The following is a 55,934-nucleotide window of genomic DNA, read 5'->3' on the forward strand; positions in this document are numbered from 1 at the left end:
GATCGGCAGCATCGTCGATGGCAGCGCCGACAAGGTCGCCGACATCACCGACGTCTGGACGTTTGCCCGCGACACAGGTTCTCGCGATCCGAACTGGAAGCTGGTTGGCACCGGAAGCGCGCATTAAGCTGGCTTTTTGGAATTGCGCGACGGCGCTGTGCGCAGGTGCCGTCGCGCTGTCGTCGTTTTCGCTGACAGCTGAGGCTGCGCGCCGCCACTACCACGGCCGTCATCATCCCACCCCGCCTGTCGCGACCCTACCCGCACGGGCGCTGCCCTACCCTAACCTCTCCCTGCCCTTCGACATTCCCGGCACGCAATATCTTCCGCTTGCCTGGACCGACATTGCCGGCTGGAGCGACGACGACCATCTCGCCGCCTACAAGGCGTTTCGCGTCAGCTGCAAGTCGATCACGCCGCAAAACCAGCCCTCGCCCGATGCCAAGGCGATCGGTGGATCCCTGAACGAGCCCTGCCGGATCGCGAAGACGCTGGAGCTGACCGACAACGCCAGGGCCAAGGCGTTCTTCGAGGAGCATTTTTCGCCGCTCCGCATCTCGCGCCTCGGCGAGCCCGACGGTTTTGTGACCGGCTATTATGAGCCGATCCTCGACGGCTCGCGCACCCAAACCGACGTCTACACCGTGCCGGTCTATCGGCGGCCCTCAAACCTGTTCGTGCGCGGCTTCAAGCAGGACTCGGTGAGCCTGCCCAACAAGGGTCAGGTGTTCCGCAAGATCGGCCGTCGCAAGCTCGTCCCTTATTACGACCGCGGCGAGATCGAGGACGGCATCATCGCCGGCCGCGGGCTCGAGATCTGCTACCTCAAGGATTCCACCGATCTCTTGTTCGCGCAGATCCAGGGCTCGGCGCGGATCAAGCTGGAGGACGGCACGACCGTCCGCATCAACTACGACGCCCACAACGGTTATCCCTACACGGCCGTGGGGCGGATTTTGATCGAGCGCGGCATCATCCCGAAGGAGGAGATGTCGATGCAGAAGATCAGGGAGTGGATGGCGCAGAACCCTGATGGCGCCAAGGAGCTGCGGCGGCAGAACCGCTCCTACATCTTCTTCCGCGAGGTGAACCTGTCGGACAAGGACGAAGCCGTCGGCGCCCAGGGTGTGCCGCTCACCGCCGGCCGCTCGATCGCGGTCGACAAGGCCCTGCACGTCTACGGCACGCCGTTCTTCATCGAGGGGCAGTTGCCGATCGACTCCGATCGATCGAAGACGCCATTCCACCGCCTGATGATCGCGCAGGATACCGGCTCGGCGATCGTCGGACCCGCGCGAGCCGATCTCTATTTTGGTGCCGGCCAGGAAGCGGGCCGCGTCTCCGGCCGCCTGCGTCATCCCATGCATTTTGTGATGCTGGTGCCGAAGAGCCTCGATCCGGTGGCGCGCGGCCAGCGGCTGCCGGTGCCGGACCCGCGGCCCTCGGAGAAAATCGCAAAACTGTTTCCGCAGACTGTTCCTGCCAAAGATCAGAAGAGCGCCGCGCCGACGGCTGCTGCCGCGAAAGCGCCGGAGACGGCGAAGGCCGCTGCTCCCGCCGCCGTGCCGCAAGCCAAAGATGCGACGGTGGCCGTGGCGAATCCGGTGCCGTTGCCGGAGCCGCGCCCGGTCATCAAGCAAAACCGCGAACAGCGTAAGCACGTCCGGCGGCGCGCAATTCAGCAATGAAGCGACCGTCGCATCCGCCCGTGCTGGACCCGCCTTCATCGCCGCGCCGCCGTATGCTCAGCGAAGAGGATCGCACGCTCTGGGACCTCGTCGCCAAGCAGGTCAAGCCGTTGAAGAAGCCGCGCGCTACAAAGGCGCCTGCGGCAAAGCGCTCTGAGGTGACAGCGAATACGACGCCGGTTGCGAAGCCGCCGATGTCGCAGCGGCCCCATGCGCCCGCCCCCGCACCGCGCGTGGCAAAACCTGCGGTGCCGCCGCTCGCGCCGCTCGGCAAGCGGGAGCGGACAAAGCTGTCGCGCGGCCGCAGCGAGATCGAAGCCCGGCTCGATCTTCATGGCATGACGCAGAACCGTGCTCACCACGCGCTGTCGGGCTTTTTGCAGCGGGCGCACCATGACGGCCTCACCTTCGTGCTCGTCATCACCGGCAAGGGCCGGACCGGCGGCGAAAGCGGCGTGCTACGCCGCCAGGTGCCGCAATGGCTGAGCCTGCCGGAGTTTCGCAGTCTTGTGGTCGGCTTTGAGGAGGCCGGCATCGGCCATGGCGGCGAGGGCGCGCTTTACGTGCGAATAAGGCGAACTCGGGTCTAGAACGGCCGCACGATTCCCACGCGCGGAATCAGCGTCACGATCAGGCCAAAAATATTGGTGTTGCGATCCTCGGTTGGAATCGGCGGCGTTTCGCGCGCGACGGGCAGCATCTTCACGGCGTGCAGGATCAAAAACATGCAGACCGCCCAGTTCGAGATCCAGCGCGAATAATCGAACACCATCGCGAACATCACGAGATAGGCGAGGCTGACGCCGATCAGCCCGGCGATGACGAGGCGGCGGTGCATGTCGTCGGCGAGGGCGCGGACGAGGCCCGCAAGATAGCGCCACAGCGGCGCGTGCAGCCAGATCAACAGCGCGAAGACGGGCACGCCGAGGATGTTGTGGGGCATGCGGCCCCAGGTATCCGAAATCTCCTTCGCCAGCGGCTGGTACCAGATGTAGCTGAATTGCAGGAGGTCGGTTCGCGCCGGATCGGCCATCCTGCTCTGCAGGTAAGTTACGAACTCCGTTTCCGGAACCGGCATCACACCCCAAAACTGGGCCGCGAAGAACAGCGCGCTGATGCAGGCCATGGCGAGGATTCCGCAGGCGATATTCAGCCGATTGAAGCCGAATGCCAGATAGTGCCTGATCACGGCGATGACGATGATCGTCGGCACATACATCAGGAGATGGATGTGGTGGATCAGGATCAGGATGATCGAGAACAGCGCGGCGAGTGCCACGAACAGCAGCGAGCGAGCAGGGATCAGCAGCAGCACGATCGCCAGCGCACAGCCATAGATGTCGAAGTGGCCGAGCGTGTGCATGAAATTTTTCAGGAAGAACGGCGAGCCGGCCATGAAGACGAACAGCGGCAGGGTCTTCTCGTTGAAGCCGAACGTCTTGCGGAAGAGCTGGACGAACAAGCCGAGCGTGATCAGCCACGTTGCGCCGGCCAGCGCGAACACCAGCCACACCGGCACTTTTGCCGTGAACAGCGCAACGGCGGCGCCGATCAGCGCGCGCTTGATGAAGCCGAAATGATAGTCGACGACGAGATGGATGTAGGGGACCCAGGGCGGCAGCTGGACCTTATTGATGAAGACGCCGGCGATGACTGCGGCGTTGACGGCGAGCAGAAGCCGCCACGGGTTTTGCCAGATGCTAGCGCGCACGGGGCACTAGCCTGGCGGTTACCCCCGCTGTCGTCCCGGACAAGCGAACTCCTGGCAACGCGCAGCGTTGTCCAGAGTGAGCGCTGATCCGGGACCCATAACCACAGGAAGCTGTTTGAGCCAAGACTGGGGCCGCTATCTTTTCCAACAAGGACCATCAGGGGTAATGGGTCCTGGCTTTCGCCAGGACGACGGCGGAATAGATAGCTGACCTCTAGCGAATTACAAAATAAACCGGCTCAGATCGGCGTTCTTGGCGAGGTCGCCGATGTGCTTCTGCACATAGTCGGCGTCGATCTGGATGGTCTCGCCGTTGCGGTCGGGCGCGGTGAAGGAGATTTCGTCCAGCACCCGCTCCATCACCGTCTGCAGCCGCCGCGCGCCGATGTTCTCGACCGACGAGTTGACGGCGACGGCGATGTCGGCGAGCGCGTCGATCGCGCCGTCGGTGATGTCGAGACGGACGCCCTCGGTCTGCATCAGCGCGACATATTGCTTGATCAGCGAAGCTTCGGGCTCGGTGAGGATGCGCCGCATGTCGTCGCGGGTCAGCGCCTGCAATTCGACACGGATCGGCAGGCGGCCTTGCAGCTCCGGCAGCAGGTCGGACGGCTTTGCGATGTGGAAGGCGCCGGAGGCGATGAACAGGATGTGGTCGGTCTTGACCGCGCCGTGCTTGGTCGAGACGGTGGTGCCTTCGATCAGCGGCAGCAGATCGCGCTGCACGCCTTCGCGGGAGACATCGCCGCCGACGCGGCCGTCGCGCACGCAGATCTTGTCGATCTCGTCGAGGAACACGATGCCGTTGTTCTCGGCCGCGCTGATCGCCTCCTGCACGAGCTGGTCGTTGTCGAGCAGCTTGTCGGATTCCTCGTTGACGAGGATCTCGTGCGAGCTTTCGACCGTCAGCCGCCGCATCTTGGGTCGGCCGCCCATCTTGCCAAAGATGTCGCCGAGCGAGACCGCGCCCAGTTGCGCGCCCGGCATGCCCGGGATCTCGAACATCGGAAAGCCGCTGCCCGAACTCTGGGTCTCGATCTCGATCTCCTTGTCGTTGAGCTCGCCGGCGCGCAGCTTCTTGCGGAACGATTCCCGCGTCCCGGTGCTGGCATTGGCGCCGACCAGCGCATCGAGCACGCGCTCCTCGGCGGCAAGCTGGGCCCGCGCCTGCACGTCCTTGCGCTTCTTCTCGCGCACCTGGGCGATCGCGACCTCGACGAGGTCACGCACGATCTGCTCGACGTCGCGGCCGACATAGCCGACCTCGGTGAACTTTGTCGCTTCCACCTTCAGGAACGGCGCGTTGGCCAGCTTTGCCAGCCGCCGCGCGATCTCGGTCTTGCCGACGCCGGTCGGGCCGATCATCAAGATGTTCTTCGGCAGCACCTCTTCGCGCAATGAGCCCGTGAGCTGCTGGCGGCGCCAGCGGTTGCGCAGCGCGATCGAGACGGCGCGCTTGGCGTCGGACTGGCCGACGATGAAACGGTCGAGTTCGGATACGATTTCGCGGGGAGAGAAGTCTGTCATGTCTGCTTAGCTAGGGTCAGAGGCGGCCGAGGACAAGCTGCATTTTTGAACCGTCAGATGATCGGTGGGCCCGATTGCCACTGCTTCACGGCGTCCAGCGGATGGATCAGCATCAGGATATTCAGCGTCAGATTGTCGCGAATATGGAGCGCCATCACGATTTCGAAGGCGAGCGCAACAACCACGGTTGCGGTTACCGGCAGTGCGCGCGCCGTGAGGAAACCCAAAATCATGGCCACCGTGTCGGAAACCGAGTTCACGATGCTGTCGCCGTAATAGTCCAGCGAGATGGTGCCGGCGCGGTAGCGCTCGATGATGACAGGTGAATTCTCGACGATCTCCCAGGTGCCTTCGACCAGCATCGCGATGATCAGGCGCGCGGGCCACGACAGCCGCGAGAACAGCAGCCAGGTCAGACCGTAGAACAGAAAGCCGTGCAGCACATGCGAGAGGGTGTACCAGTCCGCGATGTGCTGCGAATTCTCCGAGCTCTGCACCACGCCGTGCCAGAGCTTGACATAGCCGCAGGTGCAGATCGGCACGCGGCCCATCGCAAACAGGATCGAGGCCTGGAGCGCGAGCAGGAGCAGCGCGATACCGACCCAGTAGATCGAGGGAATCGAGATCTTGTTATCGTCGATGCGCGCCGTCGTCATCGATCGCGTACCATCAGCAGCGCCGGCCCGTCCGGCGTCTCGACCATGTCAATTCTTTCAAAGCCTGCCTTCTCATAGGCGCGCACCGCGCGAAGGTTCTTGGGGTCGGGATCAGTGACCATGCGCGGCAAGCCCTGCTGCAACTGGTCGTCGACGAACTGGCGGATGAAGCTGGATCCGTGACCGCGTTCGATCATGTCTGACACACCGATGAACTGATCGATGCCACGGGTACCCTCCGGTTGCGGCCCAAGGCCGGTATTCCACGCCGTCAGGCGGTAGCACTGAAGGTAGCCGAAGGGATCGCCCCCTGCCAACACGATGAACTGGTCCATCGCCGGCTCGTCGAGGTCGCCGGCCACCAGCGCATACTGCTCGTCGGGATCGCCCCACCATTCCCTCACATGCGGCGCGCGCAGCCACCGCCCGATCAGCGGCAGGTCGGCCGCAATCATGGGGCGGAAAGTGTAGGCGGAGCCCATCGCCTAGCCGCCCGACAGGCTCTCGATGGTCACGTTGCGGTTGGTGTAGACGCAGATGTCGGCGGCGATGTCGAGCGAGCGGCGGACGATGGTCTCGGCGTCCTTGTCGGTGTCGAGCAGGGCGCGTGCCGCGGCCAACGCGTAATTGCCGCCGGAGCCGATCGCCATCACGCCCGCCTCGGGCTCCAGCACGTCGCCGGTCCCGGTCAGGACCAGGGAGACGTCCTTGTCGGCCACGATCATCATGGCCTCCAGCCGCCGCAGGTAGCGATCGGTACGCCAGTCCTTGGCGAGCTCGACCGCGGCCCGGGTCAGTTGCCCCGGATATTGCTCGAGCTTGCTCTCCAGACGCTCGAACAGGGTGAAGGCGTCGGCGGTAGCGCCGGCAAAGCCGCCAATCACGTCGCCCTTGCCGAGTTTCCGGACCTTTTTGGCGTTGGACTTGATCACGGTCTGGCCGATCGAGACCTGGCCGTCGCCGCCGATCACCACCCGGCCGCCCTTGCGGACCGTCACAATGGTCGTGCCGTGCCAGACCGGCGAGCTGTTCTGGGAATCCTGCATGAAATACCTCGTTGTCCGGTCTGATCTAGGCGGTCCGGACCGGGGGCACAACGGGCGCTTTTGGGGCGATTCCGCTCACCATAGGCAGAAGTAGAGGCCCGCCCAGCCCATCCCGCAGTAGCGAAGGCAAGATTTGGCTGTTAAAAGACCGCCGTTTTCGGCTCAAAGCTAGAATGGAAGCCAGCTTTCCAATGCGCACCGCGACGATCAAGCGCAAGACCAAGGAGACCGACATCGAGGTATCCGTGAACCTCGATGGATCCGGCGTGTCCGATATCACGACCGGCATCGGCTTTTTCGACCATATGCTCGATCTCCTTGCCCGTCATTCCCGCATCGACCTCACGGTCAAGGCGGTGGGCGACCTGCACATTGATCATCACCATACGACCGAAGACACCGGCATTGCGCTCGGCCAGGCCGTGAAGCAGGCGCTCGGCAACATGGCGGGCATCACCCGCTATGCCAGCGTCCACATGCCCATGGACGAGACGCTGTCGCGCGTGGTCATCGACATTTCGGGCCGCCCGGTCCTGGTGTTCAAGGCCGACTTCCCGCGCGACAAGATCGGCGAGTTCGACACCGAGCTGGTGCGCGAGTGGTTTCAGGCCTTCGCCATGAATGCCGGCGTGACTCTCCACGTCGAGACCCTATATGGCGAGAACAGCCATCATATCGCCGAATCCTGCTTCAAGGGTCTGGCGCGGGCGCTGCGGACGGCCGTCGCCATCGATCCGCGTGCGGCGGGCGAAGTGCCGTCCACCAAGGGCTCGCTCGGCGGCTGACATCTCCGTCTCGCGGGCCAAACGGCACCGCCGGCGGGTTCATTGAATGATCGAGAACGGGGCATCTCCATGCCTGTCTATACAGTCCATGCTCCCTCCCCCCATGGGACGGATCTGCGCGCCGCCGAGAAGTTCGCCTTCGTGCGCGACGGCTTCCATTTCTGGGCGATGATCTATGGTCCGATCTGGCTGCTCTGGCACCGGCTGTGGCTGGCGCTGATCGGCTGGGTCATCTTCTTCGCCGCGCTTCAGGCCGGGCTCTCGAGCCTCGGTGTCGGCCCCACCTCGATCTTCTTCGTCGACATTATCCTGGCGCTGTTGATGGGGCTCGAGGCCGCAAGCCTGCGCCGCTGGACGCTGTCGCGCGGCAAGTGGCGCCAGCTCGACGTCGTGGTTGCCGATGACCGGGAAACCGCCGAGCGGCGTTTCTTCGAGCGCTGGGGCCAGAAGCAGCGCGGCATCGTCAACGATCAATGGGCGGTCGATCGCGGCGGGCCGCCGCCGACCCGCAACGTGCCGGGCGAAGCATTCTCAAACCCGCCGCCGCTGCCGTCCGGCGGCATTATCGGATTGTTTCCAGAACCGGGAGGGTCACGATGAGCGTTGCCATCATCGATTACGGTTCCGGCAATCTGCATTCCGCCGCAAAGGCCTTCGAACGCGCCGCGCGCAGCATGGAGGACGGGCAAAAGGTTTTCGTGACCAGCGATCCGGATCGCGCCTATAGCGCCGACCGCATCGTGCTGCCGGGCGTCGGCGCCTTCGCCGACTGCCGGCGCGGGCTGGATTCGGTCAACGGCATGGTCGAGGCGATCACCGAGGCCGTGCGGGTCAAGGCGCGGCCAATGTTTGGCATCTGCGTCGGCATGCAGCTGTTCGCAACCCGCGGCAAGGAGCATGTCATCACCGAGGGTCTGAACTGGATCGCCGGTGACGTCGAGAAGATCGCGCCGCGAGATGAGACCTTGAAAATCCCGCACATGGGCTGGAACACGCTCGACGTGCTGCGCGAGCACCCGGTGCTAGAGAAGCTGCCGCTCGGCCCCAAGGGCCAGCACGCCTACTTCGTGCACTCCTATCACCTCAACGCCGCCAACGAGGCGGACGTGCTGGCGCGCGCCGATTATGGCGGGCCGGTCACGGCCATCGTCGGCAAGGACACCGCCATCGGCACGCAGTTTCACCCCGAGAAAAGCCAGCGCTTTGGCCTGGCGCTGATCCAAAACTTTTTGAGATGGAAGCCGTGATCCTCTTCCCCGCCATCGATCTGAAGAACGGCCAGTGCGTGCGCCTGGAGCAAGGTGACATGGCGCGCGCCACCGTGTTCAACCTCGACCCCGCGGCGCAGGCGCAAAGTTTTGTCGCGCAGGGGTTTGAATATCTCCACGTCGTCGATCTCGACGGCGCCTTTGCCGGCAAGCCGGTCAATGCGCAGGCCGTCGAGGCCATGCTGAAGACGATCAAGATTCCGGTGCAGCTCGGCGGCGGCATTCGCGATCTCGCGACTGTCGAGGCCTGGCTGGCCAAGGGCATCACCCGCGTCATCATCGGCACTGCTGCCGTGCGCGATCCTGAATTGGTGAAGGTGGCTTCGAAAAAATTCCCCGGCCGCGTCGCCGTCGGGCTCGACGCCCGTGACGGCAAGGTCGCCGTCGAAGGCTGGGCCGAGACCTCAGAGGTCACCGTGCTGGAGATCGCGCAGCGGTTTGAGGATGCCGGCGTTGCCGCCATCATCTTCACCGACATCGCGCGGGACGGTTTGCTCAAGGGTCTCAATCTCGACGCGACGATTGCGCTCGCAGACGCCATCTCGATCCCAGTGATTGCCTCCGGCGGCCTCGCCTCGATCGAGGACGTGAAGGCGATGCTGACGCCGCGGGCCAAAAAGCTCGCCGGCGCGATTGCCGGCCGTGCGCTCTATGACGGCAGGCTCGATCCCTCGGCGGCCCTCACCCTGATCCGCAACGCGCGCGCCGCGGCCTAGGAGACCTCAGATGTTCAAGGTCCGCGTGATCCCCTGCCTCGACGTCAAGGACGGTCGGGTCGTCAAGGGCGTCAATTTCGTCGACCTGCGCGATGCCGGCGACCCCGTCGAGGCGGCGATCGCCTATGACGCCGCCGGCGCCGACGAGCTCACCTTCCTCGACATCACCGCGACCCACGAGAACCGCGGCATCATGCTGGACGTGGTCCGGCGCACGGCCGAAGCCTGCTTCATGCCGGTGACCGTCGGCGGCGGCGTCCGCACGGTTGACGACATCAAGACGCTGCTGCGCTCCGGCGCCGACAAGGTCTCGATCAACAGCGCCGCGGTGTCCCGGCGCGAGTTCGTCAAGGAAGCTGCCGAAAAATTCGGCGAGCAGTGCATCGTGGTCGCGATCGACGCCAAGCGGGTCAAGCGCCCCGGCGGCTCGGACCGCTGGGAGATCTTCACCCATGGCGGCCGCAACTCGACCGGCATAGACGCCATCGAATATGCCCAGGAAGTGGTCTCGCTCGGCGCTGGTGAAATCTTGCTCACCTCGATGGATCGCGACGGCACCAGGCAGGGCTTTGACATTCCGCTGACCCGGGCAATCGCCGACAGCGTTCCTGTGCCCGTGATCGCGTCCGGCGGCGTCGGCAATCTCGATCACTTGGTCGACGGTATCCGCGAGGGGCACGCCACCGCGGTTCTGGCGGCGTCGATCTTTCACTTCGGCGAATTTACCATCCGCGAAGCGAAGGAGCACATGGTCCGGCGCGGGCTGCCCATGCGGCTGGATGCATAACGACTCCCGATCATAAAAGTGCTACATCTTCAGGCGGGTACCGGTCGGTTGGCCGGAGCGTGAGTTGAGTATTTCGTATGCCGCGTTTCACGATCCACGATCTTGCCGAGACCATCGACGCCCGCGCGGCTGCCGGTGGAGAGGCGTCCTACACCCGCAAGCTGCTCGACAAGGGCGCGGAACATTGCGCCAAGAAGTTCGGCGAGGAAGCAGTCGAAACCGTAATCGCAGCAGTCGAAAACGATCGCGCGCATCTGATCGCCGAAAGCGCTGACCTGCTCTACCACTTCCTTGTCTTGTTGAAGTCCCGCGGCGTAAAGCTGGAAGAGGTCGAGGCAGCGCTGGACAAGCGCACGACCATGTCTGGGTTGGAAGAGAAGGCGTCGCGTAAAAGCGAGTAGCTGAGCTGGTAACGGAAAGGCGTCGTCATGGATATCCGCGCACCCGAGCAGCAATATAATCCATACCGCGTCTATACGCGCGATGAGTGGGCGCGGTTGCGCGACGACACGCCGATGACGCTGGAGCCGGGCGAGTTCGACCGCCTGCGTTCGCTGCACGATCGCCTCGACTTGAAGGAGGTCGAGGACATCTATCTGCCGCTGTCCCGTCTGCTCTCGATCTATGTCGATGCGATGCAGCGGCTGTACTACGCGGAGCGCCAGTTCCTCAACATTAGGGATCGCAAGGTCCCCTACATCATCGGCGTCGCCGGCTCGGTCGCGGTCGGAAAATCGACAACCGCTCGCGTGATCCAGGCCTTGCTGGCGCGCTGGTCGCCGCGGCCGAAGGTCGAGCTGATCACCACCGACGGATTCCTCTATCCAAACGCTGTGCTCGATCGCCAGGGCATCATGCAGAAGAAGGGTTTTCCCGAGAGCTACGATCTGCAGCTGCTGCTGAGCTTCCTCTCCGACATCAAATCCGGCCGTCGCAACGTGCGCGCGCCTGTCTATTCGCATCTGACCTACGACATCGTGCCGAACCAATGGGCCGAGATCGACCAGCCCGACATCCTGATCGTCGAAGGCGTCAACGTCCTGCAGACCGGCAAGCTGCCGCGTGACGGCAAGGCGGTGCCTGTCGTTTCCGACTTCTTCGATTTCTCGGTCTATATCGACGCCAACGAAGCCGCACTGCGGCAGTGGTACATCAAGCGCTTCCTGGCACTGCGCGATACCGCGTTCACCAATCCGAAGTCCTATTTCAACCGCTACGCACTGCTGTCGGACGAAGAAGCGATCGCGACCGCGACCGCGATCTGGGAGCGCACCAACCTCGCCAATCTCGAAGACAACATTTTGCCCACCCGCCCCCGCGCGACGCTGATCCTCAAGAAGGGCGCCGACCACACGGTGGAGAGCGTGGCGCTGCGGCGGCTGTAGCCTGTGGCCCTCTGATCCTTGCGCGGTTGGTTGGAGCGTGAAGGAGATATCTTTGCTTCTGCGTGTTTGCGGCCTATAGTGGGCATTACTTACCCGTCAAAGGGGAGTAGCCTCGCCACACGGTCGTCAGCACGAGATACTAATCTCCGGCCGTATGGGCAACGCGCTGAGCGTTGCGGCAAGACCTTTGCCAGGAACTGAAGTTGAAAGCCTTGCCAACGGGTTCATGCGTGCCCGTCGGCAGAGGATGATGCTTGGTTGTTACTGGACAGAGGTCGCCATGCGCAAAGCAATGGTGTCTGCGGCCGATACACAGCACATCCCCTGTGCTGCCGGACGCGCCCCGATGATCGAAGGTCATCGTGTGCCGGTTGTTCATACCGGCCGCCGCCGCACTTCTCGGACCAACCAGGCTCATCTCAGCCGATCTCAAACCCTCACTTCAGCTCCTGCACGTCACCCGAAGCACCGAAACCTCGTGCCGCACAGGAGCTCTCATGCTGCAAACCCGCGCGCAGCCCCGCCGGAAGAATGACGCTGAGCAGCCTGCGGCCGCGCTGGCCGTGGCCGACGAAAACATTCTGAAACCGGTTCACCGTGAACCGGTTGAAGCGGTACTTTCCGCGCTTGGATCCGATGCGACGCGCGGCTTGAGCAGCACCGAAGCGCAGTCGCGTCTGGACCGCTGTGGACCGAACCAACTCAAGAGCGCACCCGAAACACCCTGGTGGCGGCGGCTCGCCGAGCAGTTCGAGAATCTTCTCGTCATTATTTTGCTGGTTGCGACGGCGATTTCGGTAATCGAATGGCTGCTGCAGGATCCGCGCGAGACCCTTCTGCCATACGAGGCAATCGTTATCCTTGCGATTGTGGTGCTGAACGCCCTGCTCGGCTATTTGCAGGAAGCGCGCGCGGAGCGCTCGGTCCGAGCCTTGATGGCTCTTGCGGCTCCCGAATCGACGGCAATCCGCGATGGTGAGCGCCAGCGCGTTCCCGCCCACGACATCGTGCCCGGCGACATCGTGCTGGTGGAAGCCGGTGACAGGATTCCGGCAGACGCCAGGATCATCGAAAGCAGTAATCTGCACGTCGACGAGGCGACCCTGACCGGCGAGAGCGTGCCGGCTACCAAGATGGTGCAGCCCATCGACGGCGACGTGGGCCTTGGCGATCGCCGAAACATGCTGTTCGCGAGCACGGTGGCAACCTATGGCCGCGGCCGCGCCGTGGTCGTTGCGACGGGCATGAGGACCGAGGTCGGCCGCATCGCGGGACTCCTGGAAGCAGCCGAGCGGGAGCTGACCCCCCTACAGCAGGAGCTGGACCGCACCGGCAGGCGCCTCAGCGCGATCATGCTCGGAATCTGCGCGGTCGTATTCGCGACCGGATTGCTCAGCAGTCCGGTCCTGAATCTGAATGCGATACTGAGCCTGTTCTTGTTCGCCGTGGCGCTCGCGGTGGCCGCAATCCCGGAGGCATTACCGGCGATCGTTACGATCGGGCTGAGCCTCGGGGTGCGCCGCATGGCGGCCGCCCACGCCATCGTGCGAAAGCTTCCTGCCGTCGAGACACTCGGCGCGGCGACGGTGATCTGCTCCGACAAGACGGGCACCCTTACCCGGAATGAAATGACGGTGCGGGCGATCGTCACGGCCGGTGCGCGCGTCGAGGTCGGCGGCAGTGGCTACGTCCCGGACGGGGATTTCACAGCGGACGGAGCACCACTCGCCGAAGCTTCCCCCATTCGAGAAACCATCGTGCAAATGCTTCGTGCGGCAGCGCTCGCCAATGACGCAGTGCTGGTGCATGGAGAGGATCGCTGGCGTGTGCAGGGCGACCCGACCGAAGGCGCGCTCATCGTCGCGGCACGCAAGCTCGGCATCGACGAACCCGAGTTGGCGCGCTTTCCCCGGATCGCGGAAATCCCCTTCACGTCCGAGCGAAAGCGCCACACGACGGTGCATGTAGATCCCAATATTCCGGGCGAATTGCGCGTCTTCGTGAAAGGCGCGCCGGAGGTGCTGCTCGCGAAGTCCGACTTCATCTGGGAGGACGGCCAGTCCGTCGCGCTCGACGACGAGCGGCGCGTAGATCTGTCGTCGCGCAACGACACTCTCGCAGGCCAAGCGTTGCGCACGCTTGCCGTTGCCACCCGGACGGTTCCGGCTGCCGCTTTGGGTATCGACACGCAGGCGGCCGCGGCCGGTAAAAGTGGGTCAAGCATCGAACTCCCTGAAAGCATCGAGGACGATCTCCTGCTGCTCGGACTCGTCGGCTTGATCGACCCGCCGCGCGCAGAGGTGAAGGCCGCGGTCGCCGTGGCCAAACAGGCGCATATCCGCACCGTGATGATCACCGGCGATCACCCGGCGACTGCAGTGGCGATCGCCCGGGAGCTCGACATATTCGAACCTGGTGCGCGAACACTGACCGGCGTCGACCTGCGCACCATGAGCGATGCCGAGCTCGATGCAACCGTCGAACAGGTGCGGGTGTTCGCCCGCGTCGACCCCGAGCACAAGCTGCGCATCGTCTCCGCCCTGCAGCGCAAGGGCCACATCGTCGCCATGACCGGCGACGGGATCAACGATGCCCCCGCGCTCAAGACTGCCAGCATCGGCGTCGCCATGGGGATCACGGGCACTGACGTCTCGAAAGAGGCCGCCGATATGGTGCTGACGGACGACAACTTTGCAAGCATCGTGAAGGCGATCGAGGAAGGACGCGGGATCTACGACAACATCCAGAAGTACCTGATCTATCTGCTGTCGACGAATTCCGGCGAGCTGCTCACGATGTTTGCAGGCGTGATGATGGGCGGCCTGTTGGGCCTGGTATCCGCGGACGCCGGGCTATTCCTGCCGCTGCTCGCCGTCCAATTGCTGTGGATCAACCTGATTACAGACGGGCCGCCCGCGCTCGCGCTCGGCGTCGACCCGAAGGACCGCGACGTGATGATGCGACAGCCACGAAGGCGCGGCTCCGGTGTGCTGTTGACGGAAGACTGGATCCGTCTCGCCTGTGTCGGCGTGCTGATGATGTTCGGAACGCTCGTCGTGCTCGACGCCTACTATCCTGGTGGCCTGTTCACCGCTTTCGCAAGCGGCACGGCGCCGAACGTCGCTGACGAGGTGCACGCGCGCACCATGGCCTTTACCACACTCATGCTGTTCCAGCTCTTCGACGTTTACAACTGCCGGTCGCGCAGGCGCAGCGCCTTCGGTGGCCTGTTCGAAAACAAATGGCTGATTGTTGCCGTGGCGTTTTCGTTGCTCACCCACGTGCTGGTCATCTACGTGCCGGCCTTGCAGACGGCGTTCCATACGGTGGCGCTTTCGGCGCTCGACTGGCTGATTGCGACCGGCGTCGCGGCCACGCTGCTGATCGGCATGGAGCTGGCAAAGGTGGTGCTGCGCCGGAAACGACCAGATCCTTATGCCTAGACCGAATGACCATGGGAATGCGAGGCGGCGCGCAGATCGCCGAAACCGTAGGAGGAGAGCATGCCAGTCATTGCGATGACGCGCGAAATGGGGTCCGGTGGCAGGGAGGTCGCGCAACGCGTCGCCGACGAACTGCAGCTCACGCTTGTTCTCCATCACTTGGTCGAGCACGAGATCGCAGATCACCTGGAGTTGCGGGAAGATGCGGTCCATCATCTTCTGGAAGGCGGCGCCACACTGACGGAGCGATTGCAGGTCGGCAGCGGGCGCCTGGCACGTTATACGGCCGAGGAAATCCTCGAGCTGGCGAACCGGGGAAACGTTCTAATTCGCGGGTGGGGCGCATGTCTGGTTCTGCGCGAGGTGCCGCACGTGGTCCGCGTGCGCGTCTGCGCGCCCATGGACGTCCGCGAGCGAACGGTGATGCAGCGACAGGGCATCAAGGACAGGCAGACTGCTCGACGGGAAATAGAACGCAACGACGCTACTCACAAACGCATCCTGCGAAACGTCTATGGCGTCGACCGCGAGGAGGCCCTGCTCTACGATCTGATGTTGAATACCGAGCGTTGCTCGATCGAGACATCTACGAAGCTCGTTTGCGATCTCGCCGATAGGACAGAGTTTCGCGAAACCAATGCCTCCCGGGCGATCCTCAACGACAAGACACTCGAGGCGCACATCCGAATCAAACTTCGCGAACGCTTTGGTACAGGCCTGGGCGCGATGGGCGTCACCGGCATCGAGGCCACCGCCCACAATGGCAAGATCGTATTGAGGGGGACGGCCATCCACGGCGTGCTGGTCGACGATGCCAGCAAGCTCGCGAGTGCGGTCCCGGGCGTGAAGGAAGTCGAGAACCAAATGGTCATCGTCCACGGACCGCGAGCTTTTACCTAGGTTGTCTGTTGCGGATGACCGTGCTGCGCAGACGCACCCTGCGTGCGGTTCGACTGCGGCGAGGCTACGCCACGAGATGCCGGGACGCCGCGAGCGTCGCCAATGCCTCTTCCAGCTTCTCGCGATCGAGCGGCTTGATCAAAAACCCATCCATGCCGGCTTCGAAGCAGGCATAGCGGTCCTCGACCAGCGTATTGGCGGTCAGCGCCAGGATCGGCGTGCGGCGGCCGGGCTCGCCTGCTTCACGCGCACGGATGCGTTTGGCCGCTTCGATACCGTCGAGCTGCGGCATCTGAATGTCCATCAGCACGAGATCGTAGGGCGTGCCGGCAGACCTTGCGGCGAGCCAGGACTCCAGCGCGGCCTCGCCGTGGGTTGCGATCACGACACGATGGCCGAGCTTGGTCAGCAGCGATCGCATCAACAACGCGTTGATCTCATTATCCTCGGCGACCAGGATCGACAGGCCTTTTGACGTCGCGGCCGTGGACGCTTCCTTCGTCTCGCGCGGCGGCTCCGGTGCCAGATCGGGCGAAGTGACCTCCGGCGTCAGCGACAGCCGTGCGGCGAGCGAGGCCGCACGCAGCGGCTTCACGAGGAAGCCGGTGAGGCCGGACGAAAGCTGTTGCTCGTGCCGCGTCGCCGGCGTCAGGAGCACCAGCCGCTGCGGCACATGCGCGCGCGCCGTTTCGCTGAGCCGCGCAACGCAATCTGCGCCGAGCGCGCGATCGACCAGCATCGCGTGCCAGGACCGCTCCGGCAGCAGCGTCTCGGCAACGGCGGCATCCGAGACCATGCAGGTCTGGCCGCCCCAGCGCTCCAGCCGGTGCGCAATCAACGAGGCCTCGATGCCGTCTGCGATCAGCAGGATCGATTTGCCGTTGAGATCGGGGCTCGGGAAGGCCGTCTGCCCGGCCTTTGCGTCGGAGGCGAGCAGCGGGATCGAGACCTCGAAGGTCGAGCCCCTGCCCTGCTCGCTCTCCAGCGTGATCCGTCCGCCCATGCGCTTGACGATACGCTCGCTGATCGCGAGCCCGAGGCCGGTGCCGCCATAAGTCCGCGCCACGCGCTCATCGGCCTGCTCGAATTCGCGGAAGATGCGCGATTGCGCCTCCGGCGCGATGCCGATCCCGGTGTCGCGCACCAGAAAGCTGATCTCGTTCGGCCAGATGCCGGGCTCGACGATCAGGGCGACGCCGCCGGTCGAGGTGAACTTGATCGCATTGCCGGCGAGATTGAGCAGCACCTGGCGCAGCCGCGCGGCGTCGCCGACGACTTCGAGCGGCAGGCGCTCGTCGACATAGGCCGCGATCTCGAGGTTTTTCGCTTGCGCGCGCGGCGCCAGCAGTTCGGTGATCTCCTCGATCAGGGTCGACAGCGCGAAGGCACGCTGTTCGAGGTCGAGCTTGCCGGCCTCGATCTTCGAGTAATCGAGCAATTCCTCGATCAGCGCCATCAGCGCGTCGCCCGACGTCTTCACCGCCCTGGCGTAAGTCCCCTGCTCCGGCGTCAACGTGGTGTCGAGCAAAAGGCCGCTCATACCGATGATGCCGTTGAGCGGCGTGCGGATCTCGTGGCTCGCCATCGCGAGGAAGCGGGATTTGGCGCGATTGGCGGCATCCGCCTGGTCGCGCGCTTCCGACAGCGCGCGCTCGCTCTCGGTGCGATCGGTGACGTCGCGGCCGACGCTCTGCAGTTCGGCCGGTTGGCCGGCATCTAACCGTACCAGGCCCTCGCGCCAGGCGATCCAGCGCGAGCCGAGCGGCGTTGCGATCTTCTGGTCGTGAATGCGCGTGCCGTTGCTTTCGCGCGCGCTCTCGCCCTGCTCCAGCACGTCGAAATTGAAGCGCGTGCCGACCAGCGCGCCGCGCGTCTGGCCTGCGAGCGCGCAATAGGCGTCGTTGGCAAAGGTGATGCGGCCGTGGGTGTCGCGCAGCACGATCAGGTCGCCCTGCGATTCGAACAGGCTGCGCGCGCGCTCCTCGGCTTCCTTCAGCTCCCAATTGCGGTCGACCAGCGCCTCATTATGGACGGCGAGCGTGCGCAGGCGCTTGTTGACGAAGCGCAGTCGCATGCTGAGCGTCGCGAGCCCGAGGCAGGCGAGGGCGAACAGGAAACTGGCGCCGACCGCAAAGGCGTTGGGGTCGTAACCGGAATTCTCAGCCCGGCTTGCGGTGATGAAGCCATAGGCGGCGCCAAAGGTCGCCGAGAAGATCAGGAAGGAGCGAATCGCGAACGAGATTTTGGGGTAGCGGCGCCTGAAGCGGCGCATGCGCACTTTGATCCGGAACGCCCGACCCATCGCCAAAGACCCCGATGCTGCCCTGAATTGAATGCTCGCCTTGACTGACGATGTGTCGTTCGACCTTGCGAAGAGTTTGAGGTTTTGCGGCCCCTTACGAACAGGGTTAACGGAACGTTAACGCGTCAAAACAGGAAGCTGGAGCGAGGCGGCCTGCATGCGGCGGTGGCCGCCGATGGCGCCGACGATCAGCGCCGCGGCATCGCGCGGCGAGAACGTCTTCGAACGCACATAGATGCGATAGTCGGCCGCTCCTTTCTGGGAGAGATAGATCACCGGGCCATCGGCGCTCGGCCATCCCGAGATCGCAATCGTGCGCGTCGTCGCGTGGCCCTGACAGGCGCCGGTCTCCGAGGTCGAGGTGTCGTCGACCAGGGCAAAGTCCGCGGCATCGGCATCGTCGGTGAGCTGCACCCGCACCGTGGCGCGGCTGGGATCGTCGGTGAAGCCGACATGCAGGTCGGCGCCCCAGGGAACCGAAGCGAGCTCGACCGCTGTCTCGCCGAAGGCAATGCAGGGATGCGATGTCGACCCGACCTCACCGCGCAACACCGCGGCCGCCAGAAGGGGAACGACCGAAGCCAAGATCTTGAAACGCAACATGACACTCTACTCGCCAAAGCCGGACCGACAGGGCCCGTGCGCTTATGGTTTGCAGAGCGTAAAGGAAACTCGTTACCGCCGGGTTGATGCCCGGGGATCGTCACGCCAACTGGCGCACATCCTCTGCGAGTGCCCGGTAGGACAGGGCTTCGGCCAGATGCAGCCGGCCGATCGTCCCAGTGCCGTCGAGGTCGGCGAGCGTGCGTGCCACCCGCAGCACGCGGTGATAGCCGCGCGCCGCCTTCGATCTCGCCAGCGACGGAGGCGATCATCGAGACTTCGAGGAGCTCGCCGGGCGACAGCGGCGGCAGGATCGAGGGCAGGCGTGCCGCCAGCATCGACTTTCCGGCGCCGGGCGCGCCGATCATCAGCAGATGATTTCGTCAATGGGAATAGTCAGTTTGGGGCTATCCGGGGAACGATGGGGCCCCGGGACTGCACCGGGCCCCTTTGGCCCCGGGCTCAAAACAGTCGGTTCAAGGGTCGATCACCGCCAGGGGTGCACACACGGCGGACGCCCAGCGCTAACCCAAGGCTTACAACTCCAACTTCAGCACACCGGCTCAGGCGCAAGGCGACAGGCTGAGCCGCGAACCCGCACTTGACGCCTTGCACACCCTGCAGAGCATTCTAACGCGCAGGCGTCACCGTCGTGCATTTGCCTGATAACGGCGGGCCTAGTGGCGTTTTTCTGCCATGGCTAACCTGCCAGTTGCACAAGAATTTTTCCGAGTGACTGCAAGCTAAGAAACAAATCGGACGCCTCAATCAAAAACATGAGCACAAGTGCATGGACAATATACATGCGATGCTCAAACAGGATCAGCGTGCGCTCAAACAGCGTCCGCAGGTAGGTGCTGAAGAGAAGAACGCATGCCAGTCCCCAGACTAGAGAGCCAACGATGTCGGTCGGATAGTGCCACGCAAAGATGACCCGCGGCACTGCTACGACCACGGCGACCCAGACAAGGCAGAACAGCCCGACCAATCGATTTTCTAAGAAGATCACTGTAGCGAGGGCAAAAAACAGTGTCGAGGTGTCGCTGGGAAACGAGTTTCTACGATCCCAATCCCAACTTGGCGCGGCGAAATTCAAAGGAATGGCTGGGTCCAAAAGTGGACGTGTATGGGTGGCAAGATGGAACTGCATCCAGACCGAGAGGACCGTCGCCACACAGGTCGCAAGGAACCCGGCCAGCATCCGGCTGCGTCGTTCTCTGCTGTCGTCGGCGAACCACAACGCGCCGAGCGAAAAGAAGACCGGAAATCCCCTGAACAACGAATTGTTGGCAAGCTGCCACACGTACTGGTGACTTGCGGCGAACGAGTTGAGCCACAGTAGGAGGTCCCGATCCCAAATGCCGCCAATCGCTTGGCTGAACCTCGCGGAGAAAATCAGAAAACCGAAGACCGCGGCGGCGGCGATGATTAGCGCGGGCACCGCCTTTTTAGTGATTCCGTCCGCCGAGACCATCGAGCCTGTAGATGTCCCGGCCGGTTGCTTTGCGAGCTTCTCAATCACGGATCAACCTTTGCTCAGGTTAACCCTGAAAATGCTTGGTAGAAATTAAATCTTAGGAGCAGGTGATTTTTTCAATGGCAAATCACATGCGCTGCTGCATGCCGCGCGGTGAAGCTATGCTCTCTTTGGGTCCCATATCGACCCATGGGACCCTTTTTGGCGCGTTCGCTGAAGCGATTTCAGTTCCTCGACTTAAAGGGCTGCCGCCTCCGCTGCCCAGTGTATTGGCGCCTGCGATGATCGATATTCTGCGTGCACACGCGCCTGCTCACTTCGTAACGGCAACTGTGTTGCGAACTGTGGCGCCGAAGGAAGTGGTTAGCGATTCCGATCGCCAGCTCACGCCAACTGGCGCACATCCTCTGCGAGTGCCCGGTAGGACAGGGCTTCGGCGAGATGCAGCCGGCCGATCTTCTCAGTGCCGTCGAGGTCGGCGAGTGTGCGCGCCACCCGCAGCACGCGGTGATAGCCGCGCGCCGACAGCCGCATGCTCTCGGCCGCATCGCGCAGCAGTTTTGCGCCTTGCGCATCGGGCTTTGCGATCTCTTCGAGCACGGACGCCGGCGCCTCGGCATTGGTGCGGATCTGCGGCAGGCCGGCAGCCTGATAGCGCGCGAGCTGGACGTCGCGCGCCGCCGCCACGCGCGCGGCGACCTCAGCAGAACCTTCCGCCGCCGGCGGCAGGATCAGATCGGCCGCCGTCACGGCGGGCACCTCGATGCGCAGATCGATGCGATCCATCAGCGGGCCCGAGATGCGCGCCTGATAATCCGACGTGCAGCGATCGATACGGCCGCGCTTGCAGGCATAGCCGGGCTCGAACGCATTGCCGCAGCGGCAGGGATTCATCGCCGCGACCAGCATGAAGCGGGCAGGGTAGGTGACGCGGTGATTGGCGCGGGAGACCGAGACCTCGCCGTTCTCCAGCGGCTGGCGCAAGGAGTCCAGCACGCGCGGATCGAACTCCGGCAATTCGTCGAGGAACAGCACGCCCTGATGCGCGAGCGAGATCTCGCCGGGTTTTGCGCGTGCGCCGCCGCCGGTCAGCGCCGCCATGCTCGCGGAATGATGCGGTGAGCGGAACGGCCGCTGCGCGGTCAGCGCGCCGCCTTCGATCTCGCCGGCCACGGAGGCGATCATCGAGACTTCGAGCAGCTCGGCCGGCGACAGCGGCGGCAGGATCGAGGGCAGGCGGGCCGCCAGCATAGACTTGCCGGCGCCCGGTGCGCCGATCATCAGCAAATGATGCCCGCCGGCGGCCGCGATCTCGAGCGCGCGCTTGGCGCTCTCCTGGCCCTTGATGTCACGCAGGTCGAGCGAAGAGGCCGACGCCTCGTGCACCTTCGGCGCTGGCCGCGACAGCACCTGCGTGCCCTTGAAATGGTTGGCGATCTGGATCAGCGAACTTGCCGCGACGATCTGGATGTCCGGGCTCGCCCAGGCCGCCTCCGAGCCGCAGGAAGCGGGACAGATCAACCCTTCCTCGCGCGCATTGGCCCCGATCGCGGCCGGCAGCACGCCCGCGACAGGCGCGATCGAGCCGTCGAGCCCGAGCTCGCCAAGCACCGTAAAACCCGTGAGCGCGTCCGGCGGCATCGCCCCGATCGCGGCCATCAGGCCGAGCGCGATCGGCAGGTCGTAATGGCTGCCTTCCTTGGGCAGATCGGCCGGGGCCAGATTGACGATGATGCGCCGGGCGGGCAGCGCGAGCCCTGAGGCGATCAGCGCCGAGCGGACCCGCTCCCGCGCCTCCGACACCGCCTTGTCCGGCAGGCCGACGATGATGAAGGCCGGCAGGCCAGGCGCGACCTGGACCTGCACGTCGACCGCGCGGGCCTCGATTCCCTCAAAAGCGACGGTAGAAACGCGCTGAACCATTCAGCCCCCTGGTGCAATCAAGGGTAGCGGAGTTGGGTTGCTTTGGCAAGAACATTACGGGAACATTGTCGTGGCGCCCGGCAAGTCCTAACGGAAAGTAAAGCGGATGCGGACATTAAGCCTCGATTAAGCGTCGACTACGCCTCGAATGCCGCCGGTTCTGCTCAGCACATCCCAACACATGTCCGCTACAGATGAAGGTGCGGGATGGGCCGTGTTCTAACAGCGAATGGTCGAAATGCTTGCAAATCGCCGGAGAAGCGAACGTCGGGTGTGCAGCCGGCTCGCCAAGATTCATTTTGGGGCGGGCTCGTTGCCGCGCGATTGCACGGTCACCGATATTTCGGACGGGGGCGTGAAAGTGGTGGCGGAGTTTCTTGAGGTGCCGCCGCAATTCACGATCATCTTTGCGCCCGATTACAGCCGGCAATGCCGTCTGCGCTGGCGCATCGGCTGCGAATTCGGTGCTGAATTCACCGATTGAGGCGCTCCTTAACGGGAATTTAGCGTTAATAGGGAAGCATCTCTGATCAGTCGCCGACAGTAGATCAGAGTATATGTCCCAGCGTTTGTTCCGTTCGTCTTCCCCGGCGAGAGTTTTACTGCCCGCGCTCCTGGTGCTGGGTCTGTGCGGCTGCCAGACCGCCGGGTTAGAGGACGTCACCGGCGCGCTGGGCAGCAAACCGGAAAAGTCGCGGGCGGCTGAGGCCAGAGCCGAGGCCAGATCTGAGGCTAGGTCCGATCTCGATGGCTTGCGTGAACGCTATCGCGCCAAGCAGGGCGATCCCGAGATCGCGCTCGCCTATGGCAAGGCGCTGCGCGACACCGGCCAGCGCTCGCAGGCGGTCGCCGTGCTCGAGCAGGCCGTGCTCGGCCATTCCGGCAACAGGGCGCTGCTTGCAGCCTACGGCCGCGCGCTCGCCGACAACGGCAATTTCCAGCAAGCCTTCGACGTGCTGACCAAGGCACATTCGCCCGAGGATCCCGACTGGCACATCCTGTCCGCTCAGGGCGCTGTGCTGGATCAGATGGGACGCAACGAGGAAGCGCAGCAATACTATGCCAGCGCGCTGAAGATCAGGCCCGACGAGCCGTCGGTGCTGTCGAACCTCGGCCTGTCCTACGTGCTGCAGAACAACCTGCCCAAGGCCGAACAGACGCTAGGCCGCGCCTATCAGCGCAATCCGAGCGATGCGCGGGTCCGTGCCAATCTCGCGCTCGTACTGGGACTGCAGGGCCGTCAGGCCGAGGCCGAAATCCTCGTGAAGGCGGATCTACCCCCTGACGAAGCCGCGGCCAAGGTCAACGCACTGCGCGAGATGCTGTCGAAGAAGCAGCAGCGGGCAGACAAATAATCTGCCGCACATCTTTCATGAAATGAAGCTTACGACGCTTTGCGATGCGGCGCGCTCTCGCGCCGTGCGGTCCTGGCCTTCAGCTTCTTCAGGAGCGGACCGAGCAGCGAGCGCTTCGGCTTCCTCACCTCGCCGCGTCCGGCGAGCCGGTTGGCGATGTCCTGGAACGTCTCGGTGATGCGGTGGCTCTTGGAGATCTCCGCGATCATCTGGCCGTTATTGGCCGCCGTCGAGAACAGCTTTGAATCGAACGGAATCACCGCGATCGGCTGGCTCTCCATGGTCTTGGCAAAGGCCTTGACCTCGATCTCCTGGCGCTTGTGCATGCCGACCTGGTTGATGCAATAGAGCGGCGGGCGGTCGTTGGGCCGCGCGGCCTTCAGCACGCCGAGCATGTTCTTGGTGTTGCGCAGATTCGCGAGATCGGGCTCCGCCACGATCAAGATGTCGTCGGCGCTGACCAGCGCGCGCCGCGTCCATGCCGACCATTGATGGGGCACGTCGAGCACGATGCAGGGCGTCGTCATGCGCAGCGTGTCGAACACGGCGTCGAACGCTTCGGCGCCGAAATCATAGACGCGGTCGAGCGTCGCGGGCGCCGCGAGCAGACTGAGGCGATCGGTGCATTTGGCGAGCAGGCGCTCCAGCAGCGCGGTGTCCGGCCGATCCTGCGACAGCACGGCATTGGCGATGCCTTGCAGCGGATCCTGGTTGTAGTCGAGGCCGGCGGTGCCGAAGGCGAGGTCGAGATCGATCACGACCGAATCGAGCGAGAGGTCGCGCGCGATCGTCCAGGCGACATTGTGCGCGACGGTCGACGAGCCGACGCCGCCCTTGGCGCCGACCACTGCGATGACGCGGCCCGTGATGATGGCCTCAGAGGCTGAGAACAGGCTGCAGATCGAGCGCACCACGTCGATGGTCTCGACCGGCCCGACCACATAGTCGTTGACGCCGCGGCGCACCAGCTCGCGATAGGGCGCCGTGTCGTTGGGATTGCCGATCACGACCACGCGCGTGCCCGGATCGCAGACGCCGGCGAGATCGTCGAGGCCTTCGAGGATGTCGCGCGTGCCGTCGGATTCGATCACGATGACGTTCGGCGTCGGCATCGTCTCATAGGCTTCGATCGCCGCGGCAAGGCCGCCGTCCTTGGCGGTCAGATGCGCCTTGGCAAGGCGACGATCCTCGCCGGCCGCCGTGATGGCGGCGAGCGTTTTTTCAGTCTCGCAATAGGCCTGCACCGAAATGCGCGGGACCGGCGCGATGTGTTCCTCGGGGTGCCTGATATCGTCGGCTTCTTCGTCGTGGCCGCTCATCATTTGCCTGTGTCGCTGAGTTTGGCCTTGTCGGCTTCGGGATAGGTGGTCGTGGTGGAGACGCCCTTGCGGTACTTGTCGTAGGCGATGGAACGCCGCGCGGTGTAGGCCGGCGTTTCAGCCCGCGGCTGCTCGAGATCGGCGGGGTTGTCGATCATCGCGGCGAGATTGCGCTGCGAGGCACAGCCGAGATTGAAGTAGGGTCGGTTCTCGTTGTAGCCGGGGTCGAGGATCGACGGACCCATGTCCTCGGGCCATAGCCCGCAGGGACCGGCCACCGCGGCGATCCTGGAATAGCTGAGCCGAATGGTCGGCAGCAGGCCGGGATCCTCGGGTCGATAGGGGCGCTGGACGACCGCGCGGGACGGCACGCCGCCGGCGGCGAGTACCGAGCGGATTTCACGATAGGCCGATGCGGCAGCACGCGCGTTCGCTGTATCGACGGGCACGTCGACGATGACGGACCCGGTGCCTTCGCGGACCCAATCGCGTGCGATGCCCGTGACGTCGGCGTGCTGCGCCGCCGACAGGCCGCCGCGCGACTGGCCGACGAAGATCACGATCGAGCGCTTGGCTTCCTGCACCGCGATCGGGTGGCGCAGGCGATAATCGGTCGGCACCGACTGGGTGACGACCTCCTCGGTGTAGGTGCAGGCGCCAAGCGCGACGGAGAGCCCCATCAGCACGCCGGCGAGGCGCAATCTGTTGCGGTAATCGACCGGTCGATTCGTCATCGCTTCATCCCCCTCGTGTTGAAGCTTCGTTCTCAGTCGATGATGAAGCCGAAATCGCCCTGGACCCCGGTCACGGGATCGACGCGACGTGAGGCAAGGCCGTAAAGGCGATTGATGCGGCCGAGCAGGGCCGACTGCGCATCGGAGGCCGGCGCGAACCCGTCATCGGGACGCGACAGCTCCTTCTGCGCCACCGCGCGCACGACATAGGGCGTGACGATCACCATCAGCTCGGTCTCGTTGTTCACATAGTCCTGGCTGCGGAATAGCGCGCCGAGGATCGGGATCTGGTCGACGCCGGGAAGTCCGTTGATCGCCTGCCGCGTCTGCTGCTGAATCAGGCCGGCCATCGCCATCGAGCCGCCGGAGGGAATCTCCAGCGTGGTCTCGGCGCGGCGGGTCTGGATCGACGGGATGGTGATCGAGTTGGTCGAGCTCGCGCTGATCGCCTGCGACACCGTGATCGAGTGCTGGTTCGACAGCTCCGACACTTCGGTCATCACGCGCAGGCTGATGCGGCCTTCGCTGAGCACCACCGGCGTGAAGTTGAGCGAGATGCCGAACTTCTTGAACGAGATCTGCGTGGTACAGACGTGGGTGGTGGGATCGCAGGAATAGCCTGCCGGAATCGGGAATTCGCCGCCCGCGATGAAGGTCGCGGCTTCGCCAGAGATCGCGGTCAGGTTCGGCTCGGCCAGCGTCCTCACCACGCCCGCGCTTTCCATCGCGCGCATCGTCGCGGTCACCGTCGGCAGGCCCTTGGCGACAGCGGACGCGGTCAGCGCGTTGCCGGCCACCAGCGGCACGCCGGACGCCGTGAACGGGTTGGAGTTGTTGAAATTCACCACCGCCGTGCCGGCATTCATGCTGGCAGAGAGGTCGATGCCCATCTGCTTGACGATGTCGCGCCGAACCTCGGCAACGACCACCTTCAGCATCACCTGGTCGCGGCCACGCACGATGATGTTGTTGACGACCTTGTCGGCACCGCCGACGAGCTTTGCCGCGACGTCCCCGGCCTGCTGCGCCTCGACCGGGCTCGATACAGAGCCGGTCAGCATCACGCTGTCGCCGACGCCCTCGATCTGAATGCCCGGCAGCGACTGCCGGAGTGCGGCGCGCACGCCGTTGAGATCGCGCTTCACCGCGATGTCGTAGGAGGCGACCTGCTGGCCGTCGGCGCCGAAGAACACGACGTTGGTCTGTCCGACCGCGCCGCCGATGATGTAGGCGCGCTGCGCCGAGCGGATCACGGCATTGGCGACCTTGGGATCGGCCACCAGCACGTCCTTGACGTCGCGCGGCAGGTCGATGACGACGGATTTGCCGACGCCGAGCGCGAGGAAGCGCGTCCGCACCGACGCAGTGGTCGAAACGGGTGAGAGGCCGAGATCAGTCGCCTGCGCCGGCGTCTGTTCGCCGACGCTTGCTTCGGCACCGATCGCCGCCGGCGATCCGGCGACGACACCGAGCATCAGCATGGCCCCCGTCCACAATGAGCGCGCGCGATCCCCCCGGATCCGCATCGCGCCCTGATGTCCCCCAGTCTTCATCTCAACTATCCCCATCACTTCTGTGACGACATGCTCTGAATGCCGTAACGGACGACATTCACGCTCGCCCCGCGCTTGGCGGGTTGCTCGTCAGAATTCTTGTCGGTTGCGTTGGCGTCGACGATGCTGCGCAGCGCCAGCGCCAGGCTGCCGGACTGCCGCGCACGGGTGAGCGTCTCCGCCTGCTCGGGCTTCAATTCCAGCGTCACCGTCTTGCCGATGACGGCGTTCTGGCCTTCCTTCTCCTTTGGCGCCTGGTCGATCGCGAGGACGCGGATGTTCGACAGGATGACCTCGGAGGAGACCAGCTCAGGGGCATTGCTTCCATTGGCGGCATTCTGCCCGGTGTTCTTCTCACGGCGGGTCAAAATGACGTCGACGCGGTCGTTCGGCAGGATGAAGCCGCCGGCGCCGGTCTCCGCGGAAATTTCGGTCGAGATCGCCCGCATACCGGTCGGCAGGATCGCGGCCATGAAGCCGGAGCCTTCCGCCTTCACGAGCTTCTGCTCGCGGATCGGCTCGCCCTGCATCAAGGGCGTGCGCGCGATCGAGCCGGCGATCTGGGTTGCCGCATCGGGCCTGCCGTCGCGGCGGATGAAGGCGCCGCTCGCGGCCGTCGCCGGCCAGGGCTGCCAGAGCAGATCCTCGGGCTTGACGAGCTGGCCGAGGCCGATGTCGTTCTTTGCGACCAGCACGTCGACCGTCGGCAGCTTCTCGACGACCGGAGCGGGCACAGCGGGCTTGTTCTCGTAACTGCTGGCGAGATAGGCGGCGACGCCGCCGGCGCCGAGCGCAATGACGAGAACGACGATGCGTGCGGTATTCATACGCTTGCTACTCTCAACGCGGGTACGCGAACCGCACGAACGTGGCGGGTTCCCCCGTCACGATGAGTAGGCCAGTAAAAGTATAAGGGATGTTGCAGGCCCGAATGTGATGGGCGGTCACGCAGCGGGTTTTGGCCGCATGGTGAACGGAGCGTTATTCGGAAAGCGATAAGTCAGTAGATTTACGCACGCTAGGGATGCGGGGCGCCGCGTCATGGTGAACGCATGGTTAGCTTGTCGTCGCTCCAACGCAAAATTGCTTCGCAATTTTGTCGCGGGCTTCTCGCAATGACGACGCCGCAATACTTCGTCCGTCTACGACACCGTCATGCTGTAGACGATGTTGGCACAGCCCTCGGTGTTGCGCTCCTTGCCGCAAACGCGAAGCGTGAAGGAGTCCGGACCGGTGTAGCCCTTCGGTGCCGTGTAAGTGTAGGTGCCGCCTTCGTGGAGCTGGATCTTGCCGCGGGCGGGCGCGCTCACCAGCCAGAGGCGCTTGAACACCGTGGTGCCGCCGGCCTTGTAGCTGCCGGTGCAGCTCTTGCCCTGTCCGATCGCACCGTAGGCGTTCCACGGTCCCTCGGACGTGACGTGGAAACGATAATTGGCGACGCAGGCGGCGCTGGCGGCCGACTGGCTGGCGAGCAGGATGCCGGCGGCAAGCACGAAGTGCGGGATGGATCGCAAGGCCACGGTGCTACTTCGCCCGCTTCTTCTCGATCACATCCCAGATCTTCGCCGCGACATCCGGTCCGCCGAGCTTTGCAATCGCGCGGATACCGGTCGGCGAGGTCACGTTGATCTCGGTGAGGTTGCCGTTGATGACGTCGATGCCGACGAACAGCAGGCCGTGCTCGCGCAGTGCCGGCCCGACCGTCTCACAGATCTCGCGCTCGCGCGGGGTGAGCTCGGTCTCCTTCGCGGCACCGCCGCGTACCATGTTGGAGCGCAAATCGTCCGCGGCCGGCACCCGATTGACGGCGCCCGCGAACTCGCCGTTGACCAGAATGATGCGCTTGTCGCCGTGCTTCACCTCGGGGATGAACTGCTGGATCACCCAGGGCTCCTTGAATGTCACCGAGAACATGTCGAACAGCGAGCCGAAATTCATGTCCTGCGGCATCACGCGGAACACCGCGGCGCCGCCATGGCCATGCAACGGCTTCATCACGACGGCGCCGTGCCGGTCACGAAAGGCGTTGATCTCGTCGAGGTCGCGCGAGATCAGGGTCGGCGGCATCAACTGCGGAAAATTCATCACGAACAATTTTTCCGGCGCGTTGCGCACGCTCGCGGGGTCGTTGACGACAAGCGTCTTGGGATGGATGCGCTCGAGAAAATGCGTCGAGGTGATGTAGGCGAGGTCGAACGGCGGGTCCTGCCGCAGCAGCACCACGTCAAAGCCGTTCAGCGCCTCGCGCTTGGGCTCGCCGAGCGTGAAGTGATCGCCGGGCTCGTCGCGCACGGTCAGGAGCTGCACCGGCGCCACCAGCTCCTCGCCGACCAGCGACAGCTTGTCGGGGGTGTAATAGGACAGCCCGTGGCCGCGCTTCTGGGCCTCAAGAAGCAGCGCAAAGGTGGAATCGCCCTTGATGTTGATGCGGGCGATGGGGTCCATCTGGACGGCGACGTTCAGTTTCATGGGCGGCCTTTCAGGTCGAGGCGTCGAATGCCGCCAACACATGGCGTGGAAGTCGCCGCGGCGCAATCAGCATGGCGTCAAATCGCAATTCAAATTCGGCATGCTCGGGATGCGTTACAAGCCAGCCTTGGGCGGCATTGACGATGCGCTGCTGCTGGCGCGGCGTCACGGCATAGGCGGCGTCATCGAGGCTGGCGCGCGCCTTTACCTCGATGAAGGCGATCAGATTGCGCCGCCGCGCCACGATGTCGATCTCGCCATGCGGCGTGCGGTAGCGCTTTGCGAGGATGCGGTAGCCTTTGGCCATCAGATAGGCGGCGGCACGGCTTTCGGCGGAGAGGCCGGTGCGGAACGCGGCGACGCGTTCGGGGGACGCGACCTTCGGCTCCGCCGGCGTCACGCCATCAGGCTTGACGCCATTAATCTTGGCCATCGTCACCTCGCAAATCTTTTGCAAGCTCGAGCGCGCGGGCATAGATCTCGCGCCTGGGCCGCCCCGAGAGCTCGACTGCATGCGCCACGGCGTCCTTGACGCTGTTTGTGGCGAGCTGCGTGCGCAGGAGGTCGTCCAGCGCGTCCGGCGTCATGGCCTGGCTGTCGGCAGAAGGCGGCGCGATCACCAGCACGAACTCGCCACGTGTTTCCAGCGTAGCAGCGTCACGTGTCAGCTCACTGAGCGGCGCGCGCGAAATTTCTTCATGCAGCTTGGTCAGCTCGCGGCAGATCGCGGCCTCGCGGTCGCCCATGATCTCGGCGAGATCGGACAGGGTGTCCTGCACGCGATTGCCGGATTCGAACATCACGAGCGTCGCGTCGATGCGGGCAAGCTCGGACAGGCGGGTACGGCGCGCGACCGATTTCGCTGGCAGAAAACCTTCGAAGAAGAAGCGGTCGGTCGGCAAGGCCGCGACCGAGAGCGCCGCAAGCACCGAGGAGGGGCCGGGCAGGGCGAACACCGCATGGCCCGCGGCCGAGACCTCGCGCACCAGCTTGAAGCCGGGATCGGAGATCAGCGGCGTGCCGGCATCGGACACCAGCGCGATCGAGCCGCCTTGCGAAAGCCGCTCCAGGATCTTTGGCCGGGCCGCTTCGGCATTGTGCTCGTGATAGGGCTTGAGCTGGGCTGATATCGCATAGCGCTCGGTCAGCCGCCTGGTGATGCGGGTGTCCTCGCAGGCGATGATATCGACGCCGGCCAGCGTCTGGAGCGCGCGCAGGGTGATGTCGCCGAGATTGCCGATCGGGGTCGCCACCAGATAGAGGCCTGCCGCCGCCTTCGGCGCCACAAAGCGGTGGGCATCAATGGAAAAACCCCGCGCAGCGGGTTCCGCCAGGCTTTCAGGCGTATTTGTCGGGGCAGGCTTTGCGCGCATGATGTCAACTTAGAGGGAGAGGGGCGCTTGCGCCATATTCGCGGCGAAAACGCCCAGTTGATGCCAAAGCAACACTGGCGAACAATTACGCAAGACAACTGGCGGCCGCGTTAGGCAACTATTATCCTTTTGTTTCGGTTAACTATTCGCCGACACTATGCCTGAATCCGCAATTGCCGGTATTTGCGGAAGGAAGTCCTGACCGATCCCGGTCGGTCACCAGAAGAGCTGCCATGGTGGGCCCGCGTCATCCCAAATCGTCCACTTCGGGTCCCGCCTTGCCGGCGGCGACCCGCCGGACCGCGCTTGGCCTTCTGCTTGGCGCGCCGCTGCTGTCGGCCTGCGCCGGCGTTCAGCAGAGCCTCAGCCAGTTCTCCAACCCGTTCAGCTCGTCGTCGCCTCCGCCCGGACCCGCCGGTCCACCGCAGCAGGCTGCCGTCGCCGGGACCGGCGGGGTCAAGGTCGGCCTGATCCTGCCCCTGTCAGCCGCCGGCAATGCCGGGCTTGCCGCGCAGTCCATGCGCAACGCCGCCGAGATGGCGCTGGCCGAGTTCCAGAACCCGAACATCCAGCTCCTGATCAAGGACGACAACGGCACGCCGCAGGGTGCGCAACAGGGCGCCCAGCAGGCGGTCGAGGAGGGCGCCGAGATCGTTCTGGGGCCGCTGTTCGCGCAGTCGGTTCCGGCCGTCGCGCAGGTGACGCGCGCGCGCGGCGTCTCGGTGATGGCGTTCTCCACGGATTCCAGCATCGCCGGCCGCGGCGTGTATCTGCTCAGCTTCCTGCCGGAGTCGGACGTCAACCGCATCGTCGAATACTCCGCCAGCATCGGCAAACGTTCCTTTGCGGCGCTGGTGCCGGACAATGCCTATGGCAATGTCGTCGAGGCCGCGGTCAAGGCGGCGGTGCCGCGGCGCGGCGGCCGTCTCGTCGCGTTCGAAAAATATGGCTCCGATCGCGCCACCGCCGCGCGCACGGTGGCGCAGCAGCTCGGCGGCGCGGATGCGCTGTTCATCGCCGATGACGGCGATTCCGTCGTCGCGGTTGCCGATGCGCTCACCGCCGCGGGCGCCAACCTGCGCAACATCCAGTTGCTCGGCACCGGCCTGTGGGACAATCCGCGCGTCTATGCGAGCCCGGCGCTGCAGGGCGGTCTCTATGCGGCGCCGGATCCGGCAGGGTTCCGCGCCTTTGCCGGCCGCTATCGTACCAAATATGGCGGTGAGCCGGTGCGCACGGCGACGCTCGCCTATGACGCGGTGGCGCTGGTCGCGGCGCTCGCACGCACGCAGGGCGGTCAGCGTTTCTCGTCCGACGTGCTCACCAATCCGTCAGGGTTTGCCGGCATCGACGGCCTGTTCCGTTTCCGCGCCGATGGCACCAATGAGCGCGGTCTTGCCGTGATGAAGGTCGCGCAAGGCGGCGGCGTCGCGGTCGCGGGTTCGCCGAAGAGCTTTGGGGCGTAGCCCGCTGAACTAACCCGATTTGGCCACAGCCGGGACTTGCGCCTCGTAGCGGCGCCGATTGCTCCAATAGATGTTCGCGAACAGGGCGGCCTCCTGGCGATAGGGAATATGATCGTCGGCGTCCTGGCCGGCCTGCGTCTCGATCCAGGAAAGGTGCTCCGCGATGGCGCCTGAGCGGTCGCCCTGCAGGGCGCGAATCTGGAAATCGTACATGTGCTGTTCGATCTCGAGATAACGATCGTACCAGCACGTCGACCACTGACGGTTTTGCAGGGCAAAGCGCCGAATCCACCGCTCCGCCAGGTCCATCTCATGCTCGGGCTTGGAGAACATCACATCGCGGCGCGCTTCCTGCAGCGTCTCGATGGCGACCGGCTTGTTCTTCTGCCAGAGCGTCTGCATCGCGGCGTCGGACAGGAAGCGGTCGGCATAGATCGGATGCTCGAACGCGAGGTCCCGCAGGTGCGGCAGTTCAAAATAGACGCGAATCTCCGAACAGACGCTCGCCTTCAGCTCGTTGTCCTCCATCTTGCGGTGAAAGGCATCGAAGCCGATGCCCGGAAAGTAGGGCATGAAGGCGGAATGAAACATCTCGTGCAGACGGTAGAGATCCTCGATCGCCGGATTGTCGTAGGTCCGGTTCATCGTCACACCCCACCACGAGCAAAAATGGGCGCGTTCGAGCCGGTCATTCGTCGTGTCGCAGAACAGGCGCGGCAGGCTCGCGAACTGTTCGACGATGTCGTGGATGAAGCCGCGATTGGCGTGCGAATTGCGGATCGGTTCACACCGCCACAAGCCGTGCACATGGCTGTGGATGTCTTTGGGATGGGTCAGGGCGACGAGATTCTTCAAGACGCGTCTCCGGGGATCGGGCCGGCCGTCCCGATCATTTGCGCCATGGCAGGGGTGAGACAAACGCGCAAGCGGGCCTGCGGATGGTTCGCGGGTCGCCGCAGGAAGGCGGCAAGCGCGGGATCGGAGGTATCCGCCTGCGATGCCTGAGCAAGGATCGTCACGTCACTCGGCTCGAGCGCGATGCCGAGCCGGCGGCCGACCTGGACGGCCGCCTCACGCTGAACGCTCCTGTAGCGCCGCGGCAGATCAAAGACGTCGTGGCGCTCGATCAGCGCGAGGCCAAGCTGCAGCGAGGTGAGGTTCTTGAACCATTGATTGCCGAACAGGGATGGCATGGCTTCGCGACAGAGAATGCCGCCGATGCGGTCGTAGTAGACCCCGAACGGCTTTGAGAGGCTGAACGCAACGGCTTGCACAGCGGGACTGTCCGCCGCAATTCGCGATGCGAGCGCCTCAGTGATGCTGCCGACATAGGTGACGTCGAGCAGCAGGCGAGGTTTTGCGGCGCCGGCTGAGAGCAGATCGAAGAAGGCGTTGGCCTGCGGCCAGACATTGCCGTCGATCGCGGAAGGCTGGCTGATACAGAACAGCGCGGTCGGAGGAAGCGAACGGCCGACCTTCTCCCAATCGGCGCGATCATGCTCGACGACTGAGATCCCGCATGCCTCGGCATAGGCCTTGTAGCCCTCGTACTCGCCACGGAAGACGTGGACCTCGGGATCAAATCGCTCGCTTCGCGCGCGGTTGCCGTAGGCGGTGATGACATGAAATATGGCTTCGCTGCCGCCGGCCGTCGGGTAGCGCCAGGGAAATCCGGCGGGCTGGATCGCAACCACCGGGTTCGCCCATGCCATCCAACGCGCGAGGAAGGCTTCATGAAGCGCAAACTGCTTGCCGGTCCAGGCGTCTCGGAATTGCTCGAGATGGTGACGGCGCGCGGCATCCGGTGACGCAAGGCAATTGCCGAGCATGGCGTGCTTGGCCGCTTCGGTCTCTGGCGTGACGAGCGCGTAGACCGTCTTGCTCGCGCCGGCATCCTTCACGCGCCGGTCGAGTTCTGGATCATGGATCGCAGGGGGAGTGGTTCGCTCGTTCATGGCCGTCCGGAGGCGGGGCAGGATAGCGCGCGAGCCAATCTAGCACAGCAGGCCGTCGACCGCCGGAAATCCCGGCAGTTCGCTTATCAAAGCCTTTACGCGGCCAGATCCGCCACCACGGCGTCCAGCACGGGGAAGCCGCTGCTGGTCACCCGCAGGCGCCCACCCGCATCCACCGTGATCGCACCTTCCTCGCGCAGCAGCGCGATGCGGCCGGGATCGAGCGGGCGGCCGGCGAGCGCGGCGTAACGCTTGGGGTCGATGCCTTCGGCGAGCCGCAATCCCATCAGCAAAAATTCGTCGGCGCGTTCTTCGCTGTTGAGGAGATCGTCGGTGACGACGCCATGGCCGCTGCTCTCGACCCGCATCAGCCAGGCCTCGGGGCGCTTCTCGGTGGCGGTCGCGTGCCTCACGCCGTCGATGTCGAGCCGTCCATGCGCGCCGGGACCGATGCCGGCATATTCCTCGCCGCGCCAGTAGACGAGATTGTGCCGGCATTCGGCACCGCGTCGCGCGTGGTTGGAGATCTCGTAGGCGGGAAGCCCGAGCTTGTCGCAGGTCTCCTGCGTCACGTCGTAGAGCACGCGCGCAAGACCTTCGTCCGGCGTCTTCAGCTTGCCGGCCTGGTGCAGGCCGTAGAACGGCGTGCCTTCTTCGATGGTGAGCTGATAGAGCGACAGATGCTCGGCCGCCTCGTCGATGGCGTGACGGAGCTCGTCGCTCCACATCGCCGGCGTCTGGTCGGGGCGGGCGTAGATCAGGTCGAACGAGTAGCGGTCGAACGAGCGTCGTGCGATCGCAACCGCATCGAGCGCCTCGCGCGCGCTATGCAACCGGCCCAGCATTTTCAGCGAAGCGTCGTCGAGCGCCTGGACGCCGAGCGAGACACGATTGACGCCGGCGGCGCGATAGCCGGCAAAACGCGTGGCTTCCACACTGGTGGGATTGGCCTCCAGTGTCACTTCGACATCGCCGGCTACGCGCCAGTGCTTGCCGATCGCATCGAGCACCGCGCCGACGGTTGCGGGCTGCATCAGGGACGGCGTGCCGCCGCCGAGGAAGATCGAGGTGACCTCGCGGCCGGGTGCACGCTGCGCGGTGGTCTCGATCTCGCGGGCGAAGGCGCTGGCAAAGCGTGCCTCGTCGATCGCGGCGTGGCGGACATGGCTGTTGAAGTCGCAGTAAGGGCACTTCGACAGGCAGAACGGCCAGTGCACATAGACGCCGAAAGCGTCCTTGTCAGCGCGGCTCAAGGCAGATCTCCGCCAGTTTCACGAAGGCGCGGGCGCGATGCGACAGGCCGAGGCCCAGCGGCGGCAACCCATGCTTCTCGATGCTTTCCATCTCGCCAAAAGTGCGCGCGTGACCGTCGGGCAAGAACATCGGATCGTAGCCGAAGCCGGCCGTGCCGCGCGGCGGCCAGACCAGTGTGCCGTCGACGCGCGCCTCGACCTCCTCGCGATGACCGTCGGGCCAGGCGACGCAGAGTGCCGAGACGAAATGCGCTCTTCGGCGGTCCGGTGTGGTTGCACCGCGCTCCTGCAACAGGCGCTCGATGCGCGTCATCGCCGCGGTGAAGTCCTTGGTCGGGCCCGCCCAACGCGCGGAAAAAATGCCAGGCGCGCCCTCGAGCGCGTCGACCACGATGCCGGAATCGTCGGCAAAGGCCGGCAGCTTCGCGGCTTGCGCCGCGGCGACCGCCTTGATCTCGGCATTGCTGCGAAAGTCGTTGCCGGTCTCTTCGGGCTCGCCAAGGCCGAGGTCGCCGGCCGAGACCGCTTCGATGCCGTGCGGTGCCAGCAGCTCCCGCATCTCGGCGAGCTTGCCGGGATTGTGGGTCGCGATGACGAGCTTGCCTGTGATTCGGCGGGCCATGGCCTATTGACTATGCCACCGCAAGTTTCTGCAAGTCCACGAGACGCGCGACACCCTTGCGCGCCAGCGCCATCAGCGCGAGGAACTCGTCCTGCGTGAACGGCTCGCGTTCCGCGGTGCCCTGCACCTCGATGATGCGGCCGTCGCCGGTCATGACGAAATTGGCGTCGGTCTCGGCTGCGGAATCCTCGGCATAGTCGAGGTCCAGCACCGGCGTGCCCTGATAAATGCCGCAGGAGATCGCGGCGACGTTGTCGCGCATGACGTTGGCCTTGATCATGTTGCGCGTCTTCATCCAGTTGATGCAGTCGGCGAGCGCGACCCAGGCGCCGGTGATCGATGCGGTGCGGGTGCCGCCGTCGGCCTGGAGCACGTCGCAATCGACCGTGATCTGGCGTTCGCCGAGCGCTTCGAGGTCGACGATGGTGCGAAGCGAGCGGCCGATCAGGCGCTGGATCTCGACGGTGCGGCCGCTCTGTTTTCCCGCGGAGGCCTCGCGGCGGGTGCGCTCCAAGGTGGCGCGCGGCAGCATGCCGTATTCGGCGGTGACCCAGCCGCGGCCCTGGCCCTTCAGCCATGGCGGCAGGCGCTCTTCCAGCGTGGCGGTGACCAGCACATGGGTGTCGCCGAACTTCACGAGGCAGGAGCCTTCCGCATATTTGACCACGCCGCGCTCCAGCGTCACGGGGCGCAATTCGTCGGGCGCACGGCGGCTTGGCCGCATGGGAAACCTCCAAAACTCACGGGAAAATGCTGCTCGCGGTGCTTGTAGGAGGGGGAAGGGTGGGCGGCAAGGCCTTTTCGGCCCAAATGCGCGCTTGTCAGAGGGCGTTTGGATAGACAAATTATCAGCAACTGAGAGGAGTTAACGTCTGTGGCCCATCACGATCCGATTCATCTGATCGCGTCGCGCGCAGGCCTTGCCCAGCTCAACGAGCGTTCGCGCGACATCTTTCGTCAAATCGTCGAGAGTTACCTCGCAACCGGCGAGCCCGTCGGCTCGCGCAACATTTCGCGGCTGATCGCCGTGCCGCTCTCCCCAGCCTCGGTCCGCAACGTCATGGCGGATCTGGAGCAGCTCGGCCTGATCTATGCCCCGCACACCTCGGCCGGCCGGTTGCCGACGGAACTCGGCTTGCGCTTCTTCGTCGACGCCCTGATGCAGGTCGGCGACCTCAATGACGCCGAGCGGCAGGCGATCCAGAGCCAATTGTCCTCCGTCGGGCAGGCGCAATCGGTCGAGGCGGCGCTGGAGGAGGCGCTGACGCGGCTGTCGGGCCTGACGCGCGCGGCCGCCGTGGTGCTGACGCCAAAATCCAATGCCCGGCTCAAGCACATCGAATTCGTCCGCCTGGAACCGGAGCGGGCGCTGGTGATCCTGGTCGGCGAGGACGGCCAGGTCGAAAACCGCGTGCTGACCCTGCCGCCCGGGGTTCCCGCCGCAGCCCTGATCGAAGCCGGCAATTTCCTCAATGCGCGGATCCGCGGCCGGACGCTGGCCGAAGCGCGGCTCGAGCTCGAGACCGCGCTGACACACGCCCGTGCTGAGCTCGACCAGCTCACCCAGAAGGTGATCTCGGCCGGCATCGCGAGCTGGTCCGGCGGCGAGAACGAGGACCGCCAGCTCATCGTGCGCGGCCACGCCAATCTGCTCGAAGACCTGCATGCGCTGGAGGATCTCGAGCGGGTGCGCCTGTTGTTCGACGACCTCGAGACCAAGCGCGGCGTGATCGACCTGCTCGGCCGTGCGGAACACGCCGAGGGCGTGCGGATCTTCATCGGTTCGGAGAACAAGCTGTTCTCGCTGTCCGGCTCCTCCACGATCATCTCGCCCTATCGGGATGCCGCCGGCCACATCGTCGGCGTTTTGGGCGTGATCGGCCCGACACGGCTGAATTATGCCCGCGTGATCCCCACCGTGGACTATGCCGCCCGCATCGTCAGCCGCCTGCTGGGCGGCTGAGGCGCGTTTTTCGCCGATCACGGGCGCTTGATTTTCGCGCCGCAAAGCACGATATCCCGGCCAGAAACTCCCCTAACTGAGACTGAGAAGCAGCCGATGACCGATCGAGACCGGCAACCCGAAGACACGACCGCGGCGACCGGCGAGCCCGTGGTGTCAAAGCCTTACGTGATGCCCGACGATCCCGAGCCCGGTTCTGTCGAGCTGTTGCAGAAGGAAGCGGCTGACGCGCGCGACCGGATGCTGCGGACGCTCGCCGAGATGGAAAACCTGCGCAAGCGGACCACGAAGGAAGTCGCCGACGCCAGGCTCTACGGCATCACTGGCTTTGCCCGCGACGTGCTCGACATTGCCGACAATCTGCAGCGTGCGCTCGACGCCGTTCCGGCCGAGGCGCGTGCCGCCGCTGATCCCGGCCTGACGGCGCTGATCGAGGGCGTGGAGCTGACCGAACGCTCGCTGCTCAACGCGCTGGAAAAGCATGGCGTGAAGAAGTTCGATCCGCAGGGACAGAAGTTCGATCCGAACTTCCAGCAGGCGATGTTCGAAGTGCCCGATGCCTCGGTACCGTCGGGCACCGTGGTGCAGGTCGTGCAGGCCGGCTATCTGATCGGCGAGCGCGTGCTGCGCCCGGCACTGGTCGGCGTGTCCAAGGGCGGCGCCAAGGCCGCACCAGCTGCCAACACCAACGAGCCGAACAGCGCGGCGTAAGCCGCGCCGTTCCGCGTCGCGCGCGACTTACGCGCTCACCGCGATATCGCCGGACTGAATCCGCTTGACGCCGGCCTTGGCCATATCGGCCCAGGCCTTCGCAAGCGAGCCCTGCGTGTCGATGCCGCGGCAGGCGTCTTCCACCACATAGGTCTCGAAGCCGGCCTTGCGCGCGTCGAGCGCGGTCCAGGCGACGCAGAAGTCCGTGGCCAAGCCCGCAACGAAGACGCGCTTGATCTTGCGACCCTTGAGATAGCCGGCGAGGCCGGTCGAAGTCTTGCCGTCGGCTTCGACGAACGCCGAATAGCTGTCGACGTCCTTGTGAAAACCCTTGCGGATGATGAGCTCGGCATGCGGGATCGCAAGATCCTTCGACAGCGAAGCGCCGTCGGTGCCCTGCACGCAATGGTCGGGCCACAGCACCTGCTTGCCGTAGGGAAGATCGACGGTCTCGAACGGCTTCTTGCCGGAATGGACCGACGCGAACGAAATATGGCCCGGCGTGTGCCAGTCCTGCGTCATCACCACATTCGCGAACGCCTTGGCCATCTTGTTGATGACCGGCACCACCTGCTCGCCTTCCTTCACGGCGAGGCTGCCGCCGGGCAGGAAGCAGTTTTGCACGTCGATCACGAGCAGCGCGGACGTCTCGTCCGGCTTGATGGATGCCGCCGCCCAGAGCGAGGTAGGAACGAGCGTTGCGAGCGTTGCAGTTGAAAGTCCGAAAACCACCTTCCGTCGATCAAGCATAGTCCGTCTCCCTCCAAGATGAACCCGACGGGGAGGGAGCGTAGTTCCATTTGTGTACAAACAAAAGCCCGAAAATGCGGCCGGGCGCTGGTCAGCGTGTAGGCTTGCTGGCCCAACAAATCCCCGTCGTCCCGGCCTCCGCCGGGACGATACCGAGTAGGTTGCCCGGTCGTCGCGCTACGATTTTTGCTAGCCCTTCGGCTGGATGCCGTCGCGCACCGCGCGGAAACGGGTGAAGGCGTCGGACCACTGGTCGCGCGGGGCGCTGGCGATGATGCGCAGCGAGGTGCCGCCGCCGAAGCGGATCCACTGCACGACAGTCACCGCGGTCTTGTCCTTGCCGCTGACGCCGTCGATCCGGGTCTCAAAACCCGGCGTGCCGCTGATGCGGATCGGCTCCGACATGGTGACGCGCGCCTCGCGCACGCCCGGAATCTGCTGCGCGGCCTCCTGCGCAAAGCGGGCGCGATCGTCCGGGTTCTGCGGCGTGGAGCCGATCAGGCCGATGATCATGAACGGCTTGGATTCAAAGCCGGTGGTCGCGTCGCCGTCGGCCAGCACGATGCTGGAGCCGGGCGCGAGCATGCGCACGTTCTTGAAGTTGGCGAGATCGGAGATCTTGAACGGCATCTGCGCAAGCTGCTCGTCGACCGGCACCTCCTTGCGCGTGACGGCGGTGGCAAACATCTGCCGCACCGCCTCGTCGGTGTAGATCTTGGCGGCGTTCTCCGGGATCTGCACCGCGACATAGCCGGAGAAACCCTGGCCCGGCACGATCATCGAATAGCGCTTCACGGTATCAGCACCGTTCTTGGCGGTCTCGACGGTGAAATAGGCAAGGCCTGCGGAGGTCTCGATCTTGTCCGGCTTGACGCCGGCGGGGCCTGTGGGATTGGCCTTGAAGGCGTTCGCGACCTCGCCATAGGCGTCTGCCGGCAGTTCGGTGACCAGCACCTTCACGCTCTGGTCGTCGCTCTCGAATCCCGGAAAGGATTTTGCCGGGTTCAGGCCGATCAGCGGGACCATTCCGAGGCGTGCGCCCGGCGGGAAGACCGGGTCGGCGGCCAAGGCCGAATTGATCGCCGGAACGGCGGAGATGACGAACAGGGCGAGCGCGGTCAGCAGGCGAATGGGCTTCATGAAGACTCTACTTGGTTCACATTGAGGCCGTTCGATGGACGGCCACCGGGCCCCTTTGTCGCGCTGGGCGCCGCGGAGGGGTCAATCCGTTCGCCCCGCCTTTTAGCGGGTTTGGCCCTCCCGCAACAGGGTCGGGACCATCGGGGCCGGGCCGGCCGGGTGGTCCGCAACCCGTTAACAAACCCTCACCTGCAAGGGGCCTATGCGGGACCGGGTAGCCCGATATGATCTTCCAAAACCCAATGTTTTCACGGCCGAAACGTGGTTTCGGTCCTTGCGGGCAGGTCCCCCCCTCCTATATGAGCGTCAACCATCGCAATATCGCGGATGTTTGATCTTAGGGGGTTTGGATCGGGTGCCTTCTGGGCCCAACCAACCTGCCGTAAAAACAAGGATATCAGGACCATGGGAAAGGTCATTGGGATCGACCTCGGCACCACGAATTCGTGCGTCGCCGTAATGGATGGCAAAAACGCCAAAGTCATTGAGAATTCCGAGGGCATGCGCACGACGCCTTCGATCGTCGCTGTCACGGATGACGGCGAACGCCTCGTCGGCCAGCCCGCCAAGCGCCAGGCCGTCACCAATCCCGAGCGCACCTTCTTCGCAGTAAAGCGCCTCATTGGCCGCCGCTACGACGACCCGATGGTCGAGAAGGACAAGAAGCTCGTTCCCTACAAGATCGTGAAGGCTTCCAACGGCGACGCCTGGGTCGAGGCCGACGGCCAGACCTACTCGCCCTCGCAGGTCTCTGCGTTCATCTTGCAGAAGATGAAGGAGACCGCGGAAGCCCATCTCGGCCAGAAGGTCGATCAGGCGGTCATCACCGTTCCCGCATACTTCAACGACGCCCAGCGCCAGGCGACCAAGGACGCCGGCAAGATCGCGGGCCTCGAAGTGCTGCGCATCATCAACGAACCGACCGCGGCCGCGCTCGCCTATGGTCTGGACAAGACCAAGACCGGCACGATCGCTGTGTACGACCTCGGCGGCGGCACGTTCGATATCTCGATCCTCGAAATCGGCGACGGCGTGTTCGAGGTGAAGTCGACCAATGGCGACACCTTCCTCGGCGGCGAAGATTTTGACATGCGCCTGGTCGGCTATCTCGCTGACGAGTTCCAGAAGGAGCAGGGCATCAACCTGCGCAACGACAAGCTCGCCTTGCAGCGCCTGAAGGAAGCCGCTGAGAAGGCCAAGATCGAGCTGTCGTCGACGACGCAGACCGAGATCAACCTGCCCTTCATCACGGCGGACCAGACCGGGCCGAAGCATCTGACGATGAAACTCACCCGCGCCAAGTTCGAGGCGCTGGTCGACGACCTCATCCAGAAGACCGTCGAGCCCTGCCGCAAGGCGCTGAAGGATGCCGGCGTCACCGCCGGTGAGATCGGCGAAGTGGTGCTGGTCGGCGGCATGTCGCGCATGCCGAAGGTTCAGGAAGTCGTGAAGCAACTGTTCGGCAAGGAGCCGCACAAGGGTGTCAATCCCGACGAAGTCGTCGCGATCGGTGCCGCGATCCAGGCCGGTGTGCTCCAGGGCGACGTCAAGGACGTGCTGCTGCTCGACGTGACCCCGCTGTCGCTGGGCATCGAGACGCTGGGCGGCGTGTTCACCCGCATCATCGACCGCAATACCACGATCCCGACCAAGAAGAGCCAGGTGTTCTCGACCGCCGAGGACAACCAGAACGCGGTCACCATCCGCGTCTTCCAGGGCGAGCGTGAAATGGCGGCCGACAACAAGATGCTCGGCCAGTTCGACCTGATGGGCATTCCGCCGGCCCCACGCGGCATGCCGCAGATCGAGGTGACCTTCGACATCGACGCCAACGGCATCGTCAACGTGTCCGCCAAGGACAAGGCGACCGGCAAGGAGCAGCAGATCCGGATTCAGGCGTCCGGCGGTCTGTCCGAGGCCGACATCGAGAAGATGGTCAAGGACGCCGAGGCCAATGCCGAGGCGGACAAGAAGCGCCGCGAGGCGGTTATGGCCAAGAACGAAGCGGACGGCCTGGTGCATTCGACCGAGAAGGCGCTTGCCGAGCACGGTTCGAAGGTCGCCGAGACCGAGCGCCGCGCCATCGAGGATGCCGTCAGCGACCTCAAGGAAGCGCTGAAGGGCGACGATGCCGAGGCGATCAAGGCCAAGACCAACACGCTGGCCCAGGCTTCGATGAAGCTCGGCGAGGCCATGTACAAGCAGCAGGCCGAGGCTGACGCCAAGAAGGATGCTGCCAAGGACGACGTCGTCGACGCGGAGTTCACCGAGGTCGACGACGACAAGAACAACAAGAAGTCCGCCTGAGCCCTTAGAGGGTCATGATGCGGACGGCTTGGACCCCACACGTACAGTCGGCCTCCCCCCTCAGGGGGGAGGCCTTCGTGTCGGGCTCGACGGGGCATCTCCCCGTTACGATCAATCAATTCCCGATTGTTATGCTGAACGCCGCCGTGCTGCCCTCTGCCGCCAGGCCGAAGGCTGCTTATATCGTCGCGTGGCGACGTTTCGCTCCGACTTGAATCGCGATTGGATAGACCGAGTCCGACATGTCCACCAAGCGCTGCTATTACGAAACCCTCGAAGTCGAACGCTCTGCCGACGATTCCGTCCTGAAATCATCGTTCCGCAAGCTGGCGATGAAGTTCCATCCCGACCGCAATCCGGGGGATGACACCAGCGAAGTCCGCTTCAAGGAAATCAACGAGGCCTATGAGGTCCTGAAGGACAAGGACAAGCGCGCCGCCTACGACCGCTACGGACATGCGGCGTTCGAGCAGGGCGGCGGGTTCGGCGGCGGCGGTGCAGGCTTTGGCGCGGGCTTTGCGTCGTCCTTCTCCGATATTTTCGAGGATCTGTTCGGCATGGCCGGACAGCAGCGTGGCCGTGGCGGCCGCGAGCGCGGCGCGGATCTGCGCTACAACATGGAGATCACACTCGAGGAAGCCTTTGGCGGCAAGACCGCGCAGATCGAGATTCCCGTTTCGGTCACCTGCGAGGCCTGCTCGGGCACCGGCGCCAAGGCCGGCACCAAGCCGAAGACCTGCTCGACCTGCGGCGGCGCCGGGCGCGTGCGGCAGTCGCAGGGCTTCTTCACGCTGGAGCGGACCTGCCCCGGCTGTCAGGGCCGCGGCCAGATGATCGAGGATGCCTGCCCGTCCTGCTCGGGCCAGGGCCGGGTCACGCGGGAGCGGACGCTGTCGGTCAACATTCCGCAGGGCGTCGAGGATGGCACGCGGATCAGGCTCGCTGGCGAAGGCGAGGCCGGCGTGCGTGGCGGCCCGTCCGGCGACCTCTACATCTTCCTGTCGCTCGCCCAGCACCAATTCTTCCAACGCGACGGCGCCGACCTGCATTGCCGGGTGCCGATCTCGATGGTGACGGCCGCGCTCGGCGGCGAATTCGAGGTCCCGACCATCGACAAGGGCAAGACCAAGGTGAAAGTCCCCGCCGGGACCCAGTCCGGTCGTCGATTTCGCATTGCATCAAAAGGCATGCCGGTGCTCCGTTCGCGCCAGATGGGCGACATGTACGTCCAGGTCGCGGTCGAAACGCCCCAAAATCTCACGAAGAAGCAACAGGAACTGCTCGCGGAGTTCGAGAAATTGTCCTCCGGCGCCACGCAACCGGAATCGGCGGGCTTTTTCTCCAAGGTCAAGGATTTCTTCGGCAATCGGGCGTCCTGACCCGGCTTGACCGTATCGTCTGTCGCCTATAGGTCTTTATGACCATTTTCTGACACGCCGCGGCGACGCGGGTCCCGTCCGGTCCTGACATGCCATTGCAATCGTCCGTGCGTGCGTCGAAGAAACCTCGTCTTGACGACGAGGTTCGGTTTCTCCGCTCATGGATAGAAAAGCCGCTCCACATGGGCGCGGTAATGCCGTCGGGCAAGCTGCTCGCGCGGACCATGGCGCATTATGTCGATGTCGATTCCGATGCGCCGGTGGTCGAGCTCGGGCCCGGAACGGGCGCCATCACCTCCGCTCTGGTCGAGCGTGGCGTCGATCAGAAGCGTCTCGTTCTCGTCGAATATAATCCAGGCTTCTGCGCGCTGCTGCGAGACCGCTATCCGCGGGCCAGGGTCGTGCAGGGCGATGCCTATCGTTTGCGCGATACGCTCCGGAACGTCCTGGGCGCGCCCGCGTCCGCCGTCGTTTCCGGCCTGCCGCTGGTCACCAAACCGATGCTGACGCGCCTGAGGCTGATCCGCGACGCCTTCACCGCGCTCGCGCCCGGCGCGCCTTTCGTGCAGTTCACCTATTCGGTGGCGCCGCCGATCCCGAAATCACTGCCTGGCGTGTCCACAGAGGCGTCGGAGCGGATCTGGATGAACCTTCCGCCCGCCCGCGTCTGGGTGTATCGCAAGGACTAATTCCGCCGGCTTCGTTCTTCGCGCGGCGGGAGTTGTTTTCGCCGAACGCGTTGATTTGGATGCCCGCACCAAAGATCCTGGTCATTCCCGGCTCGCTGCGCACCGGCTCGCATAATGCGAAGCTGGCGGCCGTTGCCGCTTATGAATTCGCCCAGGCCGGTGTCGACGTCACCCGCATCTCGCTCGCTGATTTTCCGCTGCCCATCTATGACGGCGACCTCCAGGTGAAATCCGGCGTGCCGAAGCACGCCGTCAATCTCAAGCGCATGATCGGCAGCCATCACGGCGTGCTGATCGTGACGCCGGAATACAACGCCTCCGTCCCGCCGCTGCTCAAGAACGCGATCGACTGGGTCAGCCGCGTGCAGGATCCGCATGAGACGCGCGGCGAGGTGTTTCGCAATCGCGCTTTTGCGCTCGCCGGCGCATCGCAGAGCCGGCTCGGCGGCAGCCGCGCGCTGATGGCGCTGCGGCTGATCCTGACGTCCTGCCACGCCAATGTAATTGCCAGCCAGCTCGCGCTCTCCTTTGCCAACGAGGCCTATGACGATATGGACAGGCTGAAGAACGAGAGCGATATCGACGCGCTGAAGGAGCTGGTGCGGCAGTTGATCGACGTTTCCCAACGCATGATGTGAGGTGACATGACGCAAGCCGAAATCGCCCCCAAGGACCGCCTGATCGTCGCGCTCGATTTGCCGAGTCCTGCCGCAGCGGAGGCGATGATCGACCAGCTCGGCGACAGCGTCACCTTCTACAAGATCGGCTATCAGCTCGCCTATGCCGGCGGCCTGCCGCTGATCGGCAAGCTTGCTGATAAGGGCAAGAAGGTTTTTGCCGACCTCAAGATGCACGACATCGGCAACACGGTTGCGCGCGGTGTCGAGAGCATCGCCAAGTCGGGTGCGACCTTCGTCACCGTGCATGCCTATCCGCAAACCATGAAGGCCGCCGTCGAGGGGCGCGCAGGGTCGCGCCTGAGGATTCTGGCCGTGACGGTGCTGACATCCTACAACGATGACGATCTGCACGCGGCCGGCTACCGGATCGGTGTGTCGGAACTGGTCGAGGCGCGCGCGCAGCAGGCGCAGGTGCTTGGCGTCGATGGGATCGTCTGCTCGCCGGAGGAAGTCGGCAATCTGCGCAAGATCGTCGGGCATCAGATGGAGCTCGTTACCCCCGGCATCCGGCCGGCGGGATCCGCGACCGGGGACCAGAAGCGCATCATGACGCCGGGCCGGGCGATCGCCGCGGGCGCCGACTATCTCGTCGTCGGACGGCCGGTGGTCGAAGCCGCCGATCCGAAGGCAGTGGCCGAGGCCATCCAGGCCGAGATCGCACAGGCACTGGGCTGAACAGCAGAACAAGAAAGGGAGAACGAGAATGGCTGCAAAAGGCTACTGGATCGGACGCGTCGACGTTCACAATGACGATGGCTACAAGCCCTATGCGGCGGCCAATCTCGCGATCTTCAAGAAGTTCGGCGGCCGCTACGTCGTTCGCGGCGGCAAGTTCACCGGCGTCGAAGGCCAGAGCCGTGCGCGCAACGTCGTGATCGAATTCCCGGACTACGAGGCCGCGCTCGCCTGCTACAACTCGCCGGAATATCAGGCCAATATCAAGGTCCGCCAGCCGCACTCGATCGCCGACCTCATCGTCATCGAGGGCTATGACGGCCCGCAGCCGTAGGGCCAGAGCGACGACAGATGCCGTCTTACCCTCCCCTGGAGGGGGAGGGTCGGCACACGATCGAGCAAAGCGAGATTGCGTGACGGGGTGGGGTGATCTCTCAACACGGACAGTGTTCATCGGGGAGAGACCGTCACCCCACCCCGCTCGCGCTTCGCGCGATCGACCCTCCCCCTCCAGGGGAGGGTAGCGAGCGCCCGCGTGCCCCTCGGTTGCCGGAACTGCGTCCCCCCGCTACAACGGCCGTGAAGAGGATCTCACCATGTCCGACATGCGCTTGATTGTTGCAGGAGCCGGCGGCCGGATGGGCCGGGCGCTGACGCGTGCGATTTCCGAGAGCAAAGGCGCGGTGCTGGCCGGCGCGCTGGAGGCGCCGGGCTCGGCGCTGCTCGGCAAGGACGCCGGCGTGCTGGCAGGGCTCCCGGCCAACGGCATCCAGCTCTCGGCCGATCTCTGGGCGATGTCGAAGGATGCCGACGGCATCCTCGATTTCACCGTGCCGGCCGCTACGATCGCCAATGTCGCGATCGCGGCCGAGCGCGGCCTCGTTCATGTTGTCGGCACGACCGGCCTCTCAGCGTCCGACAACGCCGTGATCAAGAGCGTCACCAACCGCGCCGTGGTGGTGCAGTCAGGCAATATGAGCCTCGGCGTCAATCTGCTCGCCGCGGTCGTCAAGCGCGTGGCCAAGGCACTCGACGAGACCTTCGATATCGAGATCGTCGAGACGCATCACCGCATGAAGGTCGATGCGCCCTCAGGCACCGCGCTGATGCTGGGCCAGGCGGCGGCGGCCGGCCGCGGCGTTGCGCTCGACCAGCATTCGGCGCGCGGCCGCGACGGCATCACCGGCGCACGTCGCAGCGGCGACATCGGTTTCGCCTCCTTGCGCGGCGGCACCGCGGCCGGCGATCACAGCGTGAGCTTTCTCGGTCCCTTCGAGCGCCTGACGCTGTCGCATCATGCCGAGGACCGCATACTGTTCGCCCATGGCGCGCTGAAGGCCGCGCTCTGGGCGCACGGCAAGAGCCCGGGGCATTACTCGATGGCCGATGTGCTCGGCCTCGCCGACATCTGAACGTATCAAAGCATGATCCGGACCCGGCCGCGTTGGCGCAAAGTGCGAAGCGGTCTTCCGACAAGATCATGCTCAACCAATAACCTAAACGGAAAGCAGGAATGAGCGAACGTCTTCTCGTGCTCGTGCGCCACGGCCAGAGCGAATGGAATCTGAAAAACCTCTTCACCGGCTGGAAGGATCCCGATCTCACCGAGCAGGGTATTGCGGAAGCCAAGGAGGCCGGTCGCAAGCTCAAGGCGCAAGAGCTCGTGTTCGACGTCGCGTTCACCTCGGTACTGACGCGCGCCCAGCACACGCTCGATTTGATCCTCACCGAGCTCGGCCAGACCGGCCTGCCGACGTCGAAGGATCTCGCGCTCAATGAGCGCGACTACGGCGATCTGTCCGGGCTCAACAAGGACGACGCGCGCAAGAAATGGGGCGAGGACCAGGTGCATGTCTGGCGCCGCTCCTACGATGTGCCGCCGCCCGGCGGCGAAAGCCTGAAGGATACGCTGGCGCGCGCGCTGCCCTATTACGTGCAGGAGATCTTGCCCGGCGTGCTCAACGGCAAGCGCACGCTGGTCGCCGCCCACGGCAACTCGCTGCGCGCGCTGATCATGGTGCTGGAGAAGCTGTCGCCCGAAGGCATCTTGAAGCGCGAGCTCGCCACCGGCGTGCCGATCATCTATCGCCTCAACGCGGATTCGACCGTGGCGTCGAAGCTGGATCTGGCGGGCTGAATTGCCGCGAAATTGTAGGGTGGGTTAGCGCAGCGTAACCCACCACTTCTGTCACCGCGGAAACCGAAGAGGTGGGTTACGCCAGCGGACTGCGCTTCGCGCAGCCGCGGAGCTAACCCACGCTACGGCAGCGCATCTACTGCACCCCCAACTGCCCCGCTTCCCAGCCGAGCATCGCCTGCTTGCGGGTGATGCCCCAGTGATAGCCGGTCAGCGTGCCGCTCTTGCCGAGCGCGCGGTGACACGGCACCACGAAGGAGACCGGGTTCTTTCCGACCGCAGCGCCGACGGCGCGCGAGGCCTTTGGGCTGTTGATCTTGCAGGCAATGTCCGAATAGGACACCGCGCGTCCCATCGGAATTTTCAGCAGCGTCTCCCACACTCGGACCTCGAAATCGGTGCCGATCATGACGACGCGCAACGGCTGGTCGGGCCGCCACAATCGTGTGTCGAAGATGCGCCTGGCGATCGGCGCGGTGCTCTCGTGGTCCTCGACGTAAGTGGCATTCGGCCAGCGGCGCGTCATGTCGGCGAGCGCAGCCTGCTCCTCGCCGGGATCGGCAAAGGCAAGACCCGACAAGCCGCGATTGGTGGCGATCACGATCGCCGTGCCGAAGGGCGAGGGGTGGAAGCCGTAAGTGAGTGTCAGCCCCGCGCCGCCGTTCTTCCACTCGCCCGGCGACATCGCTTCATGGGTGACGAAGAGATCGTGCAGCCGTCCGGGACCCGAGAGTCCTGAGTCGAGTGCTGCGTCGAGCACGCTCGCGGAATCCCGCAACAGACTCTTGGCGTGATCGAGCGTCAGCGCCTGCATGAACGCTTTTGGCGTCAGCGAGGCCCAGCGGCGGAACAGATGGTGCAGCTCATCCGGCGTGACGCCGGCCGCGTCCGCCATTGCCTCGATGGTCGGCTGCGCGCGCCAGTTTTCCGAGATGAAGGCGATCGCCCGGCGCACGGAATCGTAGTCGCGCAGCGCGGCGTTCTGGGAGCCCGGCTTGGCCAGGCGCTGGTCATTTATCGCGAGTGTCATCATGACCGGAAATGTAGGGGCGGGCGCCGCGCCAAACCACCCGATTTCTGACTCGGCCCTCAGGCGATCGGATTGTAGGTCGGGCCACGCTTGGCGGCGTTCAGCGCCCCGATTAAGGCTTTGGCAAAGCTGGCCTTTTCCTCCGGCCCCAGGAACCTGCCGACGGACAGGCGGTGGCCGCGGGACACCAGATAAAGCCGTTCGATACCAAACTCCTCGTCCGCCTCCTGTTCCAGCCGGACCCAGAGCGGATTGAGCACCCATTCGGCGACATGGCCGCGATGGCTGGTCCGGCGCACGCGCAGCTCGGTCGCGGTGACCACGATCTCCTCCCAGGCCTTCGCGGTGCGGAAATTGACCTTGAAGGCCCACCAGATCACGAGCACGTCGAGGCCGAAAAAGCCGAACACCGGCCAGGCGCCCATCAGCAGGAAGACGATGCCGGTCACGAAGCTGACGACGCTCAGGAACAGCATCACGGCGAGAAAGCCGGTGCGGTTCAGCGAGCGATGCGGCGTGAGCAGCGCGGAGAAGATTTGCGGCTCGGCCAGGCCCGCAGCGTCGTCGCGCTCAATTTCGTTGCCTGTGCTCATATCCCGTCAGTATATCCCGATCATGGCAAAAATCACTCGCAAGGCAGCCGCGAAGAAAACGGCCGTGCCGAAGAAAACGGCAAAGACGGCGCCCGCAAAGTCCGCCGGCAAATCGCCGAAGGCCGCAAAGGCCAAACCGGCAAAACCCAAATCCACAAAACCCAAATCTGTAAAATCTTGGACGGCTGCGGAGATCCACGAGGTCTTCAGCCGCTTCCGCAAAGCCAATCCCGAGCCCAAGGGCGAGCTCGAACACCTCAATCCCTTCACGCTGCTGGTCGCTGTGGTGCTGTCGGCGCAGGCGACCGACGCCGGGGTCAACAAGGCGACGCGCGAATTGTTTGGGATCGCCGACACGCCGCAAAAGATGCTCGACCTCGGCGAGGAGCGCCTGCGCGACTACATCAAGACCATCGGCCTCTATCGCACCAAGGCGAAGAATGTGATCGCGCTGTCGGCAAAGCTGCTCACCGATTTCGGCGGCGAGGTGCCGCGCACGCGCGCCGAGATCGAGTCACTGCCCGGCGCGGGCCGCAAGACCGCCAACGTCGTGCTCAACATGGCCTTTGGCGAGCACACGATGGCTGTCGATACGCATGTGTTCCGCGTCGGCAATCGCACCGGGATCGCCCCTGGCAAGACGCCGCTGGAGGTCGAGCTTGGTCTCGAAAAGGTGATCCCGGCCGAGTTCATGCTGCACGCGCATCATTGGCTGATCCTGCACGGCCGCTATACTTGCCTTGCGCGCAAGCCGCGCTGCGAGGTCTGCCTGATCAACGATCTCTGTCGCTGGCCGGAGAAGACGGTGTAGCCACAGCTGTCATTGCGAGCGCAGCGAAGCAATCCAGACTATCTCCGCGGAGACGATCTGGATTGCTTCGTCGCAAGAGCTCCTCGCAATGACGAGCTTACGCCACCGGCACGCTGCTCCTGCGCTTCGGCTCGATCAGCTCGGGCCGCGGTCCCGATAGCCGCTTGTGCATGTGGACCATGAAGGCCATGCCGAAAATCGGCGTCGCCAGATTGACGATCGGGATCGACACGAAGGCCGCGATGATCAGGCCCGCGGTGAAGACGCTCGCTGCATTGTCGCGCCGCATCGCCTTGGCCTCTTCCGGCGAACGGAAACGCATGGCGGCGAGCTCGAAATATTCGCGCCCGAGCAGCCAGGCGGTGGCGATGAAGAAGATCAGAAAGCCGGCGCCGGCGAACAGCACGAAAGGCAGCGCGATCAAATACACCAGGATCGTGAGCAGTGCCGTCTTGATGCCCTCCTTGATCGCGATCGAGAACGGCAACGCGATGCCGGGCTGTTCCGCCGGATAGTGCTCGCGTTCGACATGGTCGGCGACGTCGTCGACGAACAGGCTCGCCACCAGCGAGGTGATCGCGGGCATCAGGAAGATGCCGCCGAAGACGACGCCGAGCCCGGCCGCGATCGAGACGATCCAGGCCAGCGTTTCCAACGCCGTATGCCAACCCGGGCCGAGCAGGCCTTCGAGCCAGACCTCGCCATAGGTCGCAAACCAGGACAGCAGCCGTTGTAGCCCGAACGCCAGCACGGTGATCAGCACGAGCGCGACGCCGATCGAGCGCCACAGGATCGAGCGCATCGGCGGGGACAGGATCTGCGACAGCGCCTTGACGGCGGCATCCAGCATGGCGGGACCTCTCACGAAAACATAGGCGAGAGGTAGACATGCAATTGGGTTTCGGCAAGGGAGGCTGGCCTAGTGCTGCCTGCGACGCGTTGGTTGCCTTGGTTCAGCCTTCCGCCACGATGCTGGCCCAGCAGGTGATCGCGCTGCAGACCGAGCTCCAGCGTCCAAACGCCTTGTAGATTTGGGCGGCGATCTGGGCCTGCTGCCGGATCGTCCCCTCGGCCTTGATCTGCGGATCGGACACGTTGCGGATCGCGAGAAAGCGCGGGGCCTTGGCACCCATGTCCTTGGCCACCAGGCCGAGGATCGCGTCGCCCATCTCGGAGACGTCGCCGAGCCCCTGCAGCTTGAAGTGATTGTCCGACGTGTCGAAGCCGAAGAAATCGGTAGTGACGACGGACGAGCTCAGCCCGCTCGGCTTCACCACCACGATCTTTGGCGCGCGCGTGTTCTCCTTGGGCAACTGCCCGGAATTGGCCTTGAACAGCGTTTTGGCCTGCGCGAAGCGCGTCGCCTTGGCCGACTTGCTCGCATAGTGATCCTGCGCGAACGGCTGCTTCTTGAATTTCGCGGTGCAGTCGAACCGCACGACGGGACTGACGATGACGTCGCCGACCTCGAACTGCTTGCCGATGCCGCCGGCGGTGCCCGTCGTGATCACCAGCGTCGGCTGCACCTCCTCGATGATCTGGCGCCAGACGTCGATATTCGGGAGTTGCGGTCCGTCCTGCGACATGTGCGAATCGGACTTGAAGATTACGACCTTCTTCTTGCCGATCTTGGTGGTCCAGTAGGTGCCGAGCCGCTTCAGCTCCTTGGCCGGACAGCCATTGCGCATCTTCTGGGAAATGGTCGCGTAATTGTGGGTGTAGGGCACGTAATCGTTGCGCGAGTCCTTGCCCGGCGTCAGCACGCGGCTCAGCGCATGGCCTTCATCGACCGTCCACGTCACCACCAGCACGTCGCCGCGCGGCAGCGGGCCATTGCTCTTGCCTTTCGGCTTCGCCCCGGTCTGCGGCGCCAGTCCCTTGGGCCAGGGGATGTCGGCGAAGCGCGACAAGCCCGTCGCCGTGCTGAACGCCATGAACTCGCGGCCGGCGGACGATTCGGAATCGAAGTCGATGATCTCGCGTTGAAAATCCTCCGGCGCGACTTTTGCGGTTCGCTCCACCGCAGCCTTCGCCACGCTCTTGACCGCAAAGGTCTCGCTCGGCGGCGGATTTGTGATCGGATCGAAGCCAATGTTTCGCTGCACCCATTTGCGGTCGACGCGCATGACGAGGTCTCCAGGAATGGATTTCGGATTTCAACAGGATGTCTCGGCCGGCCTCGCAGCCGACGATTGCAATTTAAAATCGAATTCCAGAACGCCGGACCACTCTGGCCTACGAGCGGCGCGACAATGATGCTGGTGTGATCACGGCAAACCCTGCAAAACAAAGCCTTGGATGAAAATGGATGAACAAGACGAGATCAAATGTCGCAGGGGAGGCTACACCTATAGTTGAATAGCGGCAATCGGCATTCCGTTCACAAAGCGAGGAAGTCGCGGCGGCGGATTTCAGCTATCCATGCTTATGCGCGTGCTTCCGCGCCTTCGCCGGCTTACCTTCGCCGGTCGGGATCATCACCACGCGGCCATAGCGCACGCCGCGCTCGGCGATGATGTGGTCGGCAAAATGCTTGACCTCGTCGGCGGAACCCTTGAGCGCGGTCATCTCCATGCAATTGTTGTCGTCGAGATGGACGTGCAGCGTGGCCAGCGCGAGGTCGTGGTGACCGTGGAATTCCTGCACCAGGCGCTTTGAGAGATCGCGCGCGGCGTGGTCGTAGACATAGACGAGGCCGGCGACGCACGGGCCCGTCTGCGCCGTGTCTTCGCTGCTCTGCTGCAAACCCGCGCGGGCGAGGTCGCGAATGATCTCGGAGCGGTTCTGGTAGCCGCGGGCTTCCGCCGCAGCGTCGATCTCGTTAAGCAAATCGTCCTCGATCGTGATCGTAATCCGCTGCATGCGATGCTCCCGGCGTCTTGCCAACGAGCACCGTTCTACACGAATTCCCGGATCGTCACAGCCGCGTCGTGCGCAGCCGCAGGGCGTTGCCGACCACGCTGACCGAGGATAGCGCCATTGCCGCCGCCGCGATGATCGGCGACAGCAGGACACCGAACGTGGGATAGAGAATGCCGGCGGCGATCGGGATGCCGGCCGCGTTGTAGATGAAGGCAAAGAACAGGTTTTGCCGGATGTTGCGCATCGTCGCCTGCGACAGGCGACGCGCCCGAACGATGCCGGTGAGATCGCCCTTGAGCAGCGTGACGCCCGCGCTCTCCATCGCGACATCGGTGCCCGTCCCCATGGCGATGCCGACTTCGGCGGCTGCGAGCGCAGGGGCGTCGTTGACGCCGTCACCCGCCATCGCGACGCTGCGGCCGGCCTTTTGCAGCTTGGACACCACAGCGCTCTTCTGGTCCGGCAGCACCTCGGCCTCGACATCGGCAATGCCGAGTTTTCGCGCGACCGCGGTCGCAGTCGTGCGGTTGTCGCCGGTCAGCATGATCACCTTGATCCCCTCGGCGGCGAGATCCCTCAGCGCTTCCGGGGTCGAAGCCTTGACCGGATCGGCAATCGCGAACAAGCCGGCCGATCTGCCGTCGATCGCCATGTTGATCACGGTGGCACCGTCCTGGCGCAGGTGTTCGGCCTCGGCATCGAGCCTGATGGTGTCGATGCCGATCGAGGCGAGGTAGCGGGCGTTGCCGAGCACGACGGTTTTGCCATCGACCTTGCCGGTCGCGCCCTTGCCGGTCGGCGAATCGAAACCGTCGACCTGGCCGAGGCTGATCTGCTTGTCCTTGGCAGCGCGCACGATCGCGTCCGCGAGCGGGTGTTCGCTGGCGCGCTCGACGCTGGCCGCAAGCTGCAAAATGTCGTCTTCCGCAAAGCCGTCAGCGGGGACGATCGCGACCACCTTCGGCTTGCCCTCGGTCAGCGTGCCCGTCTTGTCGACGACCAGCGTGTCGATCTTCTCAATCCGCTCCAGCGCTTCGGCGTTCTTGATCAGGACGCCGGCCTGCGCACCGCGTCCGACGCCCACCATGATCGACATCGGCGTCGCGAGTCCGAGCGCGCAGGGGCAGGCGATGATGAGCACGCTGACGGCGGCGACCAGGCCGAAGGCGAGCCGCGGCTCGGGTCCGAACCAGGCCCATGCGGCGAAGGCGATGACGGCCACCGCAATCACCGTCGGCACGAACCAGCCCGCGACCTGGTCGGCCAGCCGCTGGATCGGCGCGCGCGAACGTTGCGCGTCGGCGACCATCTGCACGATCTGCGACAGCAGCGTCTCGCGCCCGACCTTCTCCGCGCGCATGATGAAGCTGCCGGATTGGTTGAGCGTGCCCGCGATCACCTTTGCGCCGGTTTCCTTGGTGACGGGCATGGACTCGCCGGTGACGAGCGATTCATCGAGCGAGGAACGTCCCTCGGCGATCACGCCGTCGACCGGCACCTTTTCGCCCGGGCGGACGCGCAGGCGGTCGCCGACATGGAGCGCGTCGATCTCGACCTCGTGCTCGTTGCCGTCGTCGCCGAGGCGGCGCGCGGTCTTTGGCGCAAGCTGCAGCAGCGCCTTGATCGCACCCGAGGTCGCATCGCGGGCGCGCAGCTCCAGCACCTGGCCGAGCAGGACGAGAACGGTAATGACGGCGGCCGCCTCGAAATAGACCGCAACCGCGCCCTCATGCCCGCGGAAGGTCGCGGGGAAGACCTGCGGCGCGAGCGTGCCGATCAGGCTGTAGACATAGGCAACGCCCGTGCCCATCGCGATCAGCGTGAACATGTTGAGGTTGCGCGTGACCAGCGACTGCCAGCCGCGCACGAAGAACGGCCAGCCCGCCCACAG

Annotated in this window: 57 protein-coding genes and 1 pseudogene (2 of these 58 cut by a window edge); 26 read left to right on the plus strand and 32 right to left on the minus strand. The window is 64.6% G+C overall.

The window, feature by feature from the left end; genetic code table 11:
* The 3 genes in view from KUF59_RS00805 to KUF59_RS00815 are tightly spaced (each overlapping or abutting the next) and all read left to right on the plus strand, a layout consistent with a single transcriptional unit that may run on beyond the window.
* Positions 1–127 carry the 3' portion of a Tim44/TimA family putative adaptor protein gene (locus tag KUF59_RS00805; protein WP_212456384.1) on the plus strand. 578 nt of this gene lie to the left of the window's left edge, so the window shows 127 of its 705 coding nt (coding positions 579–705); its start codon lies beyond the left edge, outside the window; its stop codon occupies positions 125–127.
* Positions 105–1,688 carry a murein transglycosylase A gene (gene mltA / locus KUF59_RS00810; protein ID WP_212456383.1) on the plus strand — a complete coding sequence of 528 codons (1,584 nt, stop codon included), beginning with the start codon at positions 105–107 and terminating at the stop codon, positions 1,686–1,688. The genes KUF59_RS00805 and mltA overlap by 23 nt, the downstream gene beginning before the upstream one ends.
* Positions 1,685–2,278 (plus strand): Smr/MutS family protein, encoded by a 594-nt coding sequence (locus tag KUF59_RS00815; protein WP_212456382.1) that lies wholly within the window; start codon positions 1,685–1,687, stop codon positions 2,276–2,278. Before mltA ends, KUF59_RS00815 begins: the two co-directional genes overlap by 4 nt.
* On the opposite strand, the gene KUF59_RS00820 is transcribed toward KUF59_RS00815, so the two are convergent.
* The 5 genes from KUF59_RS00820 to hslV all read right to left on the minus strand — a co-directional run bounded on the left by KUF59_RS00820 (position 2,275) and on the right by hslV (position 6,628).
* Entirely contained in the window at positions 2,275–3,399 is a 1,125-nt protein-coding gene (locus tag KUF59_RS00820) for a hypothetical protein (protein WP_212456381.1), read from the minus strand. The two genes, KUF59_RS00815 and KUF59_RS00820, sit on opposite strands and share 4 nt — an antisense overlap.
* Before the next feature lie 222 nt (positions 3,400–3,621).
* Positions 3,622–4,926, minus strand: a complete 1,305-nt coding sequence (gene hslU, locus KUF59_RS00825) for an ATP-dependent protease ATPase subunit HslU (protein ID WP_212456380.1) — start codon at positions 4,924–4,926, stop codon at positions 3,622–3,624.
* 53 nt (positions 4,927–4,979) lie between these two features.
* The gene (locus KUF59_RS00830; RefSeq protein ID WP_212456379.1) at positions 4,980–5,582 is read right to left on the minus strand and encodes a DUF2585 domain-containing protein; all 603 of its coding nucleotides are present in this window, start codon (positions 5,580–5,582) and stop codon (positions 4,980–4,982) included.
* On the minus strand, positions 5,579–6,064 hold the full coding sequence (locus tag KUF59_RS00835; RefSeq protein WP_212456378.1) for a GNAT family N-acetyltransferase: 486 nt from the start codon (positions 6,062–6,064) through the stop codon (positions 5,579–5,581). The genes KUF59_RS00830 and KUF59_RS00835 overlap by 4 nt, the downstream gene beginning before the upstream one ends.
* A 3-nt stretch (positions 6,065–6,067) precedes the next feature.
* Positions 6,068–6,628 (minus strand): ATP-dependent protease subunit HslV, encoded by a 561-nt coding sequence (gene hslV / locus KUF59_RS00840; protein ID WP_212456377.1) that lies wholly within the window; start codon positions 6,626–6,628, stop codon positions 6,068–6,070.
* A gap of 191 nt (positions 6,629–6,819) precedes the next feature.
* Here hslV and hisB point away from each other — a divergent pair, with 191 nt between their 5' ends.
* The 9 genes from hisB (at position 6,820) to KUF59_RS00885 (ending at position 15,912) form a co-directional block, all read left to right on the plus strand.
* Entirely contained in the window at positions 6,820–7,413 is a 594-nt protein-coding gene (hisB, locus tag KUF59_RS00845; protein ID WP_212456376.1) for an imidazoleglycerol-phosphate dehydratase HisB, read from the plus strand.
* Between the two features lie 69 nt (positions 7,414–7,482).
* Positions 7,483–8,013, plus strand: a complete 531-nt coding sequence (locus tag KUF59_RS00850; protein WP_212456375.1) for a DUF2628 domain-containing protein — start codon at positions 7,483–7,485, stop codon at positions 8,011–8,013.
* The gene (gene hisH, locus KUF59_RS00855; protein WP_212456374.1) at positions 8,010–8,660 is read left to right on the plus strand and encodes an imidazole glycerol phosphate synthase subunit HisH; all 651 of its coding nucleotides are present in this window, start codon (positions 8,010–8,012) and stop codon (positions 8,658–8,660) included. Before KUF59_RS00850 ends, hisH begins: the two co-directional genes overlap by 4 nt.
* The gene (hisA, locus tag KUF59_RS00860) at positions 8,657–9,397 is read left to right on the plus strand and encodes a 1-(5-phosphoribosyl)-5-[(5-phosphoribosylamino)methylideneamino]imidazole-4-carboxamide isomerase (RefSeq protein WP_212456373.1); all 741 of its coding nucleotides are present in this window, start codon (positions 8,657–8,659) and stop codon (positions 9,395–9,397) included. Before hisH ends, hisA begins: the two co-directional genes overlap by 4 nt.
* Positions 9,398–9,407: 10 nt before the next feature.
* Positions 9,408–10,184, plus strand: a complete 777-nt coding sequence (gene hisF / locus KUF59_RS00865) for an imidazole glycerol phosphate synthase subunit HisF (protein WP_212456372.1) — start codon at positions 9,408–9,410, stop codon at positions 10,182–10,184.
* Positions 10,185–10,261: 77 nt separating this feature from the next.
* Positions 10,262–10,585: a phosphoribosyl-ATP diphosphatase gene (locus KUF59_RS00870; protein WP_212456371.1), complete on the plus strand. Its 324-nt coding sequence runs from the start codon at positions 10,262–10,264 to the stop codon at positions 10,583–10,585.
* Between the two features lie 27 nt (positions 10,586–10,612).
* Positions 10,613–11,569: a type I pantothenate kinase gene (gene coaA / locus KUF59_RS00875; protein ID WP_212456370.1), complete on the plus strand. Its 957-nt coding sequence runs from the start codon at positions 10,613–10,615 to the stop codon at positions 11,567–11,569.
* A 497-nt stretch (positions 11,570–12,066) separates the two neighbouring features.
* The gene (locus tag KUF59_RS00880) at positions 12,067–15,012 is read left to right on the plus strand and encodes a cation-translocating P-type ATPase (protein WP_212456369.1); all 2,946 of its coding nucleotides are present in this window, start codon (positions 12,067–12,069) and stop codon (positions 15,010–15,012) included.
* Positions 15,013–15,072: 60 nt separating this feature from the next.
* Positions 15,073–15,912 carry a cytidylate kinase family protein gene (locus KUF59_RS00885; protein ID WP_212456368.1) on the plus strand — a complete coding sequence of 280 codons (840 nt, stop codon included), beginning with the start codon at positions 15,073–15,075 and terminating at the stop codon, positions 15,910–15,912.
* A 64-nt stretch (positions 15,913–15,976) separates the two neighbouring features.
* Here the strand turns inward: KUF59_RS00885 and KUF59_RS00890 are convergent, their stop codons facing one another.
* The 6 genes and pseudogenes from KUF59_RS00890 to KUF59_RS00915 all read right to left on the minus strand — a co-directional run bounded on the left by KUF59_RS00890 (position 15,977) and on the right by KUF59_RS00915 (position 22,217).
* On the minus strand, positions 15,977–18,214 hold the full coding sequence (locus KUF59_RS00890; RefSeq protein WP_212456367.1) for a PAS domain-containing hybrid sensor histidine kinase/response regulator: 2,238 nt from the start codon (positions 18,212–18,214) through the stop codon (positions 15,977–15,979).
* A gap of 117 nt (positions 18,215–18,331) precedes the next feature.
* The gene (locus KUF59_RS00895) at positions 18,332–18,817 is read right to left on the minus strand and encodes a hypothetical protein (protein ID WP_212456366.1); all 486 of its coding nucleotides are present in this window, start codon (positions 18,815–18,817) and stop codon (positions 18,332–18,334) included.
* A 100-nt stretch (positions 18,818–18,917) separates the two neighbouring features.
* Positions 18,918–19,037, minus strand: coding sequence for a magnesium chelatase subunit ChlI family protein (locus tag KUF59_RS00900; RefSeq protein ID WP_258768086.1), 120 nt, complete (start codon positions 19,035–19,037; stop codon positions 18,918–18,920).
* Positions 19,018–19,197, minus strand: a pseudogene (locus KUF59_RS00905) (ATP-binding protein); the annotation flags it as partial. The gene KUF59_RS00900 and the pseudogene KUF59_RS00905, both read right to left, overlap by 20 nt.
* 320 nt (positions 19,198–19,517) lie before the next feature.
* Entirely contained in the window at positions 19,518–20,339 is an 822-nt protein-coding gene (locus KUF59_RS00910) for a phosphatase PAP2 family protein (protein WP_258768087.1), read from the minus strand.
* 339 nt (positions 20,340–20,678) lie between these two features.
* Positions 20,679–22,217, minus strand: a complete 1,539-nt coding sequence (locus tag KUF59_RS00915) for a YifB family Mg chelatase-like AAA ATPase (RefSeq protein ID WP_212456365.1) — start codon at positions 22,215–22,217, stop codon at positions 20,679–20,681.
* 238 nt (positions 22,218–22,455) lie between these two features.
* On the opposite strand from KUF59_RS00915, the gene KUF59_RS00920 reads away from it, so the two are divergent.
* Both KUF59_RS00920 and KUF59_RS00925 read left to right on the plus strand, forming a co-directional pair.
* Complete coding sequence (locus KUF59_RS00920) at positions 22,456–22,701, plus strand: PilZ domain-containing protein (protein ID WP_140980092.1); 246 nt, start codon at positions 22,456–22,458, stop codon at positions 22,699–22,701.
* Between the two features lie 73 nt (positions 22,702–22,774).
* Positions 22,775–23,572: a tetratricopeptide repeat protein gene (locus KUF59_RS00925; RefSeq protein ID WP_212456364.1), complete on the plus strand. Its 798-nt coding sequence runs from the start codon at positions 22,775–22,777 to the stop codon at positions 23,570–23,572.
* A gap of 29 nt (positions 23,573–23,601) precedes the next feature.
* Here the strand turns inward: KUF59_RS00925 and KUF59_RS00930 are convergent, their stop codons facing one another.
* The 8 genes from KUF59_RS00930 to rsmI all read right to left on the minus strand — a co-directional run bounded on the left by KUF59_RS00930 (position 23,602) and on the right by rsmI (position 31,020).
* Positions 23,602–24,894, minus strand: a complete 1,293-nt coding sequence (locus KUF59_RS00930) for a CpaE/TadZ family protein (RefSeq protein WP_212456363.1) — start codon at positions 24,892–24,894, stop codon at positions 23,602–23,604.
* Positions 24,891–25,625: a CpaD family pilus assembly protein gene (locus KUF59_RS00935; RefSeq protein WP_212456362.1), complete on the minus strand. Its 735-nt coding sequence runs from the start codon at positions 25,623–25,625 to the stop codon at positions 24,891–24,893. The genes KUF59_RS00930 and KUF59_RS00935 overlap by 4 nt, the downstream gene beginning before the upstream one ends.
* Positions 25,626–25,657: 32 nt before the next feature.
* Positions 25,658–27,106 (minus strand): type II and III secretion system protein family protein, encoded by a 1,449-nt coding sequence (locus KUF59_RS00940; protein WP_249140071.1) that lies wholly within the window; start codon positions 27,104–27,106, stop codon positions 25,658–25,660.
* Between the two features lie 86 nt (positions 27,107–27,192).
* A complete protein-coding gene (gene cpaB, locus KUF59_RS00945) occupies positions 27,193–28,005 on the minus strand; it encodes a Flp pilus assembly protein CpaB (RefSeq protein WP_212456361.1) in 813 nt (270 codons plus the stop codon).
* 315 nt (positions 28,006–28,320) lie between these two features.
* Complete coding sequence (locus KUF59_RS00950) at positions 28,321–28,698, minus strand: Ig-like domain-containing protein (RefSeq protein WP_212456360.1); 378 nt, start codon at positions 28,696–28,698, stop codon at positions 28,321–28,323.
* A 4-nt stretch (positions 28,699–28,702) separates the two neighbouring features.
* Positions 28,703–29,647, minus strand: a complete 945-nt coding sequence (gene gshB, locus KUF59_RS00955) for a glutathione synthase (RefSeq protein ID WP_212456359.1) — start codon at positions 29,645–29,647, stop codon at positions 28,703–28,705.
* A 10-nt stretch (positions 29,648–29,657) separates the two neighbouring features.
* Entirely contained in the window at positions 29,658–30,080 is a 423-nt protein-coding gene (locus tag KUF59_RS00960; protein ID WP_212456358.1) for a YraN family protein, read from the minus strand.
* The gene (rsmI, locus tag KUF59_RS00965; protein WP_212456357.1) at positions 30,067–31,020 is read right to left on the minus strand and encodes a 16S rRNA (cytidine(1402)-2'-O)-methyltransferase; all 954 of its coding nucleotides are present in this window, start codon (positions 31,018–31,020) and stop codon (positions 30,067–30,069) included. Before rsmI ends, KUF59_RS00960 begins: the two co-directional genes overlap by 14 nt.
* Before the next feature lie 233 nt (positions 31,021–31,253).
* Between rsmI and KUF59_RS00970 the strand changes: the two genes are divergently transcribed.
* Entirely contained in the window at positions 31,254–32,486 is a 1,233-nt protein-coding gene (locus tag KUF59_RS00970; RefSeq protein ID WP_212456356.1) for a penicillin-binding protein activator, read from the plus strand.
* Positions 32,487–32,495: 9 nt separating this feature from the next.
* Here KUF59_RS00970 and KUF59_RS00975 read toward each other — a convergent pair whose 3' ends face one another.
* The 5 genes from KUF59_RS00975 to rph all read right to left on the minus strand — a co-directional run bounded on the left by KUF59_RS00975 (position 32,496) and on the right by rph (position 37,040).
* Positions 32,496–33,341, minus strand: a complete 846-nt coding sequence (locus tag KUF59_RS00975; protein WP_258768088.1) for a hypothetical protein — start codon at positions 33,339–33,341, stop codon at positions 32,496–32,498.
* A complete protein-coding gene (locus KUF59_RS00980) occupies positions 33,338–34,441 on the minus strand; it encodes an aminotransferase class I/II-fold pyridoxal phosphate-dependent enzyme (protein WP_212456354.1) in 1,104 nt (367 codons plus the stop codon). The genes KUF59_RS00975 and KUF59_RS00980 overlap by 4 nt, the downstream gene beginning before the upstream one ends.
* 95 nt (positions 34,442–34,536) lie before the next feature.
* Complete coding sequence (gene hemW, locus KUF59_RS00985; RefSeq protein ID WP_212456353.1) at positions 34,537–35,694, minus strand: radical SAM family heme chaperone HemW; 1,158 nt, start codon at positions 35,692–35,694, stop codon at positions 34,537–34,539.
* Positions 35,681–36,316 (minus strand): RdgB/HAM1 family non-canonical purine NTP pyrophosphatase, encoded by a 636-nt coding sequence (rdgB, locus tag KUF59_RS00990; protein WP_212456352.1) that lies wholly within the window; start codon positions 36,314–36,316, stop codon positions 35,681–35,683. The genes hemW and rdgB overlap by 14 nt, the downstream gene beginning before the upstream one ends.
* 10 nt (positions 36,317–36,326) lie before the next feature.
* Positions 36,327–37,040, minus strand: coding sequence for a ribonuclease PH (rph, locus tag KUF59_RS00995; RefSeq protein WP_212456351.1), 714 nt, complete (start codon positions 37,038–37,040; stop codon positions 36,327–36,329).
* Positions 37,041–37,190: 150 nt separating this feature from the next.
* Between rph and hrcA the strand changes: the two genes are divergently transcribed.
* Both hrcA and grpE read left to right on the plus strand, forming a co-directional pair.
* Entirely contained in the window at positions 37,191–38,279 is a 1,089-nt protein-coding gene (gene hrcA / locus KUF59_RS01000; RefSeq protein ID WP_212456350.1) for a heat-inducible transcriptional repressor HrcA, read from the plus strand.
* A 96-nt stretch (positions 38,280–38,375) separates the two neighbouring features.
* On the plus strand, positions 38,376–38,990 hold the full coding sequence (gene grpE, locus KUF59_RS01005; protein WP_212403204.1) for a nucleotide exchange factor GrpE: 615 nt from the start codon (positions 38,376–38,378) through the stop codon (positions 38,988–38,990).
* Positions 38,991–39,017: 27 nt separating this feature from the next.
* Here grpE and pncA read toward each other — a convergent pair whose 3' ends face one another.
* Together pncA and KUF59_RS01015 are read right to left on the minus strand one after the other, a co-directional pair.
* Complete coding sequence (pncA, locus tag KUF59_RS01010; protein ID WP_212456349.1) at positions 39,018–39,740, minus strand: bifunctional nicotinamidase/pyrazinamidase; 723 nt, start codon at positions 39,738–39,740, stop codon at positions 39,018–39,020.
* A gap of 189 nt (positions 39,741–39,929) precedes the next feature.
* Positions 39,930–40,880 carry a hypothetical protein gene (locus tag KUF59_RS01015; RefSeq protein WP_212456348.1) on the minus strand — a complete coding sequence of 317 codons (951 nt, stop codon included), beginning with the start codon at positions 40,878–40,880 and terminating at the stop codon, positions 39,930–39,932.
* Between the two features lie 405 nt (positions 40,881–41,285).
* On the opposite strand from KUF59_RS01015, the gene dnaK reads away from it, so the two are divergent.
* The 8 genes from dnaK (at position 41,286) to KUF59_RS01055 (ending at position 48,747) form a co-directional block, all read left to right on the plus strand.
* Positions 41,286–43,187, plus strand: a complete 1,902-nt coding sequence (gene dnaK, locus KUF59_RS01020) for a molecular chaperone DnaK (RefSeq protein ID WP_212456347.1) — start codon at positions 41,286–41,288, stop codon at positions 43,185–43,187.
* Positions 43,188–43,429: 242 nt separating this feature from the next.
* Positions 43,430–44,566 carry a molecular chaperone DnaJ gene (gene dnaJ / locus KUF59_RS01025; protein ID WP_212456346.1) on the plus strand — a complete coding sequence of 379 codons (1,137 nt, stop codon included), beginning with the start codon at positions 43,430–43,432 and terminating at the stop codon, positions 44,564–44,566.
* Positions 44,567–44,655: 89 nt separating this feature from the next.
* A complete protein-coding gene (locus tag KUF59_RS01030) occupies positions 44,656–45,255 on the plus strand; it encodes a class I SAM-dependent methyltransferase (RefSeq protein WP_212456345.1) in 600 nt (199 codons plus the stop codon).
* Between the two features lie 59 nt (positions 45,256–45,314).
* A complete protein-coding gene (locus tag KUF59_RS01035; RefSeq protein WP_212456344.1) occupies positions 45,315–45,893 on the plus strand; it encodes an NADPH-dependent FMN reductase in 579 nt (192 codons plus the stop codon).
* Between the two features lie 6 nt (positions 45,894–45,899).
* Complete coding sequence (gene pyrF / locus KUF59_RS01040) at positions 45,900–46,610, plus strand: orotidine-5'-phosphate decarboxylase (protein WP_212456343.1); 711 nt, start codon at positions 45,900–45,902, stop codon at positions 46,608–46,610.
* Between the two features lie 28 nt (positions 46,611–46,638).
* Entirely contained in the window at positions 46,639–46,944 is a 306-nt protein-coding gene (locus tag KUF59_RS01045; protein ID WP_212456342.1) for a DUF1330 domain-containing protein, read from the plus strand.
* Between the two features lie 262 nt (positions 46,945–47,206).
* Entirely contained in the window at positions 47,207–48,022 is an 816-nt protein-coding gene (gene dapB, locus KUF59_RS01050) for a 4-hydroxy-tetrahydrodipicolinate reductase (protein WP_212456341.1), read from the plus strand.
* 101 nt (positions 48,023–48,123) lie between these two features.
* Positions 48,124–48,747: a 2,3-bisphosphoglycerate-dependent phosphoglycerate mutase gene (locus KUF59_RS01055; protein WP_212456340.1), complete on the plus strand. Its 624-nt coding sequence runs from the start codon at positions 48,124–48,126 to the stop codon at positions 48,745–48,747.
* A gap of 136 nt (positions 48,748–48,883) precedes the next feature.
* Here KUF59_RS01055 and KUF59_RS01060 read toward each other — a convergent pair whose 3' ends face one another.
* Both KUF59_RS01060 and KUF59_RS01065 read right to left on the minus strand, forming a co-directional pair.
* Positions 48,884–49,780, minus strand: coding sequence for a bifunctional helix-turn-helix domain-containing protein/methylated-DNA--[protein]-cysteine S-methyltransferase (locus tag KUF59_RS01060; protein ID WP_258768089.1), 897 nt, complete (start codon positions 49,778–49,780; stop codon positions 48,884–48,886).
* Positions 49,781–49,836: 56 nt separating this feature from the next.
* Positions 49,837–50,370: a DUF2244 domain-containing protein gene (locus KUF59_RS01065; protein ID WP_212456338.1), complete on the minus strand. Its 534-nt coding sequence runs from the start codon at positions 50,368–50,370 to the stop codon at positions 49,837–49,839.
* A 22-nt stretch (positions 50,371–50,392) separates the two neighbouring features.
* On the opposite strand from KUF59_RS01065, the gene nth reads away from it, so the two are divergent.
* Positions 50,393–51,181 (plus strand): endonuclease III, encoded by a 789-nt coding sequence (gene nth / locus KUF59_RS01070; RefSeq protein ID WP_212456337.1) that lies wholly within the window; start codon positions 50,393–50,395, stop codon positions 51,179–51,181.
* A 97-nt stretch (positions 51,182–51,278) separates the two neighbouring features.
* Here the strand turns inward: nth and KUF59_RS01075 are convergent, their stop codons facing one another.
* From KUF59_RS01075 to KUF59_RS01090, 4 genes are all read right to left on the minus strand, one after another.
* Positions 51,279–52,031: a sulfate transporter family protein gene (locus KUF59_RS01075; RefSeq protein WP_212456336.1), complete on the minus strand. Its 753-nt coding sequence runs from the start codon at positions 52,029–52,031 to the stop codon at positions 51,279–51,281.
* Between the two features lie 103 nt (positions 52,032–52,134).
* Positions 52,135–53,307, minus strand: coding sequence for a phosphorylase family protein (locus tag KUF59_RS01080; protein WP_212456335.1), 1,173 nt, complete (start codon positions 53,305–53,307; stop codon positions 52,135–52,137).
* A 289-nt stretch (positions 53,308–53,596) separates the two neighbouring features.
* Positions 53,597–54,043, minus strand: coding sequence for a nickel-responsive transcriptional regulator NikR (gene nikR, locus KUF59_RS01085; protein ID WP_212456334.1), 447 nt, complete (start codon positions 54,041–54,043; stop codon positions 53,597–53,599).
* Positions 54,044–54,098: 55 nt separating this feature from the next.
* On the minus strand, positions 54,099–55,934 hold the 3' portion of the coding sequence (locus KUF59_RS01090) for a heavy metal translocating P-type ATPase (protein WP_212456333.1). The gene runs 639 nt beyond the window's last position; 1,836 of the gene's 2,475 nt are visible here — the last part of the coding sequence; the start codon falls outside the window, past its right edge; its stop codon occupies positions 54,099–54,101.

Source organism: Bradyrhizobium arachidis (assembly GCF_024758505.1).
GTDB classification, from domain to species: domain Bacteria; phylum Pseudomonadota; class Alphaproteobacteria; order Rhizobiales; family Xanthobacteraceae; genus Bradyrhizobium; species Bradyrhizobium manausense_C.

Coding starts and splice junctions, on each gene's coding strand:
- KUF59_RS00815 (WP_212456382.1), top strand. CDS start 1,685: ATGAAGCGACCGTCGCATCCGCCCGTGCTGGACCCGCCTTCATCGCCG.
- hslU (WP_212456380.1), bottom strand. CDS start 4,926: ATGACAGACTTCTCTCCCCGCGAAATCGTATCCGAACTCGACCGTTTC.
- KUF59_RS00830 (WP_212456379.1), bottom strand. CDS start 5,582: ATGACGACGGCGCGCATCGACGATAACAAGATCTCGATTCCCTCGATC.
- KUF59_RS00835 (WP_212456378.1), bottom strand. CDS start 6,064: ATGGGCTCCGCCTACACTTTCCGCCCCATGATTGCGGCCGACCTGCCG.
- hslV (WP_212456377.1), bottom strand. CDS start 6,628: ATGCAGGATTCCCAGAACAGCTCGCCGGTCTGGCACGGCACGACCATT.
- hisB (WP_212456376.1), top strand. CDS start 6,820: ATGCGCACCGCGACGATCAAGCGCAAGACCAAGGAGACCGACATCGAG.
- KUF59_RS00850 (WP_212456375.1), top strand. CDS start 7,483: ATGCCTGTCTATACAGTCCATGCTCCCTCCCCCCATGGGACGGATCTG.
- hisH (WP_212456374.1), top strand. CDS start 8,010: ATGAGCGTTGCCATCATCGATTACGGTTCCGGCAATCTGCATTCCGCC.
- hisF (WP_212456372.1), top strand. CDS start 9,408: ATGTTCAAGGTCCGCGTGATCCCCTGCCTCGACGTCAAGGACGGTCGG.
- KUF59_RS00870 (WP_212456371.1), top strand. CDS start 10,262: ATGCCGCGTTTCACGATCCACGATCTTGCCGAGACCATCGACGCCCGC.
- coaA (WP_212456370.1), top strand. CDS start 10,613: ATGGATATCCGCGCACCCGAGCAGCAATATAATCCATACCGCGTCTAT.
- KUF59_RS00880 (WP_212456369.1), top strand. CDS start 12,067: ATGCTGCAAACCCGCGCGCAGCCCCGCCGGAAGAATGACGCTGAGCAG.
- KUF59_RS00885 (WP_212456368.1), top strand. CDS start 15,073: ATGCCAGTCATTGCGATGACGCGCGAAATGGGGTCCGGTGGCAGGGAG.
- KUF59_RS00890 (WP_212456367.1), bottom strand. CDS start 18,214: ATGGGTCGGGCGTTCCGGATCAAAGTGCGCATGCGCCGCTTCAGGCGC.
- KUF59_RS00895 (WP_212456366.1), bottom strand. CDS start 18,817: ATGTTGCGTTTCAAGATCTTGGCTTCGGTCGTTCCCCTTCTGGCGGCC.
- KUF59_RS00915 (WP_212456365.1), bottom strand. CDS start 22,217: ATGGTTCAGCGCGTTTCTACCGTCGCTTTTGAGGGAATCGAGGCCCGC.
- KUF59_RS00920 (WP_140980092.1), top strand. CDS start 22,456: ATGCTTGCAAATCGCCGGAGAAGCGAACGTCGGGTGTGCAGCCGGCTC.
- KUF59_RS00925 (WP_212456364.1), top strand. CDS start 22,775: ATGTCCCAGCGTTTGTTCCGTTCGTCTTCCCCGGCGAGAGTTTTACTG.
- KUF59_RS00930 (WP_212456363.1), bottom strand. CDS start 24,894: ATGATGAGCGGCCACGACGAAGAAGCCGACGATATCAGGCACCCCGAG.
- KUF59_RS00935 (WP_212456362.1), bottom strand. CDS start 25,625: ATGACGAATCGACCGGTCGATTACCGCAACAGATTGCGCCTCGCCGGC.
- KUF59_RS00940 (WP_249140071.1), bottom strand. CDS start 27,106: ATGCTGATGCTCGGTGTCGTCGCCGGATCGCCGGCGGCGATCGGTGCC.
- cpaB (WP_212456361.1), bottom strand. CDS start 28,005: ATGAATACCGCACGCATCGTCGTTCTCGTCATTGCGCTCGGCGCCGGC.
- gshB (WP_212456359.1), bottom strand. CDS start 29,647: ATGAAACTGAACGTCGCCGTCCAGATGGACCCCATCGCCCGCATCAAC.
- KUF59_RS00960 (WP_212456358.1), bottom strand. CDS start 30,080: ATGGCCAAGATTAATGGCGTCAAGCCTGATGGCGTGACGCCGGCGGAG.
- rsmI (WP_212456357.1), bottom strand. CDS start 31,020: ATGCGCGCAAAGCCTGCCCCGACAAATACGCCTGAAAGCCTGGCGGAA.
- KUF59_RS00970 (WP_212456356.1), top strand. CDS start 31,254: ATGGTGGGCCCGCGTCATCCCAAATCGTCCACTTCGGGTCCCGCCTTG.
- KUF59_RS00980 (WP_212456354.1), bottom strand. CDS start 34,441: ATGAACGAGCGAACCACTCCCCCTGCGATCCATGATCCAGAACTCGAC.
- rdgB (WP_212456352.1), bottom strand. CDS start 36,316: ATGGCCCGCCGAATCACAGGCAAGCTCGTCATCGCGACCCACAATCCC.
- rph (WP_212456351.1), bottom strand. CDS start 37,040: ATGCGGCCAAGCCGCCGTGCGCCCGACGAATTGCGCCCCGTGACGCTG.
- grpE (WP_212403204.1), top strand. CDS start 38,376: ATGACCGATCGAGACCGGCAACCCGAAGACACGACCGCGGCGACCGGC.
- pncA (WP_212456349.1), bottom strand. CDS start 39,740: ATGCTTGATCGACGGAAGGTGGTTTTCGGACTTTCAACTGCAACGCTC.
- KUF59_RS01015 (WP_212456348.1), bottom strand. CDS start 40,880: ATGAAGCCCATTCGCCTGCTGACCGCGCTCGCCCTGTTCGTCATCTCC.
- dnaK (WP_212456347.1), top strand. CDS start 41,286: ATGGGAAAGGTCATTGGGATCGACCTCGGCACCACGAATTCGTGCGTC.
- dnaJ (WP_212456346.1), top strand. CDS start 43,430: ATGTCCACCAAGCGCTGCTATTACGAAACCCTCGAAGTCGAACGCTCT.
- KUF59_RS01030 (WP_212456345.1), top strand. CDS start 44,656: ATGCCATTGCAATCGTCCGTGCGTGCGTCGAAGAAACCTCGTCTTGAC.
- KUF59_RS01035 (WP_212456344.1), top strand. CDS start 45,315: ATGCCCGCACCAAAGATCCTGGTCATTCCCGGCTCGCTGCGCACCGGC.
- pyrF (WP_212456343.1), top strand. CDS start 45,900: ATGACGCAAGCCGAAATCGCCCCCAAGGACCGCCTGATCGTCGCGCTC.
- KUF59_RS01045 (WP_212456342.1), top strand. CDS start 46,639: ATGGCTGCAAAAGGCTACTGGATCGGACGCGTCGACGTTCACAATGAC.
- dapB (WP_212456341.1), top strand. CDS start 47,207: ATGTCCGACATGCGCTTGATTGTTGCAGGAGCCGGCGGCCGGATGGGC.
- KUF59_RS01055 (WP_212456340.1), top strand. CDS start 48,124: ATGAGCGAACGTCTTCTCGTGCTCGTGCGCCACGGCCAGAGCGAATGG.
- KUF59_RS01060 (WP_258768089.1), bottom strand. CDS start 49,780: ATGATGACACTCGCGATAAATGACCAGCGCCTGGCCAAGCCGGGCTCC.
- KUF59_RS01065 (WP_212456338.1), bottom strand. CDS start 50,370: ATGAGCACAGGCAACGAAATTGAGCGCGACGACGCTGCGGGCCTGGCC.
- nth (WP_212456337.1), top strand. CDS start 50,393: ATGGCAAAAATCACTCGCAAGGCAGCCGCGAAGAAAACGGCCGTGCCG.
- KUF59_RS01075 (WP_212456336.1), bottom strand. CDS start 52,031: ATGCTGGATGCCGCCGTCAAGGCGCTGTCGCAGATCCTGTCCCCGCCG.
- KUF59_RS01080 (WP_212456335.1), bottom strand. CDS start 53,307: ATGCGCGTCGACCGCAAATGGGTGCAGCGAAACATTGGCTTCGATCCG.
- nikR (WP_212456334.1), bottom strand. CDS start 54,043: ATGCAGCGGATTACGATCACGATCGAGGACGATTTGCTTAACGAGATC.